The organism is Bradyrhizobium sp. ERR14, assembly GCF_014198235.1.
GTDB lineage: Bacteria > Pseudomonadota > Alphaproteobacteria > Rhizobiales > Xanthobacteraceae > Bradyrhizobium.
The window spans coordinates 1-57,671 of the sequence record NZ_JACIHD010000032.1; the positions used below are offsets into that span (position 1 = coordinate 1).

The 57,671-nt window shown below is 59.1% G+C and carries 48 protein-coding genes, 1 tRNA gene and 9 pseudogenes (1 of these 58 running past the window's edge); 19 read left to right on the plus strand and 39 right to left on the minus strand.

All coding sequences use genetic code 11. The annotated features are described in order from the left end of the window. Positions 1–916 precede the first annotated feature (916 nt). Together GGD62_RS38265 and GGD62_RS38270 are read left to right on the plus strand one after the other, a co-directional pair. Complete coding sequence (locus GGD62_RS38265; protein ID WP_183714019.1) at positions 917–1,252, plus strand: hypothetical protein; 336 nt, start codon at positions 917–919, stop codon at positions 1,250–1,252. A 16-nt stretch (positions 1,253–1,268) separates the two neighbouring features. Beyond that, positions 1,269–1,463 (plus strand): hypothetical protein, encoded by a 195-nt coding sequence (locus tag GGD62_RS38270; protein WP_183714022.1) that lies wholly within the window; start codon positions 1,269–1,271, stop codon positions 1,461–1,463. A 483-nt stretch (positions 1,464–1,946) separates the two neighbouring features. Here the strand turns inward: GGD62_RS38270 and GGD62_RS38275 are convergent, their stop codons facing one another. Beyond that, positions 1,947–3,179 carry a cytochrome P450 gene (locus GGD62_RS38275; protein ID WP_183714025.1) on the minus strand — a complete coding sequence of 411 codons (1,233 nt, stop codon included), beginning with the start codon at positions 3,177–3,179 and terminating at the stop codon, positions 1,947–1,949. A 125-nt stretch (positions 3,180–3,304) separates the two neighbouring features. Next, a complete protein-coding gene (locus tag GGD62_RS38280; RefSeq protein WP_183714028.1) occupies positions 3,305–5,305 on the minus strand; it encodes a cytochrome c in 2,001 nt (666 codons plus the stop codon). Between the two features lie 217 nt (positions 5,306–5,522). Here GGD62_RS38280 and GGD62_RS38285 point away from each other — a divergent pair. Continuing rightward, positions 5,523–5,777: pseudogene (locus GGD62_RS38285) on the plus strand (IS30 family transposase); the annotation flags it as partial. 46 nt (positions 5,778–5,823) lie between these two features. On the opposite strand, the pseudogene GGD62_RS38290 reads toward GGD62_RS38285, so the two are convergent. Together GGD62_RS38290 and GGD62_RS38295 are read right to left on the minus strand one after the other, a co-directional pair. Next, a pseudogene (locus GGD62_RS38290) lies at positions 5,824–6,450 on the minus strand (IS3 family transposase); the annotation flags it as partial. Further along, a pseudogene (locus tag GGD62_RS38295) lies at positions 6,451–7,816 on the minus strand (IS110 family transposase). It lies immediately after the preceding pseudogene. A 457-nt stretch (positions 7,817–8,273) separates the two neighbouring features. Between GGD62_RS38295 and GGD62_RS38300 the strand changes: the two are divergent. From GGD62_RS38300 to GGD62_RS38335, 8 genes are all read left to right on the plus strand, one after another. Beyond that, positions 8,274–9,230: an IS110 family transposase gene (locus GGD62_RS38300; RefSeq protein WP_246800475.1), complete on the plus strand. Its 957-nt coding sequence runs from the start codon at positions 8,274–8,276 to the stop codon at positions 9,228–9,230. Positions 9,231–10,181: 951 nt separating this feature from the next. Continuing rightward, a complete protein-coding gene (locus GGD62_RS38305) occupies positions 10,182–10,580 on the plus strand; it encodes a cupin domain-containing protein (RefSeq protein ID WP_183714031.1) in 399 nt (132 codons plus the stop codon). A gap of 51 nt (positions 10,581–10,631) precedes the next feature. Next, positions 10,632–12,089, plus strand: a complete 1,458-nt coding sequence (locus GGD62_RS38310; protein ID WP_183714034.1) for a ferritin-like domain-containing protein — start codon at positions 10,632–10,634, stop codon at positions 12,087–12,089. 34 nt (positions 12,090–12,123) lie between these two features. Next, positions 12,124–13,665: a LodA/GoxA family CTQ-dependent oxidase gene (locus GGD62_RS38315; RefSeq protein WP_183714037.1), complete on the plus strand. Its 1,542-nt coding sequence runs from the start codon at positions 12,124–12,126 to the stop codon at positions 13,663–13,665. Further along, positions 13,662–14,759, plus strand: a complete 1,098-nt coding sequence (locus GGD62_RS38320; RefSeq protein WP_183714040.1) for an NAD(P)/FAD-dependent oxidoreductase — start codon at positions 13,662–13,664, stop codon at positions 14,757–14,759. The genes GGD62_RS38315 and GGD62_RS38320 overlap by 4 nt, the downstream gene beginning before the upstream one ends. 268 nt (positions 14,760–15,027) lie before the next feature. Further along, positions 15,028–15,951: a DUF6538 domain-containing protein gene (locus tag GGD62_RS38325; protein ID WP_183714043.1), complete on the plus strand. Its 924-nt coding sequence runs from the start codon at positions 15,028–15,030 to the stop codon at positions 15,949–15,951. Positions 15,952–16,052: 101 nt separating this feature from the next. Beyond that, positions 16,053–16,610, plus strand: a complete 558-nt coding sequence (locus GGD62_RS38330; RefSeq protein WP_183714046.1) for a hypothetical protein — start codon at positions 16,053–16,055, stop codon at positions 16,608–16,610. A gap of 30 nt (positions 16,611–16,640) precedes the next feature. Next, a complete protein-coding gene (locus GGD62_RS38335) occupies positions 16,641–17,465 on the plus strand; it encodes a hypothetical protein (RefSeq protein ID WP_183714049.1) in 825 nt (274 codons plus the stop codon). A gap of 19 nt (positions 17,466–17,484) precedes the next feature. Here the strand turns inward: GGD62_RS38335 and qatD are convergent, their stop codons facing one another. From qatD to GGD62_RS38365, 6 genes are all read right to left on the minus strand, one after another. Beyond that, entirely contained in the window at positions 17,485–18,222 is a 738-nt protein-coding gene (gene qatD, locus GGD62_RS38340) for a Qat anti-phage system TatD family nuclease QatD (RefSeq protein ID WP_183714052.1), read from the minus strand. Then, the gene (gene qatC, locus GGD62_RS38345; RefSeq protein WP_183714055.1) at positions 18,219–19,622 is read right to left on the minus strand and encodes a Qat anti-phage system QueC-like protein QatC; all 1,404 of its coding nucleotides are present in this window, start codon (positions 19,620–19,622) and stop codon (positions 18,219–18,221) included. Before qatC ends, qatD begins: the two co-directional genes overlap by 4 nt. Next, positions 19,622–20,641, minus strand: coding sequence for a Qat anti-phage system associated protein QatB (gene qatB, locus GGD62_RS38350; protein WP_183714058.1), 1,020 nt, complete (start codon positions 20,639–20,641; stop codon positions 19,622–19,624). Before qatB ends, qatC begins: the two co-directional genes overlap by 1 nt. Next, positions 20,628–22,622, minus strand: a complete 1,995-nt coding sequence (gene qatA / locus GGD62_RS38355; protein WP_183714061.1) for a Qat anti-phage system ATPase QatA — start codon at positions 22,620–22,622, stop codon at positions 20,628–20,630. Before qatA ends, qatB begins: the two co-directional genes overlap by 14 nt. 252 nt (positions 22,623–22,874) lie before the next feature. Then, a complete protein-coding gene (locus GGD62_RS38360) occupies positions 22,875–23,528 on the minus strand; it encodes a DUF1353 domain-containing protein (protein ID WP_183714063.1) in 654 nt (217 codons plus the stop codon). Between the two features lie 82 nt (positions 23,529–23,610). Further along, entirely contained in the window at positions 23,611–24,339 is a 729-nt protein-coding gene (locus tag GGD62_RS38365; protein WP_183714066.1) for a hypothetical protein, read from the minus strand. Between the two features lie 686 nt (positions 24,340–25,025). Between GGD62_RS38365 and GGD62_RS38370 the strand changes: the two genes are divergently transcribed. Continuing rightward, positions 25,026–26,294: an IS256 family transposase gene (locus tag GGD62_RS38370; protein ID WP_183714069.1), complete on the plus strand. Its 1,269-nt coding sequence runs from the start codon at positions 25,026–25,028 to the stop codon at positions 26,292–26,294. A gap of 24 nt (positions 26,295–26,318) precedes the next feature. Here the strand turns inward: GGD62_RS38370 and GGD62_RS38375 are convergent, their stop codons facing one another. From GGD62_RS38375 to GGD62_RS41620, 4 genes are all read right to left on the minus strand, one after another. Then, positions 26,319–26,600: a hypothetical protein gene (locus GGD62_RS38375; RefSeq protein ID WP_183714072.1), complete on the minus strand. Its 282-nt coding sequence runs from the start codon at positions 26,598–26,600 to the stop codon at positions 26,319–26,321. Between the two features lie 237 nt (positions 26,601–26,837). Next, positions 26,838–27,299, minus strand: a complete 462-nt coding sequence (locus GGD62_RS38380) for a hypothetical protein (RefSeq protein ID WP_183714075.1) — start codon at positions 27,297–27,299, stop codon at positions 26,838–26,840. A gap of 33 nt (positions 27,300–27,332) precedes the next feature. After that, the gene (locus GGD62_RS38385) at positions 27,333–28,625 is read right to left on the minus strand and encodes a hypothetical protein (RefSeq protein ID WP_183714078.1); all 1,293 of its coding nucleotides are present in this window, start codon (positions 28,623–28,625) and stop codon (positions 27,333–27,335) included. A 309-nt stretch (positions 28,626–28,934) separates the two neighbouring features. After that, entirely contained in the window at positions 28,935–29,063 is a 129-nt protein-coding gene (locus GGD62_RS41620) for a hypothetical protein (protein WP_283813372.1), read from the minus strand. A gap of 162 nt (positions 29,064–29,225) precedes the next feature. Here GGD62_RS41620 and GGD62_RS38390 point away from each other — a divergent pair, with 162 nt between their 5' ends. Continuing rightward, positions 29,226–29,780, plus strand: a complete 555-nt coding sequence (locus GGD62_RS38390) for a hypothetical protein (RefSeq protein ID WP_183714080.1) — start codon at positions 29,226–29,228, stop codon at positions 29,778–29,780. Between the two features lie 226 nt (positions 29,781–30,006). On the opposite strand, the pseudogene GGD62_RS38395 reads toward GGD62_RS38390, so the two are convergent. The 5 genes and pseudogenes from GGD62_RS38395 to GGD62_RS38415 all read right to left on the minus strand — a co-directional run. After that, positions 30,007–30,621: pseudogene (locus GGD62_RS38395) on the minus strand (IS256 family transposase); the annotation flags it as partial. Between the two features lie 333 nt (positions 30,622–30,954). Continuing rightward, positions 30,955–31,257, minus strand: a complete 303-nt coding sequence (locus GGD62_RS38400) for an H-type lectin domain-containing protein (RefSeq protein ID WP_167358264.1) — start codon at positions 31,255–31,257, stop codon at positions 30,955–30,957. A gap of 201 nt (positions 31,258–31,458) precedes the next feature. Continuing rightward, positions 31,459–31,755, minus strand: a pseudogene (locus GGD62_RS38405) (DDE-type integrase/transposase/recombinase); the annotation flags it as partial. A gap of 24 nt (positions 31,756–31,779) precedes the next feature. Further along, entirely contained in the window at positions 31,780–32,022 is a 243-nt protein-coding gene (locus GGD62_RS38410) for a hypothetical protein (protein ID WP_183714083.1), read from the minus strand. A 2-nt stretch (positions 32,023–32,024) separates the two neighbouring features. Next, a pseudogene (locus tag GGD62_RS38415) lies at positions 32,025–32,285 on the minus strand (transposase domain-containing protein); the annotation flags it as partial. 252 nt (positions 32,286–32,537) lie between these two features. Between GGD62_RS38415 and GGD62_RS38420 the strand changes: the two are divergent. Next, positions 32,538–33,725 (plus strand): IS110 family transposase, encoded by a 1,188-nt coding sequence (locus tag GGD62_RS38420; RefSeq protein WP_183714145.1) that lies wholly within the window; start codon positions 32,538–32,540, stop codon positions 33,723–33,725. On the opposite strand, the pseudogene tnpC reads toward GGD62_RS38420, so the two are convergent. From tnpC to GGD62_RS38460, 8 genes and pseudogenes are all read right to left on the minus strand, one after another. Continuing rightward, positions 33,725–35,143, minus strand: a pseudogene (tnpC, locus tag GGD62_RS38425) (IS66 family transposase); the annotation flags it as partial. The gene GGD62_RS38420 and the pseudogene tnpC sit on opposite strands and share 1 nt — an antisense overlap. Before the next feature lie 45 nt (positions 35,144–35,188). Next, positions 35,189–35,536: an IS66 family insertion sequence element accessory protein TnpB gene (tnpB, locus tag GGD62_RS38430; RefSeq protein WP_183714086.1), complete on the minus strand. Its 348-nt coding sequence runs from the start codon at positions 35,534–35,536 to the stop codon at positions 35,189–35,191. Then, positions 35,533–35,940, minus strand: coding sequence for an IS66-like element accessory protein TnpA (tnpA, locus tag GGD62_RS38435; protein WP_183714089.1), 408 nt, complete (start codon positions 35,938–35,940; stop codon positions 35,533–35,535). Before tnpA ends, tnpB begins: the two co-directional genes overlap by 4 nt. A 121-nt stretch (positions 35,941–36,061) precedes the next feature. Continuing rightward, on the minus strand, positions 36,062–39,457 hold the full coding sequence (locus tag GGD62_RS38440; RefSeq protein ID WP_183714092.1) for a PIN domain-containing protein: 3,396 nt from the start codon (positions 39,455–39,457) through the stop codon (positions 36,062–36,064). Between the two features lie 149 nt (positions 39,458–39,606). Next, the gene (locus tag GGD62_RS38445; RefSeq protein WP_183714095.1) at positions 39,607–40,068 is read right to left on the minus strand and encodes a hypothetical protein; all 462 of its coding nucleotides are present in this window, start codon (positions 40,066–40,068) and stop codon (positions 39,607–39,609) included. 90 nt (positions 40,069–40,158) lie between these two features. Beyond that, on the minus strand, positions 40,159–40,572 hold the full coding sequence (locus tag GGD62_RS41770) for a toll/interleukin-1 receptor domain-containing protein (protein WP_312014331.1): 414 nt from the start codon (positions 40,570–40,572) through the stop codon (positions 40,159–40,161). A gap of 564 nt (positions 40,573–41,136) precedes the next feature. Continuing rightward, positions 41,137–41,223 (minus strand) — tRNA-OTHER (locus tag GGD62_RS38455). A 389-nt stretch (positions 41,224–41,612) separates the two neighbouring features. Further along, complete coding sequence (locus GGD62_RS38460) at positions 41,613–41,966, minus strand: hypothetical protein (RefSeq protein WP_183714101.1); 354 nt, start codon at positions 41,964–41,966, stop codon at positions 41,613–41,615. Between the two features lie 482 nt (positions 41,967–42,448). Between GGD62_RS38460 and GGD62_RS38465 the strand changes: the two genes are divergently transcribed. Next, complete coding sequence (locus GGD62_RS38465) at positions 42,449–43,414, plus strand: IS481 family transposase (protein WP_183714148.1); 966 nt, start codon at positions 42,449–42,451, stop codon at positions 43,412–43,414. A 61-nt stretch (positions 43,415–43,475) separates the two neighbouring features. Here GGD62_RS38465 and GGD62_RS38470 read toward each other — a convergent pair whose 3' ends face one another. After that, positions 43,476–44,222, minus strand: a complete 747-nt coding sequence (locus GGD62_RS38470; RefSeq protein WP_183714105.1) for an abortive infection family protein — start codon at positions 44,220–44,222, stop codon at positions 43,476–43,478. A 406-nt stretch (positions 44,223–44,628) separates the two neighbouring features. On the opposite strand from GGD62_RS38470, the gene GGD62_RS41235 reads away from it, so the two are divergent. From GGD62_RS41235 to GGD62_RS41245, 3 genes are all read left to right on the plus strand, one after another. Beyond that, on the plus strand, positions 44,629–45,123 hold the full coding sequence (locus tag GGD62_RS41235) for a type IIL restriction-modification enzyme MmeI (protein ID WP_246800477.1): 495 nt from the start codon (positions 44,629–44,631) through the stop codon (positions 45,121–45,123). Between the two features lie 226 nt (positions 45,124–45,349). Next, positions 45,350–46,012 (plus strand): type IIL restriction-modification enzyme MmeI, encoded by a 663-nt coding sequence (locus GGD62_RS41240; RefSeq protein ID WP_246800478.1) that lies wholly within the window; start codon positions 45,350–45,352, stop codon positions 46,010–46,012. Continuing rightward, positions 46,005–46,925 carry a hypothetical protein gene (locus tag GGD62_RS41245; protein WP_246800479.1) on the plus strand — a complete coding sequence of 307 codons (921 nt, stop codon included), beginning with the start codon at positions 46,005–46,007 and terminating at the stop codon, positions 46,923–46,925. The genes GGD62_RS41240 and GGD62_RS41245 overlap by 8 nt, the downstream gene beginning before the upstream one ends. A gap of 36 nt (positions 46,926–46,961) precedes the next feature. Here the strand turns inward: GGD62_RS41245 and GGD62_RS38480 are convergent, their stop codons facing one another. The 6 genes and pseudogenes from GGD62_RS38480 to GGD62_RS41975 all read right to left on the minus strand — a co-directional run bounded on the left by GGD62_RS38480 (position 46,962) and on the right by GGD62_RS41975 (position 51,949). Then, entirely contained in the window at positions 46,962–47,453 is a 492-nt protein-coding gene (locus GGD62_RS38480) for an HNH endonuclease signature motif containing protein (RefSeq protein WP_183714108.1), read from the minus strand. 211 nt (positions 47,454–47,664) lie between these two features. Then, positions 47,665–48,042 (minus strand): annotated as a pseudogene (locus GGD62_RS38485) (thermonuclease family protein); the annotation flags it as partial. Continuing rightward, positions 48,042–49,991: a helix-hairpin-helix domain-containing protein gene (locus tag GGD62_RS38490; protein ID WP_183714111.1), complete on the minus strand. Its 1,950-nt coding sequence runs from the start codon at positions 49,989–49,991 to the stop codon at positions 48,042–48,044. The gene GGD62_RS38490 and the pseudogene GGD62_RS38485, both read right to left, overlap by 1 nt. A gap of 2 nt (positions 49,992–49,993) precedes the next feature. Further along, positions 49,994–50,782: a PP2C family serine/threonine-protein phosphatase gene (locus GGD62_RS38495; RefSeq protein ID WP_183714114.1), complete on the minus strand. Its 789-nt coding sequence runs from the start codon at positions 50,780–50,782 to the stop codon at positions 49,994–49,996. 1 nt (position 50,783) lies between these two features. Beyond that, positions 50,784–51,449 carry a VWA domain-containing protein gene (locus GGD62_RS38500; protein ID WP_183714117.1) on the minus strand — a complete coding sequence of 222 codons (666 nt, stop codon included), beginning with the start codon at positions 51,447–51,449 and terminating at the stop codon, positions 50,784–50,786. 26 nt (positions 51,450–51,475) lie between these two features. Further along, positions 51,476–51,949, minus strand: a complete 474-nt coding sequence (locus tag GGD62_RS41975) for a DUF4236 domain-containing protein (protein ID WP_409333987.1) — start codon at positions 51,947–51,949, stop codon at positions 51,476–51,478. 217 nt (positions 51,950–52,166) lie between these two features. Between GGD62_RS41975 and GGD62_RS38510 the strand changes: the two genes are divergently transcribed. After that, complete coding sequence (locus GGD62_RS38510) at positions 52,167–52,349, plus strand: hypothetical protein (protein WP_183714123.1); 183 nt, start codon at positions 52,167–52,169, stop codon at positions 52,347–52,349. A gap of 52 nt (positions 52,350–52,401) precedes the next feature. On the opposite strand, the gene GGD62_RS38515 is transcribed toward GGD62_RS38510, so the two are convergent. From GGD62_RS38515 to GGD62_RS38535, 5 genes and pseudogenes are all read right to left on the minus strand, one after another. Beyond that, complete coding sequence (locus GGD62_RS38515) at positions 52,402–54,111, minus strand: UvrD-helicase domain-containing protein (RefSeq protein ID WP_183714126.1); 1,710 nt, start codon at positions 54,109–54,111, stop codon at positions 52,402–52,404. Positions 54,112–54,122: 11 nt separating this feature from the next. Then, positions 54,123–55,904, minus strand: a complete 1,782-nt coding sequence (locus GGD62_RS38520; protein WP_183714129.1) for an AAA family ATPase — start codon at positions 55,902–55,904, stop codon at positions 54,123–54,125. Continuing rightward, positions 55,880–56,695: a hypothetical protein gene (locus tag GGD62_RS38525; RefSeq protein WP_183714132.1), complete on the minus strand. Its 816-nt coding sequence runs from the start codon at positions 56,693–56,695 to the stop codon at positions 55,880–55,882. Before GGD62_RS38525 ends, GGD62_RS38520 begins: the two co-directional genes overlap by 25 nt. 122 nt (positions 56,696–56,817) lie before the next feature. Beyond that, positions 56,818–57,005: pseudogene (locus GGD62_RS41250) on the minus strand (SOS response-associated peptidase); the annotation flags it as partial. A gap of 84 nt (positions 57,006–57,089) precedes the next feature. Further along, positions 57,090–57,671 carry the 3' end of an RNA-directed DNA polymerase gene (locus GGD62_RS38535; RefSeq protein WP_183714135.1) on the minus strand. The gene runs 771 nt beyond the window's last position, so 582 of the gene's 1,353 nt are visible here — the last part of the coding sequence; its start codon lies beyond the right edge, outside the window; its stop codon occupies positions 57,090–57,092.

The following is a 57,671-nucleotide window of genomic DNA, read 5'->3' on the forward strand; positions in this document are numbered from 1 at the left end:
TACCCGCCCTATTCCTGGAAGTAACCAGGGTCCCGCCGTCTATAGCGGCGGAGCGAGCATGACGCCCAGTGCGGCGATCGCTCGAAGCGGGGTCCGTGGTGCGATTTCGCGCCGGCAAGATCGCGCGAACATCCTATACCGACCGCGTTTTATCCCGGCCTGGTAATAGGTCTGCCAATGCTCTTGTTCATCCTTGCTTGGATGGGGTTGTGGGTCGAGCGCGGCTTTACCACGCAGAGGCTCGAATCCCGCTGATTTGCTGAAAAAATCCATCCCCTTTCGGGGCGCCTGGGCGCGCGTGCCGCCCGGTGGGGACCTGCTTGCTTGCGGTAGCCAGGCAAAGCTCGTACGCAATGCGCACGGGCCGAAGATAGGACTTTCCGCTGGTTTTACGAGTCAGGAACAAGTGGCAATCCGGTGGATTGCCTCTCTGCTCCGGCGTCCCCAAGAGCCCCCCTAAAGCCGGAGCACACCCAACGGCCTCAGCTGCTGCCCAGCTGGGGCCGTACTGTCGTAAGCTACATGTCAGCGGGCGTTCTCGGCCCAGAACAATTTTTGATGTTAATCAGTCACCCTTTGTTCTGTGAGCGTGTATTTATAAGCGGAACACCCTACAAGTCGGCACTGTCCGTATTTAACCCTAAGTGTCCTAAGTTGTTTTTGACGGGTGTCCTAATTTGGTAAGATAGTCCGGCCCAACGGGGACGGACGGGCCAATGCAGGATATGCGGACGTTACTAAATAAGCTCATCGACCAAGCTTCCGAGTGTGCCGACGTTGCCTCCCGGACAACTGATCGGCATTCCCGCCCATCAGATCCGGGCGCTGGCGAGCTATCCGGGCACGCGCCTGCCTGCGATGTGCTCGGAATGACCGTTCTTGAAGGATTGAGGGCTGGCCGCTTAAGGTGCGAAACATGGGCCGGATCAAGAAAATCATCGATTGCTACGACTGCGGGCATGCGGTTTCGCTGAACGCGACCGCATGCCCCAGTTGTGGGTCTAAGCACTTGGCCGGACCGCCGACGCTTGGGCGCAAGCGGGCGCCTATCCACAACGTCGAGGCTCGCAACGACCGCAATATGTTCGTGAGTGCAGGAACGCTGGGCGCCCTCGGCGCGGCCTACGGTATTGCGACCAGTTCGGGCCCATGGACTGCAACCCTGTTCGCGATCGCTTACGGCACTGCCGGCATTCTGATCGGCGTGCCTCTCGCCGGCTTCTTGAACATCACTCGCCGGCTTTGGCATTAACAGGAGCAAATGAATCGTGACATTTACGATCGGTTGCCGCTGGCAGGACTACAAGAAGGAATCTTTCACAGTCGAAAAGCAAACGGCAGCAGAGGCTCTAACTGAAGCCGAAAACCTCCAGAGAAGCGACGTACGAATCGAATATATCGACACGCCCGAGCATGGTCGCCTTGATTTGTGGGGCTTCCGGACTCTGTACGGAAACAAGTAGAGCGCCGCCGCCCTCCAGGTGCCAGGCGCGTTTTTCGTTTTTGACAGCGTGCGCCAAAGCGCGACGTTAAGCGAATTTTTAAGAATCGAGCGCATCCTTGCGCTGTGACGAACCCGCCAATGGCTTGATTGCCTGCGGCGGGATTTTTTGCGTTCAGGAACAGGAGTGGCAAATGCATCTCTGTAGGTGATTTTCCTCAGTCGCATCCCGAAAGGATCTTAAGCGGCCTATGGTCAGGTCTATCGGCGCGGAAGATCTGGCTTCGAGCTAGAAAAAGTGGAAGCATATTTCGAGGCGCTGGCGGAGCGCATGGGCAGCCGAGACATGGTGGCTGCGCCATTGCTCTTGAAGTCGGCTGACTTTGTTCGTTCGATACTGGAGCGCAAGCGATCTAGGTTGGCCATTCACGAAGTGCTAACGGCAATCGCTTCGCGTTGGATCTTGCAGACCATTCCCTAGGCTCGTTGCTGGGAAGTCCGCCCTTCAGGCGGCCGTGTCGTAGGTGATCGGATAACGCTCTGGAAACGGCCCTCCTGCGTAGTCAATCTCCGCGGCGGGACGCACGCCCCGGATTTGCAGGATGCGGCGAACGATTTCCGGAACCTGGATGCGGCTGATCTGGTCGCCAAGGCAGGTGTGCATCCCGTAGCCCAAATGCATATAGACCGACTCCGGGCGGTCGATGGCGAAGCTGGACGGCGCCGGCAATTGCAAGCCGTCGCGCATCGCGGACCGGGTCGAGATCAGCACCGTGCTGCCGGCCTTGATTGTTGCCGCGCGCAGCGAGCCCTTGGCTATCCGGTGATCGGTTCGGCACTGGCGCACCACGAACGGGTTGATCGGGTTGAAGCGCAGCGCTTCCCAGCAATAGCGATACATCAGATGATCGTCGTTGCTGTAGGCGACGTCGATTGCCTTCTTCAGGATCTTCGGACGTTTGAACAGCTGCTCGAGGAGCTGTACGATGGCCGCTGACGTAGTCTCGATCCCGCCGACCAGCGTGCCCATCATATTGGTTATAATGCGTTCGTCGGCGAAGCCGATTGAGTCGTCAAAATGGCTTTTCAGCAAGCGACTGAACACGTCGTCGAGCGGTGCGCCATTTTTCAGCTGCTCGCGCCGCTGCGGGAGCAGCTGTGTCAGATAGGCGCGCATCTCCTGCCCAGCGTCAATGTTGTCCTGGTGCACCTTGGGATCTTTGTCCAGGTTGTGGAACATGTCGTACTGCGTGGCGCGCGACCAGCGGAACATCGACGCCAGATCGGGCCCGGGAAAGCCGAAATATTCTCCGGTCAACTGAATGGGCACCAGGCGCGACAACGTGCTGACCACGTCGATCTGGTTCTGGTTATAGAGCTGCTTTTCGACGGACGCGTTGGCGAGGCTGCGGACCTTCTGGCGAATTGCCGGCAGATCCTCCATGCGCATGAAGGCGCGCATGATACCCTTGTCGCGCTGGTTGATTTCGGTGCAGTCGCGGCCGAGCATAAAGGGGCCGACCGAAGGGTCCATCATCGGCGCGTAGGTGACGTTGAAGATGTCGGGCCGGCTCAGCGCTTCTTGCACGTCGGGGAAGCGGGTGATGAACACCGGCCCGGCGGCGCCCAACGCCAGGTTGGGCCTGACGCGCCGGATTAGTGCGAACAACGCATCCGGATGTTTGGCGATCATCCATTTCAGGAATTTGGCCGCCAGACCCTGTTTCTGCTCCGCCATTGCCGCCGCACCCTAACTCGAGAAAAGCTTCGCCCGTATCGGTCGATCCGGCCTCCGTCCACCTTTCCCCTGCGGGAGCGAGATGGTCTTCGATACGGGGCCTATTAAAGCTGACCCAATCAATTTCAGATCGACTTGAGGAACTCGATGATTGCGTTGCGCTCCTCGGGAGACAGCGCGGGGCCAATGACGCCCTCATGCTTGTCGTTCGAGAACTCGTGCCCGGTATTGCGATTGGCGGACCTCGATGTATCGAGAATGAAGTAGCCCTTGCTGTCGTAGGTCCTGCCTTTAGGAGCGACCGTCCGCGTCACGATACCGACGCGGACGGGATCGAAGCTGGGCTCACCGAGCAGGAAGACGTTTGGGCGCTCCGCAACGGGGCTGAGCAGGTCGTAGATCGTCGGCACCGAGCCGTTGTGCAGGAACGGGGCTGTCGCCCATACGCCGTTCAGCGGACGCGCCTTATAGCCGAAACCTGCCGCGAGGCAGTTCGGCCGATCGCCTTCGATCTGCGCGCGGACCGTCCCGGTCGACCGAAGCCATTCGTCGATGCCTAGTTGGACCACGGCGCCGAGCGCAAGCGCGTAGAGTTGCATTGCATGGTCGGAGATGTGGATCGTATCCAGCGTGTTATCAGCCCTCCGTTGGCAGACATCGATGTCGAGACCGAGTCCGGGGCTGCTTTGGCCCACCCGAGCCAGTTCGCGGCCGGCGGTGTCCACGCTGCGGTTGCGCAGCACGTTGCCCTGGGCCGGATCGGTGCCGATATGGCTTTGCTTGATGATCCTGACGTTGAGTACGGATTCCGTCGTCTGCTTCTCCTGTCCATCGCGGCCGCGCCAGCGGATAGGGCCGAAGTTCTTCCAGAACTCCGCGTCCGGGGCCTTGCCGTGCACGATGTCCGGCGTCAGCGCTGGAAGATGACAGCCGCTGCAATGTTGCTCGTAAAGCTGGGCTCCCACGGCGGCCTTGGCTTTGTCGATCGCAGGAAAGCTGTTGGGCCAAGTCGGCGCATTCAGGCCGGTGAAGGCCTTCGCCACCAACGGCTGGTCCTTTCCTGCGAGCTGTTGTTCGCTCCAGTGCAAATTATCGAAGGGGATGCTGGTCGCGAAGCGTCCCTGCTTGGGCGGGGCGTTGAGGTTGAGCTCCGCCGAAACCCCCATCGCCTCGCCGGCATTGCGCACCAACGGCTGCATGATCGAGCCGTCGTACTGCACCCAATCGAACCATGACGATGTCCAGATGTGCGGGTAAGTGACAGGAGCATTGATGTTGACATAGTTGCCGTAGCGTTCGGCATCGAGCGCGAACATCTGGTTGCCGATGCGATTGAGGGCATCGAGCCGGGTGAATCCTTCCGTGACGTCGATCCCAGCGGGCTGATTGATCAGCGCACCAAGTATGCCATCGAGTTCCTTGGACAGCTGGACGCGTGTCAGATCGCTGTACTCGGTTCCTAAAACGGCCTTCGCAAACCGCCTGAAGCGGCCGTCGAAGAAGGGCAACTTTGCCGACAAGGCGGTCTGTGCGAGCGCAGCGCCGAGCGCATTTGTCAATTGACCAAGATCGGTCACGGCGGGGCCGCCTTCAATGACATAGCGCTTGTCTTTGAAGATCAGTTGGCCGGTGTGGCACGCGGCACAGGTCAATCCGACGGCAGTGTCCTTACGCGAAAGTCCGCGGATCGACTGAAATGGCGAATATGCAAAGCCGATCGGCAAACCGTACTCATTGTTCTCGCTTTCGGCAGACTTTATGAATCCAAACCGCAGTAAATAGCGGTTGTCGGCAAACCGTTCTCGTTTGAAAAAGGGGATAGCGAAAGGCGAGTTCAGCGGCGCTTCCAGGGCGAGAAACCATGACAGCGGGATCGGTAAGGTTTGCGTGCCCTGGGCTTTGTGATGGAATCGATCGGCGTCCTCGGCGTTCCAGCCCTGATCGAGCGAAACCTGCTCGCTCACGGAAACCGGTTCAGGGAGACCAGGCGGCGTCAGAGCTTCGATTATCGCGCCAAGCTGGGGGCTGGTCATGACTGCGATCAAAGCAATGACCACGATGATCGCCAGAAGAGCAAGAAAGCGTCGCCACCAAAGGCGCCGAATTGCGCTGGCAACTGTCGACATGGCTTCCCCGGTGTCAGCGACGAGCTTCAGGAGAGAACCGCGTAAACAGCACTACTACAACTACATGATCTTGTAGGCTACCCCGGCTGTCGACCTCCTTGAGACGCGATCACTATCTTTCTGCGTCACAAGCGGTAACCTAACGTGATCACACAACAAGGACATCTCGGCAGCGTACGGACGAGCTCTTGTTCGAGCCGCCATCCCTCGTCGGATCCAAATGGCTCAGCACGACCGCCTCAAGATCGATGCGGGCATCCAAGTCTACTTCTGCGACCCGCAAAGCCCTTGGCAGCGCGGCACTAACGAGAACACCAACGGGTTGCTGCGGCAGTACTTTCCGAAAGGCACAGACCTGAGCATCCACAGCGCCGACGAAATATCCGCTGTAGCAGCGGCCCTCAACGCCCGACCGAGAAAGACACTGGGCTGGAAAACGCCGGCAGAAGCGCTTGACGAATTACTGTCATGAGTGAAAACAATAACAATTGGCGTTGCGACGACCGTTTGAATCCGCCCTGACTACCCTGGTCGGAGTGGTGCAACAGTGCGTCGGGCTTGCCGCGTCGCCAGACGGCCATCAGCAGGGCATCGGTCACCAACTGAGCTGTCATGGCGGCGCTCATCGACCAACCCACCACCCGGCGTGAGAACAGGTCGATCACTGCTGCGACGTAGAGCCAGCCCTCGGCCGTCCAGAGATAGGTGAAGTCGGCGATCCACTTCTGGTTCGGCCGCTCGGCAATGAACTGCCGGTCAAGGAGGTTCGCCGGCACGGCCTCCAGCCGTCGATCGCCGCTGTCCTTCGGCAAGCGCCGGCGTCGCGGTCGCGCCCGCAAGCCTTGCAGGCGCATCAGCCGTTCGATTTGGTGGAGGCCACAGTCCGCCCCATCGGCAAGCAGATCACGCCAAACCCGGCGCGCACCATAGGTGCGGTCGCTCGCCATGAAGCTTGCCTTCACCTTGCCGCCGAGCTCTTCGTCGCCGCGGGATCTGGCACTGGGCGAGCGATTCAGCCAGGCATGGAAGCCCGACCGCGACACCCCCAGCGCATCGCATAGCCATGCCATCGGCCAGATCGCCCGGTGCTTCGCGATGAAGACGAACTTCATGTCGCTTCCTTCGCGAAGAAGGCTGCGGCCCTCCTAAGAAACAGCCAATTGGCCGCCCGGGTCTACTTGCAAGACGAAGCCGAGTGACTTGGCACGTCGCCTCAGATTGGCGACGACACGGCTGCGATATTGTTCCTCGTAGTGATCAGCACCCGGATCCCTGTAGGTCATGCCGTGCCGGAGCGTATTGTAGAACAGAACCGCTATTTTGCGAGCGGTCGCCGTCACCGCCTTTGCCTTGCCGGCGCGCAAAGCCAGGCGTCGATAGAATGCGCCAAGCGCAGTATCGCTCCGCCCAACCGTCGTCGCTGCGAGCCGCAGGAGTGCCGCTGCCCGGCTGGACGATCGTCGCGTGCGCGAAGATAGTACTTTGCCACCGGAGATCTTGTTACCTGGCGCGAGGCGCAGCCAGGAGGTGAAGTGCTTGGCGGTCGGCCAAGCCTTCAGATCCGTGCCGCACTCGCCGATGAGCTTCAACGCGAGTGATGGGCCCAGTCCATGAATCTCAGTCAGATCAACTCCGACGACGCCGTATAGCGCAGTCCTGACGTCGAACGACGGTGTGTTGACCTGTTTGGTCTTCACCCGCGGCATGGAGAGCTTGCCGATTGGCTTGGCTCCTTTGTCAGTCAGCGCCGTGATCAAGGATTCCAGCTTGCGGTCACAATCGAGCATCTTGGCCTGATAGATGTCGTAGAGCTCCAGCGACTGGGTCAGTGCGAAGACATGTTCGTCCCGATCGTTGCCCACCAATGCGGCGCGGATGGTCTCGATGGAGGAATGGCAGCGCACGTCACGGTATGTCGCCAACACGTCAGGATTCCGCTCGCCTGCGACAATAGCTCGGATAATCCGCATGCCGGTCGCTCCCGTGATGTCGGAGACGACGTGATGAAGTTGCAGGTTCATCTCCATCAGGGCCTTCTGCATGTGGTGGATATGAGCGGCTGCATATTCGACTAGCCGCTCTCGCCTGGCGGAGATAGGCGCGCAGCGTCGCGATATCGGCATCAGGCCGAAAGCTGCCGCGCAGCAAACCGTAGGAATGAAGCTGGCGCAGCCAAGCGGCATCACTGACATCAGTTTTGCGTCCAGGCACGTTCTTGGCGTAACGTGCGTTGACCAGAATGACCTCGAACCCTCGCTGCTCGAGAATCTCGTAGACTGGGATCCAATAGATCCACGTCGATTCCATCGCGACACTGATTACGCCGCGCGCTTTGAACCAATCCGCTAGTTCGTGCAGGTCCTGCGTGAACGTGCCAAACGCACGCACCGGCGTGTCGGTGCCGCCTGGGTCGACCGCCGCCATGTGCATCTTCGAACCAATGTCGATGGTGGCGGCTCCGACGTTGACCGGCTTTAATTCCGGCCGGCCACCGGCAGGCGTCTTCGGCATGGCAACTCCTCCGTCCAGTCATGGGGAACTCGCGACTGAACTTCCGTATCTTCATCGCCCACCTCCGGCTTCATGAAACACCTAACCTCGGTGTCCATCAAACCGGCAGCAGCTCAATCATCCTCGTTTGGAGGAGCGGTGATCCGCCAAGTCAGTCGGGACGCGTGTTCGTTCACTTTCCGCTTGGACCGGCGCAGTACTGATAAGGTTTTGAGAGTTTGCTTATCAGTTCTACTATTGAGCAACATTGAAGGGCGCTAACCGTTACCAAATTGACTTCGTCGCGAGCCTTTGTTCCACGACGTGCGTCCGCCATGGATGAGGTGGCCGTCCTCCTTCTGCAATTAGAGCGCGCTCAGTCAATTCCGGTGTCCAAGCTGTTCCCAACTCGGCGCTCAGTGCTTCAACGAGTTGGCAAAATTCCTCTAGTCTTGGCCGGAGTTTAGGTTGCTGACGAATGAATCGGCGCGTTGTCTTGAAGCGGCGTCTTCGCAGGGACGGCGTGATAAAGCTTGCTGTCGGCCTGCCGTCTTGCGTGATGGCGATGGAAGCATGCTGTGGCGCGCATCATCTAGGTCGTATTCTACGGAATCACGGGCACCAGGTCCGATTAATGTCTCCCGAATATGTGCGTCCTTACGTTAAAGCGCAGAAGAACGACGACCGAGACGCCGAGGCGATTGCCGAAGCCGCCACCAGACCGACGATGCGGTTTGTGGAACTAAAGAGCGAGGAGCAACTCGACATGCAGAGCCTGCATCGCGCACGTGATCGATTGGTGGGCGAGCGGACAGCGTTGATCAACCAACTGCGAGCTATCTTGCTCGAGCGCGGCATCGTCGTGCAGCAGGGACGACGCAAGTTGCAGCATTACCTTGAGCTGATGCTAGCCGAAGAGCGCGTTACGATTAGCTCGCGCACCCGGATGCTGGTTCATGACATGTGCACCGAGTGGCACGAGCTGGACCGTCGTATCCTCGCCTTCGACGAAGAGTTTTCGACGCGGGCACGATTGGATCCCGCCGCGCGTCTTCTGACGACGATACCTGGTATTGGCCCGATGAACGCTACGGCAATGGTCGCAGCGATCGGCAATGCCGAGACGTTCGGACGGGGGCGAGATTTGGCTGCGTGGCTCGGACTGGTGCCGAAGCAAATGACAACCCGCGGGAAACCAAAGCTGCTAGGAATCAGCAAGCGCGGAAATGTCTATCTGCGCAAGATGCTCATCCACGGCGCGCGCGCCGCTCTTCCCGCACTGTCCAAAAGCGAGACGCCAATGGGCGGCTGGTTGCGTGGCCTGCTTGCTCGGGCGCACGTCAACACCGTGGTGGTCGCACTAGCTGCAAAGCTGGCGCGGATCATCCACGCGGTGCTCCGAAGCGGGGAAAAATTCGCTATGACAACCGCTTAGTTGTCGTAGCGCACAGGATCAGGCGGTCGCGTTCACCCGGCGCGAACGGTTGATGGGGTCTGCGGGTGGGTGAACGAGATGGCCTGACAGTCAATCGGCGTTCTGGAAACCTGGCAAAAAAAGTGGCTATTCAGCCGACATGCTTATGAGGACCAGAACGTGCGGATCTCCATCTTGGCCGGGACTGTCTCCCGAGACCGGATACGTTGGCGTAGACTGACCAGATCACATCGTAAGAACCGCTTGCAGAGGGGCGGGCCATACGTTGCGCAGCCTACCGGGATGGGATCAGGCCGCGTTGACCTCCCTCAAGTGGCTGCCATCCTTCCCCTGCTGGAGGCAGCGCGCTTCATTGACGCGAATGACGCCACAAGCTTTCCCGGCTGCAGCAACGCTCTCTTTCCTGTTTCTATTCGGACTGGTCGAGAGACGCGATGATTGCCGATGCCGTCTACGTGATTGGCCGCGGGTTAGGCGATTTTTGCCTTCGTACCAGGCTGAAGAAGGCCCGGTCCGGCGCTTGACGATCACACGACCGGATGCCGAACGATGCGCGGCTGCAGCTCCGAGCTGTGTCAGCGGGCGATGACGGCCATTACCGACGTTGTCCTCGTGAGGTGAGAAGCAGGCTGCGCCCGCCGCCTTCCTCAGAGCAAGGAAGCCGCCGCGTCTGTTGCTGCTTTCGGCCTCGCCCCTAAAACGTGGCGCCGGCGAGCGATATTCAGGGCATCCACCCTCCGTCGTGCAGTCGAACCCGAGTTAATTCCAGAGCTCGGTCAGGTCGGGGCCAGCGCTGCTTGCCAGTCTCGCTATGCGACGCGGAAAAATGCGCAACACCGTCCCCGCACGCAAATAATGAATTGACGGAAAACTGCAATCAATAGTAACATGCATCCATAGGGTGCCGATTTGTATTGATACTCCCGACGCATCACATTCTGGGAGCCGTTGATGTCAAAATTGCATTTTTCGCGTTCGACTTCTGCTCCAAAGAACGAACGATTCTTTCGAATCTCGGCTGCGAACTTTCCGGCTCTCAAGGGCGTCGCCATTCAGGATCTGGACATGGCGCCCGGGGAGCTGAGATCGGCTCATTTGCATCCGAACGCTGCACAGCTCGACTACTGCATCTCCGGCAACGGAGAAGTCGGGATCGTGGGGCCGGACGGCGACCACCACATGATCCCGCTTCATCCGGGCGATGCCGCATTCGTGCCGCAGGGCTACGTTCACTGGATCGAGAACACCAGTACAGCCCAAGCGAGGTTCATTCTGATCGCTACGCACGAGCGGCCGGAGACGATCGAAGTCCAAGCTATGAACGCGGCCATTCCGGCCAATCAAAAGTAATCGATCGTCGCTGTTTTGGGCGGACGACGGCGCGTCGCCGAAGGAAGCAGTATGTTCGATCCGCGTGTCTCTCCAGACTACCGATGGGTACGAGTGTCGACGAGACCTCTGTATGAGCCGGCGCGCAAGCAAGGCATCGGCACACGGATGAGGGAGTTCATCGGTCTCTTGCCTTTCGGGCGCGACGATGGGCTTTCCAGATTTTCTTTCGAACGGTCGCTCGCGGAAGTCGGAGTTCCCGCAACGGACATGTCGCCGGAGGACGAACTCGTCCAACTACTCAAGGAGGCAGCCGAGATAGAGCAAGGTCTGATGCTCCAGTACCTCTATGCGGCCTATTCGCTGAAGGTATTGATCGCCGCCGGGGCGGTCCGCATGATCGCCATAGAAGAAATGGGACACTTCATGACGGTCCAGAATCTCCTGGCTGCGTGCGGATCCGCACCTTCCTTCGGACGCGGCAGGTGGGACCAGGGTAACGCCTTCAAGCCGTTTCCCTTCCGGCTCGAACCAGCCTCGGTCGGCTCCCTCGCCAAGTACGCCGTAGCCGAGATGCCCGATCCGGCTCTCGTGCCGGCGGGCGTAAAACCCGATCTACCGGAACTCATCGACCAAGCAGACAACTCCGCAGGACAGCCGGTCGAAGCACACCGGGTCGGTCTGCTCTACGCGAAGATCTATTGGCTGCTGCGTCGAAACGACGACCCGTTGCCAGATCCGACGAAGGAGCCGTGGGCGGCGTTTCCGATCGCCGAAATGGCCGCCAACGCCGACCTTAAAGGTCGCCATGTGAAGGATGGCTTCGTCACCGACGCGAAGGACGTCAACGCGGTACCGGAGCAGTGGCGGGGCAACTACACCAGCGTCATCGTAGACCCGATCTCGGGCAGGGATTCCGCCCTCGCAGCGATCGCGGAGATTGCCGCACAAGGGGAAGGATTCGGCAATGTCGCTCAGAGCCATTTCGGGCGTTTCGTCGACGCGTGGCGCCTTGCGAAGGCCTCCACCGACCTCGCGCTGCCGATAGCGGTCGATCCGTTCTATGGGGCAAACGGCGGCGCGCACGGCGACGAAATAACCTCTGCCGACGGACGGCTCTTCGCACTCATGGCGGACAAGTTCTACGAGCTGGTACTTCTCTGCACTGCGGCGCATCTCCTGCTACCGAAGAACACGACGCCAGAAATGCGCGCCAAACCCGCGAAGGCCGCGATAGTCGCGATGCGCGATTGCCTGAGCGTCCTGGCGGGAACGCTCTCGTCCATCGCCTTGTCCGGTCAAAGCACGGGAAAGTTCTGCGGCCTTCCGTTCACCGCGCCCAGCACCCCCCTCGCTCCCGATCTCAAGAAGGTCGCCGGTCGGGCGCGCGACGTGATGGCAGAGGTGCACCAGGTCATCGACGAGGTGGATCAGTCGAACGCCTCGTCGACGTTGAAGATCGCGGCCGACGGCATCGGCGACACGCTCGACGATCCGATCAAACCTCTGTTGAGTTCATTACCTACTTAGCGCGGCCACAATCTGGGTACGGGAGGCACACGTCATGGGGAAGATCTACAAGATTCATCCGGGCATGGGATTCGCCAGAGTCGGTCCGAGCACGAACGGCTATTTCCTGGCCGGAGAAACGCCAGGCGCCGCGCCCATGGACATAGATGCGGCGGGCAACGAAGCCGCATTCAGCGGCTACAAGGACGCCGCCAAGATCATGCGACGGCAGGGTGCGCGGTTTCGAATCTACGAATACGACCGCAACGAGGCCAGCGGTACGGACACGTTCGTTCGCGAAGTCACCCTTGCGGATGCCGACATCAAATGGTCCGTAGTTCTGAGCGCGTCGAAGGCCGAGGGCAAACGGATGCAGGCCGTCATCGCAGCCGACGGCAAGCGCACGATCGTTCCGAGCGGCGACAACCGCAACGAGCCACCAGCGGGCTTCACTCGAGCGGACCTAAAAACCACGGTGAATCTTGCCGTAAGCGGACGCAATGCGGGACCTGCGCCGGGCGCGGAACCCCTGGGACGGATCGTGGGTCGGGATATTTTCATCGGCGAAGCCCGCACCGACTCCGCGGGGCGCCTCGTGGTCCTGGCCGGGCGAGGGCGCTCGGCAAGTTGGGGCACGCCGGCGAAGCCGATGCCCGAGTATCTGAACAATCCGACCTGGTACGACGATATCGCGGATGGCTCGGTCGACGCCACGATCACCTTTACGGGCCAGGCTCCCGTTTCCGCCATCGGTGCTTGGGTCTTCACCGCACCGCCCGACTTCGCGCCGGACGTCTATCCCGTGACGTCTCTTTTCGACATCGCCGAACAGGCGGTCAATGTCCCGTTGCCGGGCGTGCTGACCTATCCGCAAGACATCGAACCGATCCTGCAACGTGCCGCGAACATCTGCTTCGTGAATACAAAGCCGAACTGGCAGCGGTTTCGGGACAAGTTCAAGGCGCTTGCGAACCCGGGAAGCAATGCCGCTGGCGGGCAAGCCGATCGTAGAACGGTGCGCGACCTGTTGCTGGCAGCCGCTTCGCAGATGTCAGACTATCGGCTCACCGACCGGCAGTCCAAGATCCTCGACGCCTGGGTCAACGGCACCTTCCAGGAGCAGGCCGACGCCGCGCGCCCCGCGCTTTCTCCGGCTGCCGCGCTTGATCGCGCGAGTCTGGAGCACTGCGTCGGCGGCGGGTTCTTTCCGGGAATCGAGGCGGGGACAGTGCTCCGACAGCCATCCATCCAAGCGGAGCTGGGGCGTCTGGTCCGTGGCAGTTTTACCGACTACGATGGGGCCGTATTGCCCTTGGGACCGGGCCTTATCTCGTCGCGAATGGCCTGCCCATGGCAGGCCGATTTTACCGAATGCGCCGGCAACTGGTGGCCCGCTCAACGCCCCGACATCGCCGGGCGGATGGCGGACGGCTCCCCGGGACCTGCATGGGCGCGCGGGCTGATCGTCGTCAACGAAGAGAATCCGCAGAGCCATCAGAACATGGTCGATCACTTCGCGCAGCTCGGCGTGATCGTCAAGGCAGGCGCCGGCTTCGCGGAAGCTGACCGGGATCCCGCGCTCGATACGGGTGTATGACGAAGTTGCGGGTTGCGGACATCGCGGTGATCGGAGCAGGGCCCGCCGGGTGCGCGGCGGCGATCGGATTGGCGCGTGCGGGATGCGATGTCGTTCTTTGCGATCGAGAGCGGCCTCCCAGGCGGAAGCCGGGAGAGATCATCGAATCGCGTGTTCGCGTCTCGCTCGGCGAACTCGGCATCGAAGTCTCGTTCGATGCATTGAACTCCCTTGCTCTCGCGGGGAACGTATCGTCGTGGGACGGAGAAGACTTCATCGAATCCGACGGAATGACGAGTCCGTATGGTCTGGGCGTTCTGGTCGACAGATCCAGATTCGAGGCTTGGCTGATCTCCGAGGCTGAGCGCGCAGGTGTCGCCGTCATCAGCTCGGATCGACAATTGCACGCGGAGCGATCCGGTAATCGATGGTGTCTTTCCGATCGAGCTGAGCGTGATTCCCGAATTGTCGTTGCTCCTCTCGTGATTCAAGCGACCGGACGCGCGAAGGGTCCGATTGGACCTTGCGAACGGACTGCGACGGATCGGCTGGTTGCCCTTCTGATGTACGGAACCATGCCTGATGGTTCGCGGGAGCAGAACCTACTGATCGAGGCGGGACAGAACGGGTGGTGGTATGCGGCGCCGCTACCGCATGGCCAGGCGGTCGTCGCTTTCCTGACGGATGCGGATTTCCTTCCGAGGACGTGGGCCGCGAAGAAGGAATATTTTCGCGCTCAACTCGCCATCACAAGACTCGTCAGCACCTTTTCGAAGACGCTCCCAACTGATCTTCCTCTGGTGGGTCATCCGGCCAACAGCGGCCTGCGACATGTGATCAGCGGGGAGGGGTGGGTTTGCATAGGAGAAGCTGCGGCCAGCTACGATCCTCTGTCCGGAAGGGGCGTCCCGCTTGCCCTGGCAAAGGGGACGGCTATGGCGAGGCTCATCGTGAACGGCGAGAATATGTCCCGCGCCTTTGAAGCATATGAACAAGCCGAACGCGCCACCTTCGAAGACTACCTTGCCCAGCAGCGCTTGACGTACCGGCGTGCCGCTCCTCGGTTTTCCTCAGCCTTCTGGACGCGAAGGGGAGGCCGCAGTGCGAATGCATGATGAGCCGCCCGTGCGGGCGCCTCGGAAAAGCGCTGGATCGGTGGAAAGCGTTTACCATCCGGCCGAATCCGCTTGAGCCGGGCCGCCGGTTCCGGTACATACTGGCGGTACACGCAACCCACCGCGGTTGTCTGGAAACGCTGATTTTACAGCGGTTTTCGAGCCCCCAAGGGGCCCGGCAGAGAATCCCTCCCTCTCCGCCATCCGATCCGAAAAGCGGTGAAAACTCAGCCCCTAACGGCAAAATAAGGCTTTCCGAGAGCGACCGGTGGTACACAAAGGTGGCACCACAATGGGTTTTCGTATGATTGAGCCTTGGAAGCATCCCCGTAAAGTTCTCTGGTTTAGAAGGCGCGTTCCCAAGCAATTCTTCGCGTTGATGGGTCGTCGCGAGATCAAGTTTTCGCTCGGCACCACGGATGAAGAAGAAGCGCGGTTGCGGTGCGTCGAAGAGAACCTCAAGCTCGAGCGGCTTTGGCAGAGCCATGTCCCGGGTCGACCGCTGGGACGCGAATTGGACTATCGCCAAACCGTTGCGCTCGCCGGCGAGTTCTACAAGGAGTTCGTCGAAAGGCATCAGAAGAATCCGGGTAAGGCCGCCGCTTGGGAAGCGTCGATGGCGCGCGATCGCGCGCTCAGGCGGCTCCCGCACTTTCCGCTGACGCTGGCACAGCACCGCCGCATGCTGTTCGGCGAACAGGTCGAGGCGTTTCTGAAAAGTTGGGATTTGACGCTGGCTCCGAAAACGTTCGACACATTCATGCAGGAATTCCTCGAAGCGAAGGCGCAGGCCGAGAGCGTGTTGGTGCGCAACGCGAAGGGTGATTTCACCCCCGACCGGAATTCGGACAGGTTTCCCGAATGGACGCCGGTATCCGACGAGCAGCGACTGCCGGACCTGTGGAAGGAATTCGTTGCGGATCGCCTGGTATCGCGGAGCACCCAGAAGAAGTACAAGGCGATCTTCGACGCTCTCGCCGAGCGGATCGGCACTGACGACATGTCGGTCGTTGCCAAGCATCATCTCTCGGACTGGATAGCCGAGCTGAAGAAGAAGCTCGCGAGAAAGACGGTCAAGGAGGGATATGCCGCCGCATTGAAGTCTTTCTTCGGCTGGGCAAAGCGCAACTCGAGCCCACGGCTCAGGCGCCACGGAAGAAGCGCGGATTCGATGAGGCAGAAGCGACTCTGATCCTCTCGGCGACGCTCGCGCCCGTCAGTCATTTGATGACGATCGAAAATGCTGCAGCCCGTCGGTGGGTGCCCTGGTTGTGCGCCTACACCGGATCGCGCGTGAACGAGATGACCCAGTTACGCGAGAGCGATGTCTGTCCGGTTGTCGGCCTGCCCTGCATCAGGATCACGCCGGAAGCTGGATCCGTGAAGGATACGAAGACCAGGGTCGTTCCGCTGCACCCCCATCTTGTCGAGCAGGGCTTCCTCGACTTCGTTCGGAAACGTCCTAAGGGAGCGCCGCTGTTCTACTCGCAGAAGAGGCAGCGAAAGGTTGATCGGGTCAACCCGACCTATGTGAGCGTAGGCAACAAGCTCGCCGAGTGGGTCCGTGGTCTCGGTGTTGCCGACCCGAACGTTGCGCCGAACCATGGATGGCGTCATCGTTTCAAGACGGTCAGCCGGCGCGCGAAGATGGATCGCTTCATCGTGCACGCAATCCAGGGTCGCGCCATCGAGACCGAGGGCGACGACTACGGCGAGGTCGAGGCCGACGTCATGTATGCTGAAATCCTCAAGCATCCGCGCTATGACGTCACGGTTCCTGAAACGGTCGATCGAAGACGCAGGAAGAAATCGAAGGTGTCAGCCGGGTCGGCGGCCCGCGCGCGGCTATGAAGGATCTGGTTTCAAGGAGCCGCCCGTCCGATGTGGAACGCCAAGCAACACTCCTACGAAGAACTGCGCGACGTCGTGGTCGACGTGCTGCATCAACAGATATCGGGCAACAATCAGTATCTCGCGTTGGTGGAGAATGTCGCGCGCGTCATCAACGAGCGCGAGAATCCGGTCGTCAACCTCGGCACGGGCATGGCCTATCAGGGAGCGTCGGCGGCCCTTCATCCCCACGATCGGGACAAGCTTCTCGAAATATTCTGGGATCTGTTCCGACAAGGCGTCATCACGCTCGGACTGAACGACAACAACCCGCAATGGCCGTGGTTTCGGCTTAGCCGGTTCGGTGCTTCGGAAGCGGCGCGACAGCCGTTCCGATTTCACGACACGGCTTCGTTCATGTCTATGGTGCTCAAGGCGGTCCCCGATCTATTGCCGGCGACGCAGATGTACCTCGATGAGGCGGTGGCAGCTTTCTATTCGGGGTGTTTTCTCGCGGCCACCGTCATGCTCGGGGTAGCGGCCGAGGCCGAATTCCTTCGACTGATCGACGTCGCCAACAAAAATGCGAAGATCGGAACGTCGTTCGACAAGGCGGCGAAGGAGCGTTTCATCAGAACCAAGATCGAGGCCTTCAGAAAGGGGCTCGATCCCCATCTCAAGTCTCTGCCGGATGCGGCGAAGGAAGATCTCGACATTAGTCTGAACGCGGTCCAGTCGATCTTGCGGATCGCGCGCAACGGGGCCGGACATCCTTCGGGAGCCGCGCCGCCGTCACGCGAACAGGTCTACGTCAACTTGCAGATGTTCGTGCCCTTCGCGGTCCAGGTCGCGCGCCTGCGGCAGGAACTCAAGTAGCGCCCGCCGATCATGCCTCTTATGCAGTCAAGACCTTCAGATTCCGCAGCACGGCTGTAGCGCCATCCTCGGTCGACATGCCTCTCGCCGTCGCCAGTTGCTTCACGGTCTGTCCGACATCGCGCGGCCTAGCGGGGTCCGCACCCTGGGATGTGAAGGGGCCATCGGTCTCGGTGAGAAGGCGGTCAATCGGCAGGGAGGCGACCAGTGTCCGCCCCCGGTCCGTCGACAGCATCTGACCGTTGATCGAGAAGTAGCAGCCGAGATCCGCGGCCCGTCTGGCATCCGCGATCGATCCCGTGAACCAGTGGAAGACGAATTTAGCGCGGCCCTCGGGAACTTCGTCTTCGATCAGGTCGAGCACCTTGGGAGCCGAACGCACGCTATGGATGGACAGGATCTTGCCGCCCGACTTGGCGCAAGCGCGCAGGATGCGGCGGAAGACCTCGATCTGACGGTCCATCGACGCGTAGTAGCGGGGACCGGCGTCTAGGCCCACTTCGCCGACGTATCGCGTCTCGTCGAGAAGCCTCTCCCAGAGCTCGATCTCCCTCCAGCGCTCGGCCACCAACTGCGGGTGCAGGCCGAGCGCGGCTCTGACGAATTTCGTGGATGAGGCCAGCTTGTTGTTGCGCGCCCAGGCCTTCGGGGTCGTGGTGACCGCGAGCGTGAAGATTCCGAACCGGTCGCTCTCGGCGACGAGCGCTTCGAAGTCGGGATACAGATCGAGGTGGCAGTGGAAATCGACGAGCCTCATGCCGTCATCTCGGCCTCTGCCGCCGGTGAGTACGTCTCGACGTCGTCAAGCAATTCGCCGACCTCCGTGATGCCCCGCGAATAGACTCCGGCCAACCCGCCGAGGTTGGCGATGTCTTCGAGCAGTGGTCCCGGCTTGTGGACCAGAACGCGGGCGAGATCGGGGCGGCCTTCGAGGCGCGCCACGGCGTACTGGAAGGCACGCACCTGTTTGCCTTCCGCCGTCTTCGTGCTCAACCGGTTCTGGTGGATGTCGATCCGGTATCCGGTAGGATCGTTGCCGCGCCCCCATGAGTGGTCGAAGGCGGCTTGGCGGATGAGGCACGGGACGCAATGGCCGCAGTGAGTGTGTCGCCCGGTCGCCGACTTGACCCATCGGCCTGCTGCGGGGTGGGCGCAGGAGAGGGAGTCGCCGGCGAGCTTCCGCAGCAGGTCCTGGTCGAGGCATCCATCCATCATCTCGCCCTTCGTCTTGTCCCAGTATCGGTTGACGATGGCACCGTCGATTCCGATCTGCGACAACAGTTCGTTCCAACGACGCAGATAGAAGGGGTGGGTCGTACGGGTGCTCAACGACCCGAGCCTGACAGCGTCGAGCGGGACGTTCAAGGCGATAAGGCCATTCTCCGGAACTTCGAGCGAGAAGCGCCGTACCAGGCCGGACCCGGCCATGGCGGCGATTGCGATGAAAAGGAACGACCGGCCACGGGTGCTTTCCTCGCGACCGACCCCCGGAGCGATGTTGCCGGTGAAGCTCATTCCGAGGCGGACGCGCTTCGGTTCGCGGTTGCCGTTCCGGTACGCGGAGGCGACGTCCAGGAAGAGATCCTTCTGAGGTTTGCTGATCGCTCCGTCGCCGCCATGGCTGACAAACAGGGGGAATGAGCCCTGCTGCAGATGATCGATCGCCCCGATCAGGCTGTCCAGCCCGCCGGAGAAGAGCGCGACGCTGTCGAAGCCGTGGTCCTGGAGACCCGCGACCGGACGTCTGACCAAGTCGGCCATTCCTTGGGGGCGCGCCCTGAATGAGACCGTCCAGTGGTCGCCGGTGAGGAATCTGAGCATCTTTTCGACGAGCGCGTGCTGACGCGTCCAAAGTTCGGGGTCGGACACCGGAACGCTGATTCCGAGCTCGCGAGTCCACGCGTCCTGCGAGGTCTGCACGCGATTGATCCGCGTGTCGGCGGCGTGCACCATGGCCGCGAGGACGAGGACGTCGATGCCGACTTCGCTTGGATAGACGCCGAGCTTTCCGAGGCTGCGGACGACGAGACCCATCCCGTAACCCAGCGTCCGGCTGCCGTTGAGAAGATCGACGGGAAACTGTGCCCGCCATGGGCCTGCGAGATAAGTGGGGTGGTCTGCAGGTCCCATGTGGCCGATCAAGGCGTAGGCCGTCATCACTCGATCTCCTCATGGTCTTCCGCTTCGAAATCGTCGTCAAGCCCGTCCGGGTCCGGTCCTTCCAACAGGACGACGGAGCGTTCATAGATGTCGTCGATGGTCGACACGATGAGTTCGACGGGAAAATCCTCACCGGCCTCCGCCATCGCGTCGTTCACGTTGCCGCGGATGTAGTCGTCGATCTGTTGTTCGACGTTCTGGACGGAAGCGACGTCGCGCGGAATCGAGACGACCTTGTTTCCGATCGCGTTCAACAGCCGGTTCTGGATCGCGTTGGCGATGAAAGAGGCGAGGAACGACACCGAGGTCTCGGGCGAGGGCCGTTCGAGATCGGTCTGGGCCTCGCTGATTTCGGCCAGCGCCTTGAGGTAGGCCTCTCTCGCGAACGACTCGTCGAGTTCGCCGCCGGGCTCGCAGATGAAGTCGACGAGCGCGGCGTAGATGTCCTGGACCGGCAGCGTCGCTAACTGCGCGAGGCCGAGGCGGCGGACGGTTTCCTGGATGCCTGCTGTGCCGGCGCTTGAAAGTATCCGCCCCAGGCTCGCCGTGGCGGTGCGTTCCGACGCCATGCGTTGCGTCGCGCGGCGGGCGCCGCCGCTCGATTTGCCAACGAACGACCGGACCGCACGTCGGAGGTTACGATTGGTCCCGCCACCGCGTCCTCCGCCTCCGCCGCCCGCACCGGCTCCGCCGGACTTGGCGAACTTGAAGAAGTTGGTACGGGCACTCTGGAAGCGGTTCGGCGCCGGCGCGTCGCCGTCGGCCGGGCCGCCGGCATTGTCTCCGCCGGCTGGTGCGTTGCCGGGATTGCCGGCGGGGATTCCTCCGGCTGGGTTCGCTGCATCGGGATTCGCGTTGCCCGGTGCTGGGGCGGCGGCAGCGCCTGGACCTGGCGCACCCGGAGCTGGGGCGCCCGGGGGCGGAGGGCCGGGCGGAGGACCTCCGGGCCCGCCGACCCAATCCGGCACCAGCGGATTGCGGTTGTTGCCGCCGCCGAACGGATTAGACGTGCCCATGCCCGCGGCCCCCGCGTGCCGGCTTTTTCGGCTCCAGTTCGTTCTTCAGCAACGGGTTCTTTGTCGCCTTCTTCCACTTCTCGCGGAGGACCTCGATGCGCGCCTTCGGAGCTGCGTCCGTCACGAAGGAATGTCCAGACGCGACCCACAGACCGACGCGATCGGGCGGCAGGGATTCGAGGATGTCGACGTACCGGCCTTGAAGGGGCGGGTGGGCTTCCACGAGAACGGCGATGCCCGCCATCGGCACCGGTCGCACTTCGAAGTTGGATGCCTCGCGCATTTTTTTGCGCAGGGCGTCGAACAGCAGCACCGCCTCCGGGAGCGCGATGTCCTTGACGTCGGCCAAGACGCTCTTCGCCGCCATGTCGCCGCCGAGCAGCTTCTCGAGGAGCGCCGCCAGCTTGGGCGGTAGAGGAGCGGCGGAGCCGAGATAGTTCTTCCGGTCCTTGATCACGAAGAGGTACGGCTTGAGAGACACCGCGCCGAGGTCCGGCTTGACCGCCGCCCAGCGCATGACCTCGGGACGCGTCTTCCACTCGTCGATCACGGTGTTGGCGGCTTCGGAGGCTCCATCTTCGGCGTTCGCCGGCGCAGACTCGGTGCTGCCGCCCGCGGCGACCTTCTCGATCAGCGCGATCTCCGGACAGATGCCGTCCTCGGAGTTGGCTGCCGTCGTGGCGATATGATCGAACACGGTCTGGTGGAGGAACATCTCGGCCAGCATGACCTTCGCCAGGTGGGGCTGTTCGATAGCGTTGCCGAAGCCGCGTTCGTGAGCAACTGCGAGCCTGAGGGCGAGCGCGTTCAGGAAGCGCTTGATCTGTCGCGGATTGCCCTTCGTACCGGCCGCCAGCACGGGGCTCACGCGATCGGCCAGATTCAAAGCAGCGACGATCTCGGCAAACCGATCTCCGACTGCGGTCTTGATCGCGTCGTGGTCGATCCCCTTGCCCTCCCATGGCTTGCTCAGGGCAGCGCGACCGAGTGCCAGCAACTTCTCGAACTCCTTCGATTGCTCGCCGAGGGCCCGGCCGAGCAGCAGGAGCGTGACGTAGATCCCGGTCTCGGTCTCGCCGAGAGCGGGGATTCGGAACGGTACCTGAAGCAGCTTTTCGAGGTACGACCGCGTGTAGTTCTGGCCGGACTCGCGGCTGTTATTCGGCCCGACGTCGATCTCGGGGAGGTTCTTGAAGTGATCGCGGACCGCAATCTCGATCATGCCCTCGTCGGCGCCGACGATGAAGGCGGTCTTGTCCCACAGCACGAACAGCCTGATCGCCTCGAGCGTCTCGATAGCGGTCTGAGGCAGACAACGGTCCAGGTCGTCGATGAGGACGACGAGCCGCTTGATGCCGGCCTTCTTGATCAGTTCCTTGTAGGCCTCGCGGAATTCCTTGATCTCGGTCGGCACGCTCTTGCTCGCGGCCTCGTCGTCCTTTTCCTTCTTGAAATCTTCGATCGACTTGATCGCTGCCTCGCGGGCGTCCTTGTCGGTCACGAAATTCTTCACGTGATCGATGGCGGAGCCAACGAGGTCATCGAGCCCGAGCACCGGGATGCCGGTGAATGCGGTCAGTGCCAGGCCGCCGCCTTTCTTGGCGACCTTCAGCCAATCGACGCTTTTCAGGATGCGTTTGACTTCATCGGCGGCTTTCGTCGTGAGCGAGCGCTTTTCGATGAGGCCGTTCACGACGCCCTCGATCAGCGCGATCTTGGCGTCCTCGAACCCTTGGAACTGCCAGCCGCTGAACTTGAGACAAAGCACGTCGCCATCGTCGGGGAAGGCCTTTTCGACCATCTCCAGCACGCTCGACTTTCCGGCGCCCCAGTCCCCGTGGACGCCGATAGTGACTGCGGAATCGACAGTCTCGTCGATCAGCCGGACGATGGTTTTCGCGATCGCCTCGTTGTTGAGGAGATCGACTTTGGTTTCCTGGTCGCTCAGAAAGCCGAGCGGCGCGACTTTTCCGGCGGCCACGACGCCCTCCGTTTTGCAGTGCGGCGGGCATCGCCGGTAACCGCTGGTTGTGTTGCTAATCAGCTAAGTTCCCGAATTGCTTTTGGCAAGTTGGTCGGTAGGGATGCTGTCCGGGCAGGCTCAAGACGAGTAGGACGTGGGGAACGTCCTCTCACAGATCTGCGGGACCATCGAATGACGCTGATCGACGTATTCATCTCGTGACGCGACTCGGGTCGCAGCGTGCATAACCTAGTTTTGCGAAGCGGTCCTTCAACGAGACTTAAGAATCTCCGTATTTAACTGATAATCTGCAGCATCCTCCAGTTGCTCCAGTGTAAATTGTCCTGACTTCAACTTGCCACTCAATTCCTCGAAGTCTTCAGACTTGTACCTTGGGTCGTATTTCGCGACGCGTCTCAGTTTAGGATTTGCGCAACTGGGACATCCTTTACAGAAACAAGCATCCACATCGAAGTCCCATCGAGGTCCAAAACGATACACGGCCAAATACATCAATTGCGCTTCAAGCTTGTTGACGCCCCGCGCGAGCATGCCGTCCAGAAACACCCTATGGACCGCTTTCCAGTGTCGAGACCTCGTTTCGCAATAATAGTCATGGATGACGGAGGCCTCTCGATATTTTCCAGTATAGGGAGCTCCAATAAGACTCCAGAACACGCTAGGGATCGAGGCTCCATCGACACGTGATCCGGCAGGGACAGGCCAAGCCACATTATGGCTATCAATATACCTGAAAGGGCCTGCTAGCTCCATATTGCGTCCGTCCGGCAGCACCTTCAGGACCAACTCGCCTTCGAAGCGGCCAACTCCTTCTGCTGATACGCTGCTAGTCCAATGAACCATCAAGATGATGCATGCTGCTAGTTGCAGCATTCTCGTTGAAGCTTTCGCGAAATTAGACATGCAGATACCTTTGAATTAAGTTGGCCTTGAGATGCTGAGACCTTGGTAGGATTCCAGCTCGCCGCCACGATCCAACCTGCAATCATCGAGGCTGGCGACTGTATCCGGGAATTCCGGGAGCTAGGTCGCCGCAAGGCGAGCCCGAATTGTAGCCGAGCATTACAGCTTTAACTCGCGCCACTCTGGGCGGATGTGACTGCGAGCCTGGCTCATGATATAGTCGAGCTACCGCTTTCAACGCATCGTCGAGGAAGGCTTTGCCGTGATAAGTCTCGAACCGTTTGATCGCTGCTCCAGAAAATCGATCAGCTTCAAGTTCTGCTTCTCGGGGACTGGTTCTAAGGGTGCCCAGCGTGTGCTCGCAAAAATGATGTCCGGCTTCGTGCGCAAGTATCAGGTAAGCTTCAGCAGTAGCGGTCTGTGCCCATAGAGGATCATAAACTATTGTGCGAGCTTCGTCGCTGAAACACGCTACTGCATTGTTGTAGCCGATCGATCGATAAATCGTGAGCTTTAGTTCATTGATCTTCGGGATATTTGGCAGACCTATCATCTCAACAAAAATCTCAGAGTCGATAGCAGGCGATAGAGTCGCCTCTACTCCATCGCTGAGGGATTTTTCAGCATGAAACGCATTCTGGCAGATCCTAACGGACTTGATTTTCGGTTGCTGTTGAGGTTTCGGCGAACACGCTCCAGTGGTCACGCCGGCTCTGCGGCACGCCTCTTCGAAGCTATAGTATTGTTGCGCGCCGCCGCGATTGGCGAGCAATACCAGAAGGAGAAATGTTACTCCGAGCATAAGCTTCATTGGTTGCCTCTAGGCAGACTACGAAGCGCAGTAGTGATGCGATCCAGCCCTTCCATCCACCTATAGGCCTACACAGATAGCTAGGGCGAAGTTCACACTACTTGATCATAATTCAACCTGGCCGCCTTGCAAGTTTGCGTTGTATTCCATTTGCCCGTTTGGGTATCCATTCTGAATGGAGATGCTATTTTCGGGACGTTAAAGGAGGTCGCCGTCCGCTGAGCCAGTCAGCCCACATTGCAAACTTGAACGGCGCACCTAATCTTAGTATGGCCCAAGCCTTCGTCATGAATTTACGGTCTGCGTCGATGTCATCAGCATATCCTTGGAGCGCTCGACGATTACTTCGACTCTCTGCCTGAACTGAGAGAGGTTTTTATTTAACATTCTGTTTTGCATTGGACTGTTACGCCCCGGCTTGTGTCGTGCTCGTGTTGGATCTCCAGCGGGCCTTGGCGCAAAGTGACGGCAACAGTAAGCGCACATCGCGGGTGTACAACATAGACGTCGTCAACAAAGGTCGAAAGTCTATAGGTTTTCGGCCGCGCAGTTGAAAACGATCAATGCAACGTCGGCCTTATGGCATTTCGAGCTATGACGGAAACTGGGTGATGACGGGTTGAGAAAGGCGGCGTATCGAGGCGGGTGATGAAGCCTGGCAGCAACCTCCAAAGGAGCGATACGCCGTGACCGAGACTACCAATGTTTTTCCTCTGCGTCAGCCCGATCAGATTGCTGATCCACTGACGGATATTCTGCGTGCCGGAGCTCGCGAACTGATCGCCCGCGCTGTCGAGATTGAGTTCACTGCATTCCTGGAAACGACGAAGCATCTGGCGCTGCCGGATGGTCGGGCGCGCGTGGTGCGGCATGGATATGGGCCGGCGCGCGAAATTGCCACGGGCATCGGCCCTGTCGTGGTCGCCCGTCCGAAGGCCCGCGACCGTGGAGCAAGCGGGCCAGGCGACAGGATCCGGTTTCATTCGACGATCCTGCCGCTCTGGGCCCGCCGGGCGAAGAGCTTGGACGCGTTGATCCCCGTGCTCTATTTGCGGGGAATCTCGACCAGCGACTTTCGGGAGGCGCTTTCGGCCTTGCTCGGCAAGGACGCGCCGAACTTGTCGCCGCCGGTCATCGCTGGCCTGAAGAAGGACTGGCAGGGCGAATACGAACGTTGGCAAAAGCGCGACCTGTCGGCGCGGCGCTACGTTTATATCTGGGCGGATGGCGTCTATCTGCAGGCTCGCATGGAGGACCATGCCGAATGCATCCTGGTGTTGATAGGCGCCACGCCTGAAGGAAAGAAGGAATTGATCGGCTTCCAGGGCGGGGTACGCGAGAGCGCACAAAGTTGGCGAGAATTGCTGATCGATCTGCGCAAGCGCGGCTTGCAGATCGGGCCTCAGCTTGCTGTCGGCGACGGCGCTCTCGGCTTCTGGCGGGCGCTCGATGAAATCTTCCCCGGCACGCAACATCAGCGATGTTGGCTGCACAAGGTGAACAACGTGCTCGACAAGGTCGCCAAGTCCGTGCAGCCGGCAATAAAGAGTGATCTGCGTGACATCTACCTGGCGCCGAACCGGGCGGCCGCTGAAACAGCGATTGATATCTTTGTCGAGAAGTACGGCGTCAAATACAAGCCGGCCGTTGAATGCCTGATCAAGGATCGCTCGGCTATGTTGGCGTTTTATGACTTCCCTGCCGAGCACTGGTCGCATCTGCGCACGTCGAATCCAATCGAGAGCGTCTTTGCGACGGTCAGGCACCGGACTGTGCGAACGAAGGGAGCGTTATCGCCACACACAGCAAAGTTGATGGTCTTCAAGCTCGTCGGCGCCGCATCTAAAACTTGGCGACGGTTGAAGGGCACAAATCAGTTGCCGAAGGTGATATCCGGGGTAAAGTTTGTGGACGGAATCGAAGTCATTCCGACCGCTGAAGTCCGCGCCGCCTGATCGGACCGCGTCACCCAAAATCCGTCATAGCTCCGCTATCGCATCGTTGGCCTTCTTCTCGCCGCCCCAAATCTTGCATTCCGCTATGAAAATATTGCGGTCCTCCGTCCTTATCAGAATGTCGCTCTTCCCGCCGGCGTTAAAGGTTTCGCCTGTCGCTTGTCCTGGGTAATGACCGTTGAGCGGCAAGAGGAGGTGCTGACGTAAGTCCTCCTCTCCCAGGTGAGCGAAGCTCGCGGGGCTCCGCTCAAACACATGAGACATCGCGGAGATGATTGTGAGGATATGCTGATAGTCTTCTTCCATCAGCCCCGGTTCCGGAGTGTAAGCCTTAGCCGCCTTCGGTGGCGTTCTTCGCCGCACGTTGGGTGCCCGGTAAGTCGTGGGAATGGAAGCGCAGCGTGCATTGGATAGCCAAGCGATGATGCGATTTTGTGAGACGCCTGCAGGGCCGCCTTTCTGGCTTCGATACGCGCGGTCATCTTTTGCACTATTTCGACTGCGGCGGCGTCACAGTCGGCCTTCGAGTTGGCCAGATAGCTATCAATCGCCGAGATAGTATCTTCGAAAAACTCCTTTACGTCCTCTTGTGTCAAGCTCTGCGCCGCTAAAATAGAGCCGAAGCATGCCCTGCATGATGGTGGCTTTGGGGCGTTGGCTCGTCGAGTTGCTCGGCGTCAGGTAGAAAAATTCCATGTACCCGTCGAAGGGAATATTGAGCTGATACATGGTGCCTGCCACCCGCACCTTCCTGCCATGGTCGGTGAATTCCGCGGAGGTTTCAACAGGCTGGGACAGGTGCTGCCCTGCACGATCCAGAGTAGGAGGTGTCAGGTGAAGGTGCGATTTGAAAATCGCAACCAGCTCGGCCGTTGATTTATAGAGCATCTCGTCTTCGGGATGCTCGACAACGAAGTCGTCGGCATTGCGCCGTTGAACATTGAGGAATACGGCAAGAGGCTCCTTACTGAACAGGTGGCCCGTGTGGTCAGAGAATTGTCGCATTAGGCCCTCATCTAAAGTCGTGCTGACGCTGGATTAGCTCTTGGCAGCGTCTGTTGCTGGCTTGTCTCGGTCAATGACAAGGTATTGCAGGTAGAACAGGCCCTTGATGAGGTGGTTTAAGCGCCGCATCTCACGGTATGTCTGCAGCAAACGTCGCATGAACTGGATGAACGTCATTTGCTCGGGCTTGGCTTGGTTCATGCCTTCGAGACGGGGGTAGTACGTGATGACCTGGTTGACCTCGTCATAGTCGGTTTTGACGTGTGCGATTGCGTTGCGAAGCTGATTGTCAGCGCCATCTTCGAGCGGCTCAAACCATGAATCGTCAATGAAGCCGAGCTTCTTGCCAAAGGCGACGTCGCTAAAGTCGTGCAATGACTTCGGGGTGAAGTCCTTGCCGCCCTTGGTTTGCCCGATGCCAGGCTCAAAAGCGTTATGGCCGCCACGCTTGAGCAAGTTGTTGATGCCAGCGACAAGCACGAATTGGCGCGAAACGATTTCCGAGATGTCCTTGTAGAGGTCTTTGTAGGACTCAAACGCCTCATTCGATATCCGCAGGGGAATGGGATTGTTGGCGAACTGTACGTCAAAGTCCAAGAACAGAACCGGCCGCAGCGGCAGTTCGGCTTCGAGGATCTTGGGATAGATGTCCAGGCAGGAGTTCTGAAGGTTCCTCAGGAAGTCGTTCCCGATAATTTCTGCCATGAAGGCGCGGATAGCTGCTGGATGCTCATTGGTGACCTGATGCATTGTCGAGGTGCTGAGGTGGGACGCCTCCGCGTCCTGCCCCGGGAAGGCGAACGGCATCATCACCTTGCTGATGACTTTATACAGGGCAGCGGCACGGTCTTGCGGGGCGTCCGACTTTACGTCCACGTCGAAATTGCGGCTGCAGCTCGTCTTGAACGGCGCCCACTTGCCGTTGCGGAACAGTTTCAGAAGCAGGGTGAAAACGCGCAGCTTGGGAGTGGCTTCCTCGGTGAGGTAGGCAAGGCGGAAACCATGGAGCTTCAGCTCCTCGTAGCCAATGCGCTGAGCTGCTTCCATGAAAGGCGTTTTCCCAACGACGTATTTGCCAAAGGCGACGGGAAAATCCAGATGGAGATCGACGAAGTTCGTCTTGTCGTCGAAAGGGTATAGGTCGGGCAGCAATTGCTTGGCGCCATGGAACTCACCGCCCCGCGATTCCCTGATAATGATATCGATCGGAGAGCCACAGGTCTGGCAGCAGAAGCGGAACGGCTGCTCCTCACGGTTGGACATTCCGATACGGCAATTCGTCGGGTCGCCACAGGTCTCGCATTCAACGGAAAGATTGATATTCACGTCCGGACTCGCTTCTTCGGGCGAACTTCTCAGCGGCAGGCTTTATCAGAAGTTGCAAGATTGGGTACAGTGCCGTGTCCTGCCAGGCGAACGCATCGCACAGGAAAGACCGAAGTCGGGAAACGGTCTTGGGGTTATCCCGGCATAGGCTAGCCGACCAGGGAAGCGGTCGGATCGGGACCAGGTCACCGTGTCCAGCAACGGGACCAAGGAGAGGGCGCCAGGAGCAGCTTTGGCCGTTTGTCCTTGCCGCCGTCCTCAGCTCGCCAAAACAAAAGGCCACTGATCGGGGCCTTTGGCGTTTCCGGATTAGTCCACGTAGCTGACGTGGGCCTTGGTCTGCAGGAAGTTGTCCGCGTCCGGATTGGCCTTGGACTGATGGAAGCCGGTAAACGGGCCCCGGGTGAATGCGATGGCGAGGCTGATTACAAATGCCATTGTGGTTTCTTCTCGTTGGTTTATATCCGCTTTTAGGCGTACCCGAGATATCTCAATCAAAGATTGTTGTCACGTGAGTCGTAATGCCGCCGCAGACGCAGGAGCAGGCCCAGACCATTGAGAGCTGGCAAGCGCTCATGAACGACATTGCAGCGGCCATCGATGTGCTGGATTCCCCCCGAGAACCTGACCGGAGCTGATCCAAAAATCGTCTCCGTGCTGCTCTTGGCGCGAACGCTCTCCAACACCAAGGGCGTCCGAGTTCTGCTTCAGAAGGGGCGCACGCTGGAGGCCCGCATTCTCGAGAACGGATTCTGGCTGGCGCGGCTGATTGAGGACGGTAGCAGCTTTGTCCAGCACATAATCGAAGATGAGCAGAAGCGGCGGTCGATGCGCGGACAAGTTCTCTTCGATACCCAGGTGCAGCTTGAGGCGGAGGCCGAAAAGCGCCTGCGCGACTGGATGAAAGAGCAGAAGCACTGGAAAGACGGGCTATCGGTCGTTTCTTCTACTGTCCTCGGTTTGGAGTCCTTTTCCAAAATTGCGATAGGAACAGTTTGCCGAAATGAATGGCGCTGCGTTTCCTGGTCCAGTTCTCGTGAATATAAAACTCGGCCATGGATTCCTCCCGGCTCCTGCCGTGGGAAATCGAGAAGCTTCAAGCCCCAGCAGAGGGCAGGTGGGCTGTGGAATGGGTCGAGACCTGTTTCGCGATAGTTGCGAACGTCCTCAACCTTGCTTTCAGGAACGCGGAGAGCGTCTTCAACTGATAAGCTTTGGTCGCAAACGGGTCAGTTATTCGACTGATAAGGTTTCTAACAAAAGCTTATCAGTACTGCGCCTTCTGAGGGGTTGTCCCGATCGCTGTTGAACTCGGTCGGATCGACGTTGCCGGAATGAATGTTACGCGGCCCTCGTGACGTGGGCAACGGGGTTGATCGTCCGGATGCTTGTTGCCTTCGCCGTCAACCCCGATCGCGGCGACCAGCACGAGATCGTCGCTGAGATGCAGCCCGTCGATTTGGACCACCAGAAGGTCGAGCGCGGACAGATCGGCAGCCATGAAGTCGGCCAGCCGCGCGGCCGACAGCGCTACGAACCTCCGCGAGGCCGCCGACTTCGACACCCCCGATCCGGGCGATGCCGGCACGTCACCCTCGGGCAACCGGACAGCGCGGCCGAACCGGCGCGTCGACACATTGATCAGCATCAGGTTCATCGCCCAGCGACCGAGCCAATCCTCCTCCGCCGCCGTTTCCCAGCTCGGGATCGTGACCTCGCGGCCGTCCACGCCCCGGACCCGCGGGCGCTCGAGCTCGATCTTGCCGCCGTGGAAGCCGATCCGTCCCCGCGTTCGGCCCCAACGGTGCGCCCGCCGCGCCGCGTCGCGACCGTGGCGCGGCCCGCAGGCCGCCGTGACATCCGCCTCCATCATCGTGCCGAGCGCCTCGATCCCTGCCGCAAGGCAAAACCGATCGAAGCTCGCCCGCACTTCTGCAAACGCTTCGTCCACAGCCCCGGTCGCCGGCGAACCAGCCGATGTGATATCTCTCGTCATGGCGTTGCTCTCCTTTGTGGAATCAGCACCCCGAGCCTACCGGCTCAAGGTGGGCAACGCCGACCTCTTCAGAAATTCAACAGAACCCGGGACATCCCCGGTTCGCATAAAATAAGTGACTGGCTGCTCTCCGGCCCCTGGTAGCCAGGGAACGCTTCTCTTCAAGAGCTTGCCGCATGTGGCGAGCCGATTGCGCATGTATTGAATTGAAGTCTCGGAAAGACTTCCCATAAATTCGGTTGCGCGAATGGCAAATCCGGGACCGAGCGGTCCTTGATATTTAGCAAAAACGGCAGATCCGAACGGATCTACCGTCTCCACGCGCCCTTGGTCTTATAGGGACGCGATGTACTGGAGGCGGAGGTTCTGGTCCCACCCGCCGTTGAGCGCATCGAGGCGGTTGACGTTCACGGTGAAGCCCTTCTCTGTGACGGCTGTGACGGCGATCCCGAACGTGTCGGCGATGTTCCCCGTGTAGTTGGTGCCTTGCAGCGGTGTCGCGACGACGACAGGGGCTTTCGGGAACGGCGTCCCGAAGGTCACTGTGTACTTGTAGGTGCCCTTCGTGCCGCCCTCCGGGACGAGGCTTCCGGCGGCCGAGCTCCCAAGCGTCGCGATGCCAGCGATGGTCTCCATGATGACTTCCTCCGTGGATCGGTGATGCGGACAGTCGCCCATCGCAAGGGCGGCTGTCCACTCGAGTCTTTCTTTATCGTACCTGAGGAGAGCGAACAAATAACCTACTAAGTCTGGTAGCGTCGATGGGTCCAGCAGAGCTGGTCCCGGTTGTCTGAACAGAATCTCCGCGTCGATAAGTGGAGCCTCTGCCGGGGGGTAGGCTGCCGTGCAGAGTGGCAGCGAGGTGAAGTAGGCTTGATCCGGTGCGCCGCCGTCAAGGCTCGAGTGTGGACGTCGGCCATTGTAAAAGTCGAGGGGTGAACGTCGCGCCCGGTGAACTGGGAGCCATGGTCGATGTTGAAGATCTCGGGCTTGCCGTGACCCTCCAAGGCTTCCAGTGCGCGCGAACGCCACCTCCATGGTGACCGATAGCCGCCACGACAGAACCCGGCGGGTGTCCCAGTCCAGCACCACGGCCGAATAGACGAAGCCCCGCGCCATCGGGAATGGAGTAAGAAGCGCCTAGCCGCGGACAGGGGCTCACCGATTCAAACGCTTGAGGAGTTCAGGGTCTTCCTTGTGCATCCTGATGAGTTCGGTCAGGTTCTCGATGCCGAAGTCGGTGAACGCCATAACCTGGTCGTCACCTATGCCGTAAACCCAGATGACGCCATCCTCTGTGTCCATTCCGTTGGCCACGTCCCAGAGCCAGTCCTCGTCTTCTCCAAGGTCCTTGGCGACGCGACTGATGGTGAAGACGGCATAAACCTTGTTGACGTGCATGGCTACGCCGCCTGGGTGGAGGGTGTCGGAGCAGGAGGCGTCCAGTTCCAGGGCAACAACTCATGCAGGCGGTTCTGCGGGATATCGGCGATGCGCGCGAAGACGTCGGCAAGCCAGGCTTTCGGGTCGATGTCGTTGAGACGCGCCGTCATGATAAGCGTGGCCATCACGGCAGCTCGCTCCGCGCCACGATCAGAACCGGCGAACAACCATGCTTTTCTTCCCAGAGCAAAACCGCGCAACGCTCGCTCCGCAGCATTGTTAAAGGGCATGATGTTTTCAGCGCTCAAACCCGGTGGAGAGGACCGGTCGTCCGGATTAGTCTGTCCAAGCCGGGATAGGGGCGCTGGAGCACGAAACGGTGGCAGGCCGCCATGACCATGAGCTGTGAGCTCGCTTTGTTACTTGGCCGCCCCCTACGACTTGCCCGGTTGCGCTGCGAGCGCGGATCCGTAGATGTCGTGCAAGCCACTGGCTCCTGAGACAAAGGAGAACCAAGCATGCAAATCGTCGGCATGGACATCCACCGATCGTTCGCCCAGGTGGCGATCCTGGAGGACGGAACAATAATCCGACAGCTCCGCGTTGATCTCGTCCACGATCGGCTTGTCGCCTTTGCCAAGACACTCAGCCTCGAGGATGAGGTGGTCATAGAGGTAACGGGCAACAGCGCGGCGGTCGAACGTATTCTGCGCCCGCACGTTAAGCGCGTCGCGGTCGCCAATCCGAGGCTCGTTCGGGCGATCGCCTATGCGCGAGTCAAAACGGACAAGGTCGATGCTGGGATCCTGGCAAAGTTGCATGCTGCCGGCTTCTTGCCGGAGGTCTGGGTTGCTGACGAGGACACCTACAGCCGCCGGCGCCAGATGGCCGAGCGCGCTGGCGTCTTGGCGCAGATCATCCGGATTAAAGGACGCATGAAGGCTATCCTACATGCCAATCTCATCCCGCGCTACAAAGGCTATCTCTTCGGCAAGCGCGGACAGCATTGGCTGGACAGTCTGCCTCTTCCATCGGAGGAGCGTGCAATGCTCCGGCGTCTGATCGCGGAACTCGAACGCGTGACGAAGCAACTGTCGGAGATCGACAAAGTCGTGGCCCAGCAGGCTTTGGACGATCCACGAGCTCTCAAGCTGATGACGATCCCCGGCGTGAGTTCGGTCGTCGCATCGACTGTGCTGGCCTCGATCGGCGACATCGCGCGCTTCCAGTCACCGGATAAGCTCAGCAGCTACTTCGGTTTGACCCCTCGAGTTCGGCAATCGGGAGAGCATCCGGCAAGGCATGGTCGTATCTCGAAACAGGGCAATCGTGACGCCCGCAAGATGCTGGTTGAAGCGGCCTGGTCGGCCAAGACGGCGCCGGGGCCGCTGCGGGCCTTCTTCAACCGCATGCAGAAGAAGCATGGGCCTGGAGTCGCGGCCGTCGCGACGGCACGTAAGCTCGCAGTGATGATCTGGCATGTCCTGACGACCGGGAAAGATTATGCTTACGCACGGCCGGCGTTCACAGCGATGAAACTCCGGAAGGTGGCACTCAAGGCTGGAGCGCCTCGTGCCTATGGCAAGGCTGGCCCGGGTCGGGACTACTGGATCAAGGAACTGCGTGAGCGGGAAGCTGGCTACGTCGCACGCGTCGAGCAGGCGTACGAGCGGATGGTGACGGCCTGGAAGGAGAAGCCAAAAAAAGTTGCCTTAAACTGACGATAGGGCTTCTCAACACCATCCGTCGTCATGCAGATCCTTCCGTCGTGGACAAGGCGGGCAAAGCCCTCCCAACGATTGAGCAGATAGTTGATCGGCTTAATCACGTTGGACGAACGCGAGAGCCGGGCAGATTCCGCCCGCAGCCAAGACTCAAGGTCGGTCAACAGTGGCATGCTTCTTTCCCGGCGGATCTGCAGCCGCTCCGCAGCGCTCAGCCCATAGATGTCGCGCTCGATCTCGAACAGCTGGTCAATCCGACGAACCGCTTCCAGCGCAACGGGCGAGATCGCCGTCGCCGATCGTCCGCGGCGCGCGTTCTGGGCGATATCGGCCAGTTCGAAGAACGCCCTCCGACCGTGTGCCCAGCAGAAGGCGGGCGTGGCCGGTGACGCCTTGCGTCCGGGATCGAACAGAGCGTTGAACCCGCTGTAGGCGTCGGCCTGCAGGATCCCAGCGAAGTTCCGAAGGTGCCGCGCGGGATGCTCGCCGCGCCGATCGCGTGAGGCGTAAAACAACGCCGCCGGCGGATCTCGCCCGCCAAATGGCCGATCGTCGCGGACATAGGTCCAAATCCGGCCGGTATCCGCTTTCCCTTTCGCCAGGATCGGGATCTTAGTGTCATCTCCATGGAGCCTGTCGGCGGAGAGCACATAGGCTTCGATCAGTTCAAAGATCGGCCTGACCGCAAAGGCTCCAGCGCCCACCTGGTCCGCCAGCGTCGAGACCGACAGGTCGATCCCCTCGCATCTGAAGCGCTGGCTCTGTCGGTTCAGCGGCTGATGCTGACCAAATTTGTCGAACAGGATCGTCGCCAGAAGCTGGGGACCGATATAGCCCCGCGGCGTGGCATGGAACGGCGCCGGCGGCTGCGTGATCGCCTCGCAGTCCCGGCAACTAAACTTCTCCCGCACCGTATCGATCACCTTGAACCGGCGTGGGATCTCCTCCAGCGTCGAGGTCACGCTTTCGCCGAGCTTCGATAGCCGGGCCGATCCGCAGCAGGGACATTGCGTCGGGGCCGGCAGGACCACGCGTTCTCGCTCGATGTCATCGGGAAAGGGCTGGCGCAGAGGCCGCTTGCGCTCAAACGAACGCACCGTCTGCATCTTCCCCGCCGCCTTCTCGGCGGCAAGTTCATCCTCAGTTGCGGCCGCCTCGAGCTCCTCAAGCTCAAGCTCCAGCTGATCGAGCAATCGTGCCGCCCGTTCCGAGCGCGTGCCATAAAGCGTCCGCCGCAGCTTCTCGATCTCGAGCTTGAGGTGGGCGATCAGAGCTTCGGTACTCGATTGCTTCGCCTGGGCATTCGCCGCTTCAGCAAGCTTGGCCTCCGCCGCAAGCCTGGCTGCGCGCTCGGCCAGGATCATTGCATGCGCGGCGGCAAGATTAGGCGGCAGCTCGTCGGCGCTGGAGTCCATAACCAGATGGAATCACATTCGCTACTAAACTCAAACGACAAACTCTCAGCCCACGCTCGTCGGACGCCAGGACTCTTGGGGATTGCGCCAGTCGATGCCGGACAACAGATAGCTCATCTGCGCCTGCGATATAGACACCACGCCATCGGCCAGCGACGGCCAGACAAAACGACCTCTCTCGAGTTTCTTCGTAAACAGGCATGCTCCCTGGCCGTCATGCCAGATCACCTTCAACAAATCGCCTCGGCGCCCGCGGAAGCAGAACAAATGACCGCTGAGCGGATCGCGGCGCAACACCTCTTGCACCTGCAACGACAATGAGCCGAAGCCTTTGCGCATGTCGGTGTGGCCCGTCGCCAGCCACACCCGAACTCCCGTGGGAACCGGAATCATCGCGGATCCAGAGCCTCGATGATCCGGCGAAGCGCCTCAACGTCGACACCCGTATCGACAATGACGCGCCGCCCGCCAGCCAGCTCGATCTCAATCCGACGCTCTGTTGAATGTGCTGTCGCGCTCTCCGACGAGGCCGCCACCGACGCCACGGGCCCACCCTCGGCCACAACTGCCCTGACAAAGCCAGCCTCGGATTTGGTCCGGTTCGCCGCGAAGGCTCTTCGCCAAGTCACCAATAGAGAACGCGACAAGCCGTATCGCCGCGCTGTCGCCGCTACCAGGCGAGGCTCGGAAAGGCTCTCCAAAACAATCCGCGCCTTCTCCTCCTCAGACCAACGTCGCCGCCGGCCTGTATCGACCACTTCAAGTCGATTCAGCGTACTGATCGTATGGCTGTCCATACGTACAGTTCTCAACCATCAGGGCGGCCCGCCGCAAGGCGTCTCCCCTCGGAGGCTTACCTTATCGGCGGAGGGCAACAATCCCACGTGAGGAACGCGCCGCGAGCGATATCGATGGCGATCAGGCGGCTGTTCGACGTCGGCTCTTATGTGAGGACGCTGACGTTTTGGCCCTGCTCGCGCTTCCGCTAATTTCTGCGAGGAAATGGCCTTTGAGCCAACCCGACAGATAGCTTGCCAGACGACGGTTATGGCTGCCCGAATCGAGGATCTGTTGAAGCCAGAACCGCCAATCCTCGCTGCGATTACCGAGGAAGATTTCGAGGCTGAGACCTGTGACCGCCCTGGTCTTTAGCCAACCCACGCCATTGCCGGACTGCCAGACGCGAGCAATGAAGTCGACAAGGACGTTGAAGTGAGAGTTCATCTCGGCCGTCGGGCCGCCGAGAAATCGGAGTGCGGCCCGAAGGCCCGGAAGATGGTCTTCGTCTTGCTGCGCGATGAGATAGAGCAAGGGCCCGTTCAGGACGAGGTGATCGTGGCCGTGATGCGCCAGTCCCACGACCGCCTTGATGTAGTCCGGCGGTGACATCAGTCGAATTTCGGCCGTGACGAGAAGCGCAGCCTGTAACCAGATTCCATTCACGCCTGTCGTGCTGGTCGACAACTCGCGGAAGCGCATATCGTCGGACAGCAACAGCGCGTCGCTCCGGGCGGCGAGGAAGGCGGGATCGAAGAAACGACTGCCGCCGACGGCGAGCAGGCCCTCCGTCGTCTCAGAAATGTCGTCAGGTGCCAGCACCTGGACGATTTCGCAATTCTGCTCGATGCAATCGCGTACGCGCTTGATGGCCGAGATCTGATGATCGCGGTATTCGTTGGTCACTTCGTTTCGATAAAATTGCCCGTCCTGATAGCTCAACGTCATTTGGCGCCGACCGCGGCCGTCGTCCTCGCGCCGCATCATCCCGTCGATCATCGCCAGCGTCGAGGTCGGCGTCTGCAGCTTTCCGAACCAATCCTTGAGCACGGGGAGGACCCCGATCTCGGCTGCGACCCACGCCGTGTAGGCGTCGAGTACCGCGCCGCGACCGCGGTGGTTCCGCGCCAGCCGGACGGCGGCGGTACGCTCGGGAACGTTTCCCAGGCAAGTGACGATCCGGCCGCCCAACTTCCGAACGAACTGGGCGAAGCTGACGACGTCGCCGCCGAGCCCACGCGCAATGAAAGCGAGCGGGAACGGCTTCTCCATGTACATCTGCGCGTTCTTGATGTTTTGTTCGGCGCTTCGGCGCACGACATCAAGAACGCTGTCGATGTTGTCGTGGCCGACCGTGAACCTGGCCAGCCCAGGCTTTCCCGGAAAGCGGGTTTCGAATTCCTCGAATACGCGATGTTGGAGGTGGAGATACTTGGATTTGATCTCGACGACCTTCCAGCTTTCGGTCTGATCCAAACCGAACTTCGTCATCTCAAACGTATCGCCGCGGCGCAAGCCCAGCACGCGGGTCGCGATTCCCGATGTGGCGGCCTGAACGTTCATACCGAAGAAGTCGGTACCCTCGTCGATCACAAAGTCCTGCCGCAGGCCGTCGGGTGTCTCAATGGCCACGTAGGTGCCGAGACCCGCGGTCGCCGCCGTGAACATCGGATTGACTTCGTACATCAAGCCGAGCCCGGCATAGCCTAGCGCAAGGTTGGGATTGTTCGGGTGGCGACGGACGAGGTCGTAGCCGGTGACGTAGGCCCGCTCGAAGTCTCCTTGGCGGAGCGTTTCGTGCGCCAATCGCATGATGTGCTCGGGGGCGCCGACCTGGCGCGCGAGGTCGACCCCGCGGATTACGGCTTCGGCGCCGGCGACGTCCGTCGACCGGTGGAGGGCATCGAAAAGGCGCAGCGCCACAAACGCGTCTGTGGGGTCTTCGGCATGGAGATGGCGGAGCACCTTGATTGCTTCGTGAAGCCTTCCGACGTCGACCAAGACGCTCGCATGCGCGCGTGCGATTGGGTGCGAATCACGAATACGGGCGGGTAACCGGGAGAAGAAGGTCAGATTACGCTCGCGGTGCGGATGCTCGTTGGCATGCGCGACGGAGAGCAACTCGAAGTCCTTCTCGAAACCTTCGAACGGAAGGTGGCCGTCGAGAAGCCGGATGACCGTGGCCGGGGAACCGGCCCGGTTTGCCTCATGCGCGACCATGAGGCGCGTCGCGATGTGAGAGTCGTCCGGAACCGCATCCACGGCGGCTTCGAACGCTACCTCCGCGACATCGCTCAACCCGATCGCTGTGGCGACCTGCGCGATCAGAACGAGCCCGCGTGCACTGTCCTTGAATTTCGTGATCAGAATCATCAACGGCGCGGGGTCCGCCGGACTTCCGTCCGCAGGCCTTCCGGCTTCTGCGATCGGCGAGAGTGCGATCGCGGCTTCGGTTACGCGTTTTTCGTGACCTGGAATATTGGCTTTGCCGAAGAGTTCGGCTGCGTCTGACCATTGGTTCTCGCCGATGGCAATCACCCCGGCGTGGAAGGCGAGATCGGGGTCCTCCGGTGCAAGGTCGATGAGGCGGCGAGCAAGATCCGCTCTGCCGAAACTCAGCGCGACGGTCACGCCGTTCAACAGAATGCCAGGTTCCTCGATCTTCGCGTCGGCCATTCGCTCGACGTGGGCGAGTGCTTTTTCCCGATCATGCAGGAATCGGTAGGCGATCATGGCGGCAGATAGCGTGTGGATCGCGTCATCGAAATGGCTGGTCAACAACCATGGTTTGGATCGCCAATCGGCCTCTAGTATCTCGGCGGCCGCGGCGAGTTTCGCGCGCTGGTCGGCGTTCACGATCATGGTCCGTGACGCGTTAGGGTCGCGCGATATCTCGTCGACGTCGGCGAAGGCCGCCAGCATCTTTAAATGTTCTGAGTTGGGATGCTTCGCGAGCGCCTGTCGGGCGAAATCCCACCATTGCGGAGCGAGGTTACGGCCTCGAAGAAACACGGTCTGCGCGACGAGGAGGCTTTCCTTGTCGCGCAAGCCGTTTGGAATGCCGCCCAGGCCGTCGGCGACGCTGGTAACCTTGGCGGCTATCTGCGGCAGATAGGAGGCGAGCACTTCGTTGGTGGGATCTGCATCCAACCGGTCCCGGCCGAAGCGGTATGCTTCGTCGGCATCTCCGCGCACGAACAGGGCGAGGGTGCGGTTCGCGATCGCTCCGGGATCGTTCGGCGCCTCGTCGTACGCGTCGAGAAGCCATCGGATCGCTTCGGCGCCTTCCCCGCGTGCGAGATGTTGCAGTCCGATGTTTGCCTTCGCGCGGTAGCGTATGGTGCCGCTGGCATCGGCTGGGAGGCTATCCATGAAGCTGTGAAACAGCTTCAGATTGCTGTCCGGATCCGTGATCTTCGCACCATCCCGCAAGCGATCCAGTTGGTCCGAGAGGTGTTGTTCATGGACCGGAACGACGGCTCCTTGGACCCGCACCAGCCCAGTGGTCAGACCTGCGGTCTTGAGCACGCTCAGCATGGCGCTCTGTATCTGATCTAGGTCGGCGCCTTGATACTGATTGACGGTGACCGTTGCGTTTCCACCGGCCTTCGCGTCGATGCGGAGACCGGCAGCAGTCTGATCCGTGTTGGAGACTGGCGCGCTGTTTGGACCGGCGAGCGCGCCGGCTATTTTCCCGGATCTCTTCCCGTGTCCAGATGCAAGCCCTCGATGGTGACGTCTTGGCCGGCCTTGACCTTCGCCACGACCTCGCGAGCGCCCTGGATGTCCCGAATGAAAGCATTCCCGCCGGCCTCGATGTCCAGACCGACTCGGGAGTGCACGGCGGTTTTGGCGTCGGCGTCGGCCTGCGTCGCTCGGATGAGCGCCTCGACGAACGGCGCGAGCTCGGTCGCTTCGTCCGGCCGAAGGTCGTCGTCTACGCAACGAGCGAGATCCTTTCGGCCTTGGTCATGAGTGGCGGGATTCTCGAGTTTTGCCACTGCGGTCGAGGCCCGTGATCCGAACACCTCGCCAACCTTTTCCTTTAATTTGCGGTAGGCGTCCTTGGTGACTTCCTTGACAGTCTCGGTACCGACCAGGCTTGCGCCGGCGATAAGCAGGGTGGTGAGCGTTATCGGTTCAGGCATAGCACTCTCGATTTAGATTTAGTTCGGTTTGCGAGTCTAGGGTATTCTTGTGACGTTGGCCCCCGCGATCGCCGGCTTCCATTGCTAAAGCTAGATGGCTACCAGCTCGGTGAGCTTCGCAGCGACGTCAGCCATCGGCATTTCTGCCGTGTCCAGGCCGTTTCGCGACGCGAGCATGGGACTGACGTCGCGAAGAGCATCGTACGTCGTGTTATGCACGATAGGAACGAGCTGATCACGCGCTAGGACTACAGAGAGTTCCTTGTCTGCGACGCCCGCTGCTGGGAGGCGCTTCAGCAAGGCAGGGGTCACCAGCACTATCCCGATCCGTGATTTCACCAAACCCTTGTCGATAGCACGCAGAAACGGCTCGCCGAGGCCAATGTCATTCTCGCTAAACCAGACCGAGACATCGCGTGCGATGAGCAGATCGTACAGCTCCTTGGCAACTCCCTGCCGGTCGTCCCACGCATGACACAGAAAAATTTGCCGAAGGTCTGGCATCGCCGCTCGCCGCTCAACTGTCTCGCGGATTGGTGTGAGCGCACGCACTTCTTCGGGCGTGTAAAGTTGGGACGAACCGGCTCCCGCCGAGCGTGGTTTTGTGTTGCGGCTAGACCGGCCGCCGCTGCCGCGGCTGCCCCCGCTGCTCCACGACGAGGATGGGGAGGGAGACGAGTACGAGTAGCTGCTGCCGGCGTAGCGGCTCCAGCGGCCCCGACCGCGGCATGCAGGGCAGGCCGCTTCCGCGGCTGCTGAATGATGGCCCCTAACTGGTGCCGTGCATCTTGCCATGTGACACCTTTGCCTCGCCGCCGCCTGCGACTCGCCACAGAAGCATAGCACGCGAGGCGTGTAATGACGGTCGTCAGGGGCACCTGCGTTGTGGATGGCGGGGAAACGCAGCGCGCTCTGCCTTGGAAAAGTCCATGCGGAAAATCGTTGTGACCTAATCGCGGGATGGTGATCCTTGCCTGTGCGATCAATAGCCAAGCAGATGGCGGTAGCAGCTGTGTGGGACGGCGATGTGGGACAGAAATGCAAAATTGACTAAGTAACTGAATCTACTGGCGCACCCGACACGATTCGAACGTGTGACCTTTGCCTTCGGAGGGCAACTGAACGGGTCTTGTGCGTTTGGCTTCTCTCAAGTGCCAAATCTCAAAGTCCTTGAAAACGCGGCCAATCTAGGAGAATACATTAGGGGGCCGCCCTTCTCTCGGTCAAGTCTGCGCGGTGGAATTAGTGTGATCGTTGTGACTGCGCTGTGACCGTCGCTTCTCGGATGGGAGCAACGGCACGGGGGGGAACTTCGCTCCATCAGTCTATTAGATACCCGCGCGAAAAAGTTTGCTGAGAATTTAAAACGAGGCAAGCACGCCTGAACACAATTGGGACGCCAAGCAATTCACACGTCATGGCGCATTGTAAAGAACTGCCTAGCTAATCACTGTAGCTTCACACAGGCCGGTGCCGGCATCTTCCAGTTGGAGAATGAATTAACGGGAAGATTGAGCACTCGCTTCTTACGAACGAGTACGGATTCAGGGCTTATGGGATTGTGTTGGACGTGCGGACGTTGGCTTTGGACCTAAGTAGACCTGGCGAGCCCGCTTCACCGCCTTCTTCCAATCCATCTTGCTAACTGCATTGGCGTCGAAGTTGTGAGCTTCGAGGCAATCTAATAGCCGCTGATGTCGCGCGCGTATCATTTGCCATGTTGCTGCATATTTTGCTCGAATGCGGGGCGACATGGACATGTTGTTCATGTGCTTGTGAATATTTTCAAGATATAGGAAGCATTCTGCGAGGTCCCATTCCGTTCCCGAAGGCTCAATAAAGATCGGATCGACGGGGTACGTAAAATGTTCGCCGCTGATGTCGTCGAGCCGTTGCATCAGGTGCACGAAGTGGCACTTGAGATCGTACGGTGTTGTTTTGAAGATGTCGCAGTCTGGAAGAAGCTTGTTGTCGATGAACAGGCCGCAACATTGAAGGTCCTTCTCAGCCTCATAAGAATCGACAAGGGCGCTCCCAAAAAAATGCCTCGACGTTGGTCATCTCGTTGTGAACGAACTGCCCGTGGCGAAGATACGCGCGGAAGTGGAGGTCGAGAGGTAAGATGCGAAAGAACAGGTCTTGCGCGAACTCACACAGGTACATGATGAGGTAGTGACGGTCATACGGCGTTGTGGCATCAGTCCGATTGTAAACAAGAACGGTGTCGGAAAAGACGATTGTGCGGAAGTCGTGATGCTGGTGCACATTCAGAGAATCAATGATGCGGTTGAGCTTTTCGACTTGCCCCCTCTTTCGCACTAGGTGTTTAGTCCCAGACTTTGATGGTGCATCCTTGTCGCACGATTCGAAGGAAAGCGCTATGGGACAGATTTTACACGGCTGCGCCACCACGACGGAGGCAGTCCGTCGAGCAATACAAAATAGTCAAGAGAGCCTGAGAGGTCTCGCGAAGCGCTACGGGATCAACCAGAAGACTGTCGCGAAGTGGAAGCAGCGCGAGACTGTCACCGATCGTTCGACTGGCCCCAAGGAAGCCAAGTCGACTGTCCTTTCCATCGAGGAGGAGGCGATCATCGTTGCTTTCCGGCAGCATACGCTGCTGCCACTCGACGATTGCCTCTATGCGCTGCAGCCGACCATCCCGCATCTGACGCGGTCATCCCTGCACCGCTGCCTCCAGCGTCACGGCATCAGCCGATTGCCGGAAGCCGGGGGTGGCAAGCCCTCGAAGAAGAAGTTCAAGGCTTATCCGATCGGCTACTTCCACATCGACATCGCCGAGCTCCAGACCGCCGAAGGCAAGCTCTACCTCTACGTCGCAATCGATCGCACCAGCAAGTTCGCGTTCGTGCAACTGGCCAGGAAGACGGGAAGGACCTCGGCCGCGGCCTTCCTCGAAGCTCTTATTGCGGCCGTCCCCTACAAGATCCACACGGTTCTCACCGACAATGGGATCCAGTTCACCTTCCCACCGCGCTATGCGGACGGCCCGACAGCAAGATACGCCACGCATATGTTCGACATGCGCTGCCGGGAGAACGGGATCGAGCATCGGCTGACTAAGATCAAGCATCCCTGGACCAATGGCCAGGTCGAACGAATGAACCGCACGATCAAGGAAGCGACCGTCCAACGCTATTACTACGATCGACACGATCAGCTCGAAGCTCACCTTGCCGACTTCATCAACGCCTACAACTATGCTCGGCGGCTGAAGACCCTGAATGGCCTCACACCCTACGAATACATTTGCAAATGCTGGACTTCCCAGCCAGAACGATTCAAACTCAACCCGCTCCAGCAAATGCCGGGACTAAACACCTAGTTCGCTGAAACCCAGCATGTCGATATACAGCAGGTAAGGTCCTGACTGTTCCCGACAGTTTTTATTGACTTCTTACCGCCCATGTATCCACCAAAAATGTTGCCATCGCACCGGCAAGGTTCACCGCGAGTTGGGCATGACGTGCAGATGGTCGAACCGGCTTCCCGCCCTGACCGTGTGCATCACCGATCTTGTTGCGCAGTGAGCCCAAGCCTTCGACAACGCTCGTTGCGCCGCCAAGGATACGCTTGAACGCATCTTCGGTGTGCTGGCTTGGAGCAATCTGCAATTTCGTCGCCACTGCCTTATAGAGCGCGGGCAGGTCTTCTTTGTCCGAATACGTTTCGCCCGCCTCATCGAGGATACGCTTGCAGACCGTTTCCAGCAGCGTACGTGCACTGGTGATTGCGCCGTCAGGATCGGTATGCCGACGTGCGAGCGCCTTCTCCCAAACGACGTGGACACCATCGGCGTCGAATTTCTGCAAGACATCGGATGCTACAGTATCGACCGGCGATCTGTGCGTTCCTTCAATGTGATCGAACAGCGGTGTCATGCCGTCACGGACGTGCACACGGCGCGGCTCCCACTTCGGCGCGAAGTCTTTGATGTATCCCCAGAAGTGCTTCAGGTCGCGGCAGGTGCGCACGAACTCAGGCAACAAGGGGCGCAACGTGGTGTCTTGCATCAGCTCGGCACGGATGTGCTGATACATGCCGGTGTCAGCTACGGGGCCTTCACAGGCGCTGACGAGAATGTTCTCTAGCATCTTCGCCTGTTCGAGGGGTGTGGTGGGATATTCTGACATTACGTGCTCGCTTTCGCCGCGTTCGGGTCAATGCCGCCCGGCCAATTGCTTTGGGGGCGGGACAACAGGGGCAGTTGCCGCGCGGATCATGGGTGATCTCTTCGTGAAATATCTCATGACAAACGCTGTTAGCGAGCTTAGTCGCCCCAATAAGCGACTTGCCGAACTGTTGAGCGTCAACGAGATGCTGATCCGCGAGAAGGCCCCGGTAAGTTACGGGTATCGCGTCGAAGATTGGCCCCTGCATTCCTTGTATCCCTCCCAGCCGAGGATGATAGTTGTCGCTCCGACTTTCGTCTACCTTTAGATGATTGGATTAGAATCCGATTGAGAATCGCTGCGACGTGGAAGCAACTTATTGCTATGGGGATGTGGTTGCGAATACCTTGCGAATATGGGGCAACAGGTGATTGACGGTACGAAGCTAGAAGCATTGATCGCTGCGGCGAGTGCGTCCGGAGGGGCGGAGAGAGCTAACTATCAGCTTTTTATTGAGTGGTTGTGCGGTGCGCTCGGCCTGCCCGGCCCCGATCTCGCTAGCGAGGAGAACTCCCTAAATGACTACGTGTTCGAGCGGCGCATTGACTTCAAGCATCCGGATGGAACCACCACCTCCGGCTTTATAGATTGCTATCGCAAGAACAGCTTCGTGCTCGAAGCAAAGCAATCTCGGAAGCGCCAAAAAGCCAGGCTCGCGGCTGACCAACTGTTGCTTCTTGGTGAAGACGAACAGCAATTCAAGTCAGGACACGCTCTGCGTGGGACACGCGGTTGGGACCAGGTGATGCTTGCTGCTCGCAAGCAGGCAGAGGATTATGCTCGCGCGCTGCCTACTCGAGCACGGTTACCCACCATTTCTACTGGTCGTGGACGTAGGTCATGTGGTCGAAGTCTATGCTGACTTCTCCGGCCAAGGGAAAAATTACGCGCACTTCCCTGACCGGCAATCGTACAGGATCAGCATGGACGATTTGCGCGATCCGAACGTTCAAGCGCGCTTGCAGGCAATCTGGAGCGACCCTCGGTCACTCGATCCAACGCGAATTTCTGCAGAGGTCACGAGGGACATTGCCGAGCGTCTCGCCAAGATAGCAAAGCGGTAGGAAGAGAAGTACGACGCTAAGGACGTGGCAGAGTTCTTGATGCGCTGCCTATTCACCATGTTCGCGGAGGACGCGCAGCTCATACCCGAGAAGGGGTTTCATAAGCTGCTCGGGCAAATGAGAGACACGCCCAAGCACTTCGTTGCAGCGCTGGAAAGCCTCTGGGCAGTGATGGACCAAGGTGGTTATGCTCCGCACCTCAATGTCACTCTGACGAAGTTCAACGGCTCGCTGTTCAAGAAAAGATCGGCATTTCCACTAGACAGGGAGGACATCAACGAATTGTGGATTGCTGCTAGTAAGGATTGGTCGAATGTCGAGCCGGCGATCTTTGGTACGCTGCTTGAGCGCGCTCTGGACCCGCGTGAGCGCTCGAAGTTAGGGGCGCACTATACGCCTCGCACCTACGTTGAGCGTCTTGTCGTGCCTACGATCATTGAGCCTCTGCGATCCGACTGGGAGTTGGTTCAGGGGCAGGTGACCGAGCTGAGAGACCAAGGGAATCATCGGGGAGCTTTAGCCACCGTACTTAAATTCCACCGCAGGCTTTGTACGACCCGAGTACTAGATCCGGCGTGCGGCACCGGCAATGCGGCAGGCGTTGCGCGGCCAGCGACGCTACATTGCGACTTGCCGTACAGCGAAACATCGCGCGTTCATCTTCCTAGATGGAAACGTGTTGCCTGACACTAAAGTTGTAGCGATAACGCTGTCACAACCGGAAGCGCTAAGTGTACTGAGCTCAAGGGTTCACATCGCCTTTGCAATCGCGCGCGGTGGACGCCAGGGAGTTGGTAATGATCCAGTTTACCAGCACTCAGATACGTTCAATTGCTTCCCGTTCCCATCTTTGAATCCGGCTATCGCCGAGCAATTGCGCGCGCTCGGTGAGCGGCTTGATACCTTCCGAAAAGAGCGGCTGGCGGAGCACGACTTCCTAACGATGACGGACATGTACAACGTGCTTGAGCGCCTGCGAGAACTTGAGAACGATGACGAGTTGCCGCCGCTCACTGATGTTGAGCGCGACGTTCACCAAGCGGGGCTTATTTCTATACTGAAACAAATACACGATGACATTGATCGGACCGTCTTGGCTGCATACGGATGGGAAGATCTGATCCCTTCATTGGTCGGGAGGCCCGGAGCGACGCTACCCTTGCCACACAAAAGTTCCGAGCAAGCGATGGCCGAGGATGAACTTCTAAGTCGGCTTACTTTGCTCAATCACGAGCGAGCGGCGGAAGAGAAGCAGGGCCTTGTGCGCTGGCTCCGCCCCGAATACCAGTCTGGAAAGTTGGGCATCAAAGTCCCCGTGGCAGTCGAAGAGCACGCCGGCACGCTGGATGTCACACTGCCAGATATTTTGGAACGTCCCAAATGGCCGACCGACGGCCTGGAGCAAATCAGGTTGGTGCGTGACCTTTTGGCAAAAGCGCCTTCTCCAGCCGCGCCGGATGTCATCGCCGGTATACTTGACGGCAGGAACACAAGCCGACGTCGTGAACGCATAGCGGAGGTCTTGGATACCCTTGTTGCAACAGGTCTTGCCCGGACAGGCGAGCACGAGGGCCAGAAGAGGTACTTCCTACCGAGATGAATAGACAGATGCGGACGCGTGTTTGAGGACGGGGCACTAGGCCCCGCCCTTTCTTAGGTTCTCGCTTCGCCGCAAGGGTTGGAGATTGCTGAAGTGGCATAGCGAAATCAATTCGCTCATTGTTCGCGCCGACGACAACGGCCTGATGTGATCGACTTCCCATTGCCGATACCTCTCCCAGCACATTCCCGTACGAAACTGGCCAGCGATGTGATCGCGCGATTCGGGATGGTCGCAGCCGACTGCATTAGCGGGGCTCGCGTGGATTGACGAGCCCTTCACGCAACGACTTCCCGGACCACAATCGGTATCAAACGAGCACGTGTTCCCGTAGGTGCGATTGACATCAAGCGGCGCGCGCACCGGTTGCCGATCGTTGGAGTTGCCCGGAGATAGTCCGCCGGCACATACGCCATAGATGCTTCCGGACGCCTTCAGGCACTGGCTGCCGGGCTGGCAATCGGTATCGAACGAGCAAGCAAACGTTGGCGTGGACATGAAAATAAATGCGAGAAGAACGTACTTCATCAGAAAATGCTCCCTGCTTGGTGCAACCTGCAGAGGATAGGTTGCGGTCAACCTCACTCAAGGGTGGGCTTTGGCATCGTCGGAACAGGTCAGCAGGCCGCCCGCCAAGCCTCATGCAATCACGATACCGCCATGGCTCGACATAGCTGCCCGCCCATAGCCCGCGCCCCACACGCTCGGCATCGCTTTGAGCGTCGCCATATTTACCCTTAGAATACTGAGGCCAATCCAGCGCAAAGCCACTGCGGACCAACCAATCGCCAAGGTCGACACCCCCAACCGCGCAGGCGGCGACGGTTCGACCGTATCGATCCAGCGTAACAGGGACGCAGCTAACTGAACGGCCGTTAATGAACCGATCCAGTTCATTCGCTGCTTTGGTACCGCATCTGTATTGCAGGCTGTCCTCGCCTCGGCAAAGCTGCGAGCTTTCCGGCGCATCGATGCCGGACAGCCGTATGCGCGTGCCGTGAATTTCAAGCGTGTCGCCATCGATTATGCTTGCCTGACCGGTCAAGCCGTCGGCTGACGCATCAGGGCTGCACCACAAAAATACAAGCGCCGCGATGAGCATGAACAATCTTGACATCAGTGCCGTTCACCCAGCGCAGCCGCGCGATCAGCTTTTGCCTGAAGATACTCGCGATAAACCGACCGAACTGGCTCGATGAATTGTGTGCGGGTGTTCATCACCTGAGATCGTATTTGCTGTAGTTCGGATAGCCCATTGACGAGGTTCTGCTCCAGAGTCCTCCTTAGCAAAGCGATATCACTGTGGACCTTCGCAACATCGGCACGATCTGGCCCCCGCGTGGGATCAAAGGTGAAACGAGAGGCGAGATTGTCGCGCCAAGACATGAGAGCGTTGGTGAGCTTTGGACCAAAACCGGGTACACCGTGAAGCTTGGAGCGATCCACATCGGCTGCGGTCTCTATGCCATAAGAAGCCAAGGTCTGCTTTCGGCCTTTTCCAATCCCATCGATATTGGCCTCTTCAATCTCGAAGCGGTCGAGATGCTTCTCTAGCTGGATCCTGCGTTGATCCTTACTCAACTGTTGCATTCGTTGATTGAGGACATCCGGCAGGTGTCTCAATTGCTCCTTCACAGCGACAAGTTCGTTTTTCTTTCTGTCGAAAGCAGTGGCACGTGTGCGTTCCTGCCACTCCCGCTCAGTGTTCGACCAATTGGCCGAAGCAGCTTGATACGCTGTTTCATAGCTTTGCGCGTTGGTTGTTCGATCCGCCAGATTGCGGATTAGAAAGAAAGATGCGACCGCTGCAACAAACAGGAAGAATGGTGCTGGTGCGGGGAAGCCGCCCACGAGTGCCAACAAGGCAAAGATTGCGCCTACGCTAAGCCCTGCAATTTTGGCGCGCTGGGCAGAGCGACCAACCTCGATCGCGTCCTGACTGGCAGCCGGCTGTGGAGAGACCGAAATTTCTGGTACAGGCCCGGGGCTAGTTTGCGCCTCGATTTGGCTCCACAGCGAGTTGAGGTCGATCGTTCCCGATATCGGATCGGCATGCACCAACGGGAAAAGCTGAATTCCCGTTGCGGCCTCCATCGAACACCAAGGGCAGGATATCCCTCGCAGGTGCCAGTGCGATTGATTGTTCGTACATTGCTTGAGATTCTTCTCAAGATCACTCAGCGCGGTGACCCATTCGTTCGGCGATGGCCGCGCAGAGCTTCCCCTATCAAATGCTCTTTCAAATAGCTGCGCCACACTGCCGCCCATCACTTGGAGATCTGGCGTGTGGGGCGGCCGGTCCATCAATAGTTCGGCGCGCCTCACGCCATAGGCAAATCGTCTCTCCTTAATCGCTTGTGCAATCGACATATCACCGGAGCCGAGATAGCGGCCTGCAAACGGATGGCGCCCCATGAAAAGCAAAAGGAAGGTCAGTACTGCTAGGCCAAAGGCATCATGGTTTGCTGTTCGAACGACGCCATTAAGGCTGATGCCTTGAAGCTCCGGAGGCGTAAACGTCTCGACCCCGACTTCACATCCAAAAACGTCGCCGCCTGAGCGCACTTGGAAGCTATCGCAATCAATCAATTGGACGGTCGCATCCTGGCCGACCAAGACACTGCCGTGATTTACGTCGCCGATTACGCAGCCGAGTTGGTGAACAGCGCCAAAGGCCCGCGCAGTGTTCGCAGCCACGCGAACCAAAAAGCGGAGATCGGCTCGGACGAATTCTGAGCGGCGGCTCTTGGGACTGTAAAGCTTGTGTATGTCCTTGCCACCGACCGATCTTGGCATAAGTAGGCCGATCGGTTGCCTCGCTTTCGTGATCAGGAGACCGGTCGGCCAAGCGGCAACCTTAGCAATGACGTCACTGTAGAGCGAGGCCATAACCTCGATTTTCCGAGCACGTTTTGGCGAGATTGCTTTGTGATAAATCTTCGCCACGCGATTTGCTGCGGCAACGACCTCGTAGACCGCACCTTCGCCGCCCTGACCGATTAGCTTGCCGATGCGAATTACACTGCCGGATGCATCCAGCATCTCTTGATTAGATTGAACGGACATGCTCAGGCCTCGACTGGCATTCTGGTCGCAAGTATCAGGGATTTGTCATCGTCGGTCCGGTCACAGACCTTCGGCGACATGAGATACCGCTGAAGATCGGGCGTTAGCTGCCTGCTCTCGTCGAGAGATTTGCACGCTCGCACGGGCTGGAACATGGTTGAAAAGAATGCCTCATGCACCGTCTTGGTCGCATGGTGCAGAACCAGATTTTCCAGACCGTCTGAAAAAAGGGCCACCTCCTTCAATCCGGGTCGGTGATTTATCTCGAACTCAAACACATCGAAAGCGTCGTTCGAGATTACAAAGTTCGTTGTATTCGCAAACTCGCCATGCTGGGGCCAGAACACGTAAGAAAATCCGTCGGCGAGGCCGTCTGAAGCGACTATCGCCCCATCGCCTATCTGAAAGAAGGCAGCGTGTTCGTCCCCGACAATGGCAAAAAGGAGCGTGCAAGCGAACTCCTTGATTGGCTCGCCAAGTCGCTCTGCTTCTTCGCCGAGAGCCTGTTGTACTTTGCCGAGCCAGGAAGCTGCCACTTCGCGAGTAAGTTCTTCAAAAGTCCCGGATTGATCGAAGTACCTATCGATTTCGCGTCGGACAGTGGAGACCGCGCATTTCGCTCCCATCTCTGAATGCTTTGCGCTGCCTGCGCCGTCCGAAACGACTAGGGTGAGGATGTGTTCACCCGACGCATCAAACACACCAACGCCATGCGCGTCCTGGCACTTGGTGTCCGACGCGACATGGGACGTGCCGATCGCAGATGCGGCGGCGATGCGCCACGCCTGCATCTCAGACCTCTGCCCAGCCAGATGGCGGAGGTAGTGCCACCTTGGTTCCCATTTGAGATTGCGAAACTCGGCTGAGTGATGAGGACAGCCACGAAAACAATTCTCGGAACTTGAGGCCATCCAGACGGATAGGTTCTCGCACTGATAGCTGTTTGAGCACGCTTACGTCGGCGCCTTTGACCGCGATGGGAAAGAATGAAAATGCCCCGTTCTTCTCGCCCTCTTTCACTAGTTCTGCGGCACGGCGCCAATCATCGGTCGGCGCACCATCGGTGATCAAGAATACCCAAGGTCGGTAGTAGCTAATGGCGTTCGCCTTATAGGCATCCTTGCGCTGCCTAAGCAGATTCAAGCCGGTCTCAATGGCCTCACCCAGTGGGGTGTCCCCGCTCGTTATCAATTCTGTTGGGTAAAAGTGATCGGGAGTTTGAAAGTCATTCAGCGTGGCAACTGGGCCAAAGGTCACCACCGCAATTTCAACGCGCTTCATCGCAAGGGCATCGGTGGCGAGTTCATCCTTGAACGCCTGTATGCCTTGGTTGAGCTGCGCGATCGGGCTACCGCTCATGGAATGCGACGTATCAAGGAGCAGCAAGCACGGACACCGCGGCTCCGGATTTTCGGCGAATTCCGTCGAACCAAACGGCATCTGTTCAAATACGGACATTTTCTCTCTCGCTTTTTTGCTTGGGGTTATTGCGCCGGTCTACTTGGTGTGGTTGGCAGGGAAGGTGGTTGTGGGGCGGTCTGAGCTGCTGGCCGTTGCGACGGTGGCGCCGTCGTGGCCGATCGTGTCGATGCGTAGGCGAGGTAGATTGCGCTCACGAACACGATCAATGGCAGCCAGAGCTTACGGCCCTTCGATGTAGGTCGAACTTGCTGCACAAGTTGAGCCGGAGTGGGCGCCGCTTGGGACCAAGATAATCCCGTGCCTGGGAGGCCCACGCTGGCCCGCGCCCCTTTCGTGCCGAACGTGTAGCGAAATCCGCGCCCGCCAATTGACAGGCTAGTGCTCCTCAGGCCGGAATTCCAACGAACTCCGGGCAGCAGCCGGATCGAACGACGAAAGCGCAAACCCATGATGCCCCCTAGCCCACCGCGGATATTTACCCAACTTGACGCCGCCTGCAACCGAAAGGGGTGTTGATCGGTTTTGCGCCCATGCATACTCCGGTCTAAAGGTTTGGTGCTCAAAAGGCGATATCCGGAAAATCACGGACATCCAGCTCAGGCCGAAACAATTTCGCCCTGATCTAATGAGTTTCGACCAAAGTCGAACAATGCGACGATCTTGGCCTGCTGGGTGCCGCTTGCGGGAATTCCAGTCCGAACCCAAATGGGTCGGGCTAGAAGGCGGCCACGGCGGACACGACTTTCCTACGACATGCTGGCAGAGTTCGGGCACAACTACAATCCGACCCTTGTTACCTTCGTCACGGCCGTGCACGTCCTATGTCCCGATGCCGTACCTGCCTTCGCCGATGCCCTCGATCTGATGCGCATCCTGCTGGATGAATTGCGCAGCATCGATCTCGATCATCCCGATACACAAAGGGCGATCACCTAGGTCAAGGCCGTCCTTAAAGATGCTAGGCGGTCGAGCTAATTCCTGCGCATCGCTATGTTGGCAATAGGCGGCACGGGTCTTCCAATGGCGTCATTACGGTCACCGCCTCCCGGGCGCGAGTCACCGCCACGTGCAAGTTGAATCTAGCCGACCGTTCGGCGTCGCCGCCTCTGCGAGGCATGTAGCGCTGAAACGTTCCCTCGAAGACCACTACTTCATCAAACTCCTTTCCTTTTGCTTTGTGAATTGTCATAACTGTTGCGCCTCGATGTGACCGGCTTGTGGCTGCAAACTGGTCCTCCGTGAGAGCGGCAGCGAGAAGCACCCGTGCGTCTCGGTAAGCGCCATGAGTTCGCCACGCGTCCGCAAGGCGAGACTCGATCTGTGCGCCACGCCGAAGTAGGCGCATATGTCGCGCTTCTCTCCCAATAGCTACTAATTCGGCTCGATCGCTCGCACTGAACAGCGCTCGTAGGGTCCGCCAATCAGCTATGGGATCGCCGGTCAGGCTAACTGCCGACACTCCATCAACGAGGGCCTGTACCCCGGGCCCAATCCCGCGCGTCCCCAGCGCCGCGAGTCCACGCGTCCGAGTAGCCGCTGCTAGCGTACGATATCGTACGGCCCTTCTGATGCTGCTATCGGAAGCCTCCTCTATGCGACCGAGTTCAAAAGCCGCTAGCCCATGCAGGATGTTGGCAGCACACTCATCCCGATTGCCTTCCGGTTCCATCAGCAGGGCGATAAGGTTTGCCGCCAGCATCGGCCCCTCGGCAGCGACAACGATGTCAACAGGGTAACTCGGCAAGCCATGATCAGTCGCCGCCATGTAATCAAACACGTTCACAGCGAGCGCATTGGTCGGAACTAGAATCGCAAGCGACCATTCCGGATTGCGGCGCAGGCGTGCCACCATTCGAAGTACATGTTGCTTGAGTCGTCGTAGGCTCCTGCCTCGATATCGCAATATGGTGACCCCGGCATAGTCTGCGGCTGTGAACTCACCAGTGATAATGTCATCTGCAAAGTTGGGGATGGCCGTTCCAGCGCTGCGATTATTTTCTCCTCGGAAATCAAATGGCGTGGGGTTGAAGGTCGCGATAAACTCATCAAAGCGACGAGGATCGGCACCTTTGAAATCGTAAATCCTCTGCTTTGGGTCACCGAGCGCGATCAGACGACTCTGGCGGCCAAGGCGTGAAATCATGCGCCACTCGTCGGCATTCGTGTCCTGGAATTCGTCGACAATGATCAAGGGATAGGCGCGCCCATAAGCCGCCGCCAATGAGGGGGCTCGCTCGAAAAGCTCTGTCAAAAGAGTCGGAAAGAGATCGAAGGCAATCAACCCCTCGCGCTCGAATAGTTGGCGTTGCAACGCCACCCGTGCGTCGCCCTCCGTTCCCGCCAGACGACTTCGTGCCTGCGCTGGCAAAAGGAGAGACACTCCGGGTTTGGCGCAGAGCAGATATCCGTGACTTCTAAGAACTGTCCAAGCAAAACCGTGGTAGGTGTTGATCTCGATCCGCGACATTAGCGCCCGTGGGATGGTCGCAGTCGCTCGCTCGGCGACGCGGGCGATTGTGGCTCGTGCAAAACTCAAAAATAGTGCTTTGCCGTCTGGGTCGAGCCGCTGAGCCTGCAAGTCGGCGCACGCCTTGGCGAGTGCAATGGTCGTTTTTCCTGAACCGGCACCGCCCCTAACGAGGATGTTGCCGCCAGTCCGCAGTAGGGCTTGTCTTTGCTCGCACAGAACCAAGACCATGCTGGTCAGAGTCAGAGTAAGAAGTTGGGCTGGACCGCCTGAGCCGGAGCCGGCGCGGCAATCATGTTCTTTAGGGAGGTAATGACTCTGATCATCGTCGGCGGGAATTGGCCTATTTGGCACTGCCCGAGGAAGATTGTCAGATAGTCATCACCCTTCTTATGCTTGAACAAGGCTAGGAAGGGGGCGGCGTACGCCTCGTCAGGTGAATTCGGTGGAGGCAACAAGTTATTCAAAGATATCGGCCATTCACCTGCGGCCACGAAGGATTTAACGCACCAAGCTTGCATGCTTATGTGAAACTCGGCGGCAAGCAACGCTTCAAAACCCGCATAGGGCTGTTCAAAAGTTGCCTGACAAGCGGCTTCGATCGCCTGACGCCCCGCTGGCTCCTGCTGATCAAAAATTGCGGCTACCGTCTTTCCGAGCCCCCTGAAAAAAGTGAGGAATGGCGCAACGGCACCTTGGCCACCGGCATCAAACGGTACCCAGCCTAACGCATCGAGCCGACTGAAATTCACTGGATCAAGTTCAGCGGCCCGTCGCGCAACCGCGCTATAGGCAATCAACTCGGTCTTACCTTCTACGACGATCACTCGTCGCGAGAGCAAAGCTTCGCAGAAGCGGGTGCGGAATCCGTCCCGAAACACCTTGAGTTTCAGATTCTCCGGCAACTTTATACTCGTGGCCGTCAAGACGCCGTGAGGGTCGCGATTGAGCACTGTCATCTGTTCCGGCGGAAACTGTTCAATTACGTAAGGCGAATGGGATGTGAACAACGCCTGCGAAGCAAGACTTCGCACCTTGTCCACAACTCGTTTCTGTACGTGCGGCGGAAGCGACAGTTCAGGCTCTTCCATGGCAAAAATGACGCGCCCATTTCGTCGTTGCGCGATGAGCCCGAGCATTGCCAGTACCAAGGCGTTGATCGTGCCACTTCCTTGGTGCTGGAAGGGCGCCCCATAGCCAGCTACGCCCGTTGCAAGAAAAGATTTCAGAACTCGACGCAAATCCTCTCGCGTAAGTTCCGATACCCGAAGATGTGGAGCGTCTGCCCATTCGCCTGTGACGATGTCGCGCATTGCATCGCGAATCGCAGTGAGGATGCGGCCAAACTCCGGATCGCTATCGCCGACGACATCGAGGTCCCGGAGCCGATGGAGCAGGCCCTCCCACATTTGCGTGCGGACTTCATAGGTCTTTAGGATTACGTCGAGGAGTGAACCGCGTTCCATTGACAGGGCGCGACTCCCGGTGCGAAGGGCGCGCAAGTGGAGAAAGCCAAACTCACGCTTGTCGGAAGATCGGCATTCGCTGATCGGCGTGCCATCGTCTTGACGCGGCACGGCGAACCAAGTCTTTGCACTGAAATCATCGTTTTCTGCGTCGTAGGTGCCCACGAACCGAATACGAACTGCGGGTTCGATGCCGGGCTGACCGATCATCGCTCCTTGGCCAGGGCCAACGAGGGTGCGGTCTATCTGACGCCAAAACTCAATGTTGTTTCGAAACCGCGTTGACAGGTGTTCGTCCAGGCCCGCGATTATGACCTCGATGACAATGTGCTTTTGTGGCTGGCCTTCGATCGAAAGATAATCACCACCGTGGAAGTCGTGCTCATCAATGGCTTGGACGCGGGCCAGCCGATCAGGGCCAATGGCCAGTTCTATAGCTTCGAGAACAGTAGATTTGCCGGTGTTGTTGTCACCGAGTAGGACCGTCGTTCCGGAGAAATCGATTGATGCCTGTCGAATGCCGCGAAAATTCTCTATATAAACACGTGTAAGCCGCACTGTGTCCCCCGCGTTGCGTGCATGGGGACGATACCAGTCTGACAATTGAATGTCTGCGGGTTATTGCCATGCATCACCACTTTCACGTGTTTTTTTTGCACGTGGATTGAGTGCGGCGCACAATTCGATGGTTTCTTTGATAACGGCTGTAGATCGCGGGATACCAATTCGACGCCCGCGAGCGCCGCGAGGGCTGTACCTCTATCGCATGACTCGCTCAACCGCTGCGCCCGTCCGGGGTGAATCAGATTCCGAAAATTTTTGGCTCGACCCGCCTGTTCGCCAGTTTCTGGCTTTATCAAGCCAAGTAGTGTCGCCGCCTCGATGAATTGCGCGAGATCCCATGTTTCTGGTCCGCCCCTTGGCTTATTTTTCATTCCGGAAGGAGGACTCGTGTGGCCACCGGCTTGCACTGCGGCCAAAAGGAGCGCTTCAATTGCTGCGCCTGCTAGAACTGTGGCGGCCTTGAAGTCGCTTCGATGAAGTGCATCGAAAGCGCTGCTGATGTCGAGACGTATGCTTTCCCGTAGGGAGTCGTCAATGATGAATACCAACTCTGTCGTGGTTGGTGCGGGTCGTTCATCCGGGCATTTACTCAGAGCGTCTCGGACCAAGTGAACCGGACTCTTACCGTCGAGAGTGCGAGGCGGATCGTCCCCACCCCTGAAATTCCAACGCTCGATGGCTGCACCCATCGATTCAAGACCAACCACGAGGCCGGTGTAGTCGTCGCCGCTTATAGTCAGGAGCTCGACTGGAATATCGTCCACGAGGTTGATGATCGAAGCCAATATCGCTGCATCTCCTGAGTACACCGTCATGCTGGGCGTAGACTTAGCCAACGGGTAGACGCGATCAATCAATGTGACCACTTGGGATGGGACAACCTTTGAAATGGCACGCTCCTTCTGGTTTAGGCGACCGCGCGGTCTTCTTTGTCGGCCCCGCGCATCACGATCTTTAACGCATCATCTGGCAATGGCCGCCGCAGCGCCTTTGCCTCATCCATGGCGCCCGCATCCAGACATCATCGTTCGTCAGAACCACGGGCATGGCCTTCGAGTGGATCGGCTTGACGATCGCGTTCGGCGCGGTCGTCAATAAAAATCGTCTTCTCTCGTCAGCCTCCTCGACCTCCGCATCAAACTCGTCGAACTCCTCCGCCAGGTCCTCTTCCACCGCAGCTTATTGGATTTGTTGCCGCGCCCGCTCTAGCCGTAGCCGTGCGAGCAATGCATTGCGGTTCATATGGGATGAGCCGGACCTGTAGAACTCGACGTCGAGTGCTAGCATGGGCCCAAAATACGGATCAGCTGTAACATGAGCCTTCGATCCGCTGGAGTTTAGGTTCTTCAGGGCGCTTTCATAAGAATAGAGCCACATTGAACTTCGGAGGCCATCCGCCGTTAGGCTGCGGTCCCACAATGATTGGTCGATGCCCCCCTGAATGAGGCCAAGACGTTTGGCGTCGCTAATCAGGATGGCAATCGCACTGTCTTCCACATCAAACAGCTCCGAGATTGCCGCCGCCCGAATGGGCGCCTTTAGGCAGATACAAAGAAATAGGAGCCAGCAGATTTCGCCACGCTTCTGCAAACGTGTGAGCGTCGGAATTCGCGCTGCCACAAAAGCTCCGACGCGCTCAACACCGACATCTTTCCTATCAAGATGTCGCAAAATTAGGACTTCGAGCATGATAGGAAGAACAGTAGAGTTCTGCCGGTAGCTGGAGAGCAGATAATCTTCAATAAGCCGCCATTCCCCGCA

Bases quoted from the DNA above. Each gene is read 5' to 3' on its own strand.
- GGD62_RS38265 (WP_183714019.1), top strand. From the start codon at position 917: ATGGGCCGGATCAAGAAAATCATCGATTGCTACGACTGCGGGCATGCG.
- GGD62_RS38275 (WP_183714025.1), bottom strand. From the start codon at position 3,179: ATGGCGGAGCAGAAACAGGGTCTGGCGGCCAAATTCCTGAAATGGATG.
- GGD62_RS38280 (WP_183714028.1), bottom strand. From the start codon at position 5,305: ATGTCGACAGTTGCCAGCGCAATTCGGCGCCTTTGGTGGCGACGCTTT.
- GGD62_RS38300 (WP_246800475.1), top strand. From the start codon at position 8,274: ATGAATCGGCGCGTTGTCTTGAAGCGGCGTCTTCGCAGGGACGGCGTG.
- GGD62_RS38305 (WP_183714031.1), top strand. From the start codon at position 10,182: ATGTCAAAATTGCATTTTTCGCGTTCGACTTCTGCTCCAAAGAACGAA.
- GGD62_RS38310 (WP_183714034.1), top strand. From the start codon at position 10,632: ATGTTCGATCCGCGTGTCTCTCCAGACTACCGATGGGTACGAGTGTCG.
- GGD62_RS38315 (WP_183714037.1), top strand. From the start codon at position 12,124: ATGGGGAAGATCTACAAGATTCATCCGGGCATGGGATTCGCCAGAGTC.
- GGD62_RS38320 (WP_183714040.1), top strand. From the start codon at position 13,662: ATGACGAAGTTGCGGGTTGCGGACATCGCGGTGATCGGAGCAGGGCCC.
- GGD62_RS38335 (WP_183714049.1), top strand. From the start codon at position 16,641: ATGTGGAACGCCAAGCAACACTCCTACGAAGAACTGCGCGACGTCGTG.
- qatD (WP_183714052.1), bottom strand. From the start codon at position 18,222: ATGAGGCTCGTCGATTTCCACTGCCACCTCGATCTGTATCCCGACTTC.
- qatC (WP_183714055.1), bottom strand. From the start codon at position 19,622: ATGACGGCCTACGCCTTGATCGGCCACATGGGACCTGCAGACCACCCC.
- qatB (WP_183714058.1), bottom strand. From the start codon at position 20,641: ATGGGCACGTCTAATCCGTTCGGCGGCGGCAACAACCGCAATCCGCTG.
- GGD62_RS38360 (WP_183714063.1), bottom strand. From the start codon at position 23,528: ATGTCTAATTTCGCGAAAGCTTCAACGAGAATGCTGCAACTAGCAGCA.
- GGD62_RS38365 (WP_183714066.1), bottom strand. From the start codon at position 24,339: ATGAAGCTTATGCTCGGAGTAACATTTCTCCTTCTGGTATTGCTCGCC.
- GGD62_RS38375 (WP_183714072.1), bottom strand. From the start codon at position 26,600: ATGGAAGAAGACTATCAGCATATCCTCACAATCATCTCCGCGATGTCT.
- GGD62_RS38380 (WP_183714075.1), bottom strand. From the start codon at position 27,299: ATGCGACAATTCTCTGACCACACGGGCCACCTGTTCAGTAAGGAGCCT.
- GGD62_RS41620 (WP_283813372.1), bottom strand. From the start codon at position 29,063: ATGGCATTTGTAATCAGCCTCGCCATCGCATTCACCCGGGGCCCGTTT.
- GGD62_RS38390 (WP_183714080.1), top strand. From the start codon at position 29,226: ATGTGCTGGATTCCCCCCGAGAACCTGACCGGAGCTGATCCAAAAATC.
- GGD62_RS38400 (WP_167358264.1), bottom strand. From the start codon at position 31,257: ATGGAGACCATCGCTGGCATCGCGACGCTTGGGAGCTCGGCCGCCGGA.
- GGD62_RS38410 (WP_183714083.1), bottom strand. From the start codon at position 32,022: ATGCACGTCAACAAGGTTTATGCCGTCTTCACCATCAGTCGCGTCGCC.
- GGD62_RS38420 (WP_183714145.1), top strand. From the start codon at position 32,538: ATGGACATCCACCGATCGTTCGCCCAGGTGGCGATCCTGGAGGACGGA.
- tnpB (WP_183714086.1), bottom strand. From the start codon at position 35,536: ATGATTCCGGTTCCCACGGGAGTTCGGGTGTGGCTGGCGACGGGCCAC.
- tnpA (WP_183714089.1), bottom strand. From the start codon at position 35,940: ATGGACAGCCATACGATCAGTACGCTGAATCGACTTGAAGTGGTCGAT.
- GGD62_RS38440 (WP_183714092.1), bottom strand. From the start codon at position 39,457: ATGCTGAGCGTGCTCAAGACCGCAGGTCTGACCACTGGGCTGGTGCGG.
- GGD62_RS38445 (WP_183714095.1), bottom strand. From the start codon at position 40,068: ATGCCTGAACCGATAACGCTCACCACCCTGCTTATCGCCGGCGCAAGC.
- GGD62_RS41770 (WP_312014331.1), bottom strand. From the start codon at position 40,572: ATGCCAGACCTTCGGCAAATTTTTCTGTGTCATGCGTGGGACGACCGG.
- GGD62_RS38460 (WP_183714101.1), bottom strand. From the start codon at position 41,966: ATGCAACGGCTCGACGACATCAGCGGCGAACATTTTACGTACCCCGTC.
- GGD62_RS38465 (WP_183714148.1), top strand. From the start codon at position 42,449: ATGGGACAGATTTTACACGGCTGCGCCACCACGACGGAGGCAGTCCGT.
- GGD62_RS38470 (WP_183714105.1), bottom strand. From the start codon at position 44,222: ATGTCAGAATATCCCACCACACCCCTCGAACAGGCGAAGATGCTAGAG.
- GGD62_RS38480 (WP_183714108.1), bottom strand. From the start codon at position 47,453: ATGAAGTACGTTCTTCTCGCATTTATTTTCATGTCCACGCCAACGTTT.
- GGD62_RS38490 (WP_183714111.1), bottom strand. From the start codon at position 49,991: ATGTCCGTTCAATCTAATCAAGAGATGCTGGATGCATCCGGCAGTGTA.
- GGD62_RS38495 (WP_183714114.1), bottom strand. From the start codon at position 50,782: ATGCAGGCGTGGCGCATCGCCGCCGCATCTGCGATCGGCACGTCCCAT.
- GGD62_RS38500 (WP_183714117.1), bottom strand. From the start codon at position 51,449: ATGTCCGTATTTGAACAGATGCCGTTTGGTTCGACGGAATTCGCCGAA.
- GGD62_RS41975 (WP_409333987.1), bottom strand. From the start codon at position 51,949: ATGCATGGGCGCAAAACCGATCAACACCCCTTTCGGTTGCAGGCGGCG.
- GGD62_RS38510 (WP_183714123.1), top strand. From the start codon at position 52,167: ATGCTGGCAGAGTTCGGGCACAACTACAATCCGACCCTTGTTACCTTC.
- GGD62_RS38515 (WP_183714126.1), bottom strand. From the start codon at position 54,111: ATGGTCTTGGTTCTGTGCGAGCAAAGACAAGCCCTACTGCGGACTGGC.